Raw genomic sequence first — 57,671 nt, forward strand, 5'->3', positions numbered from 1 at the left:
CGGCTGGGCGCTGACCGGCCGGGCGCCGGTGGCGGTCGCGCCGTCGCCCGCCCCGCTGACCGGTGCCTTGCCGGCCGCCGCGGCGGGACCGCGGGCAGCGCCGGCCGCGCCCACGCTGATCGGGGCGGTGGCGTCCTTGGCGTCGGTGGTGGTGTTGGCCTTGCCGTTCGGCGGCTCATCCGGAGGGGGTGACATACCGGGAGCGCGGGTGAACTTCGGGGACGGGGCGTCGGCGGGTACGGTCGCTCGACCCACCGCGGCGGCGCGCCCGGTGGCGGGCGTACCACCATCGGCGGCCGCGGCCTCCTGGTCGACCGGTTTCGCCGAGGTTTCGGAGCTCCCCGACTTCGCCTGTGTCTCCGTCATCAACTAGTCCTGTTCCTCAGGCTCGTCGGCGTTGCGAGCGATGGCCACGAGAGTCACGCCCTCGGGTAGGTCCATGAGCTTGACCCCCATTGTGTTCCGATCCCTGGTACGTCGTACAGGCTTCACCGGAGTCCGGATCACGCCTCCGTTGCTGGTGATAGCGAACAGCTCGTCGTCCGGGCTGATGACCACCGCCCCGACGAGGGCACCACGGCGCTCGGTGATTTTCGCGGTGAGCACCCCCTTACCGCCGCGGCCCTGGACCGGATACTCCTCTATGGGCGTCCGTTTCGCATACCCACCGTTCGTGGCGACCAACACGTCCATGCCATCTTGGACCACCTCCATGGCGAGCAGTTCATCGCCGTCGGTGAACCGCATTCCGATCACACCCGATGTCGCCCGCCCCATCGGTCGCAGCGTGTCGTCGGTGGCGGTGAACCGGATGGCCTGCGCCTTCTTGGAGACCAGCAGCAGATCGTCGTCCTCGCCGATCAGCGCGGCGCCGACCAGTTCGTCGTTGTCCCGCAGGTTGATCGCGATGATGCCGCCGGCCCGGTTCGAATCGAACTCCTCCAGCCGGGTCTTCTTGACCAGGCCATTCTTGGTGGCCAGCACCAGGAACGGCGCCGCGCCGTAATCGGTGATGCGGATGATCTGGGCGATGTGCTCCTCGGGCTGGAACGCCAGCAGGTTCGCCACGTGCTGGCCGCGGGCCACCCGGTTCGCCTCCGGCAGTTCGTACGCCTTGGCCCGGTACACCCGGCCCTTGTTCGTGAAGAACAGGATCCAGTCGTGGGTCGAGCTGATGAAGAAGTGGCTGACGATGTCGTCCTGGCGCAGGCTGGCGCCGCTGACCCCCTTGCCGCCGCGGCGCTGCGACCGGTACAGGTCGACCTTGGTGCGCTTGGCGTAGCCGGTGCGTGTGATCGTCACCACAACGTCCTCGCGGGCGATCAGGTCCTCCATCGAGACCTCGCCGTCGAACGGCACGATCTGGGTGCGCCGGTCGTCGCCGAAGCGGGCCGCGATGTCGCCCAGTTCCTCGCTGACGATCTGCCGCTGCCGCTCCGGCTTGGCCAGGATGTCCTTCAGGTCCGCGATCTCCACCTCGATCTTGGCGAGCTCGTCGATGATCTTCTGGCGCTCCAGGGCGGCCAGGCGGCGCAGCTGCATGTCCAGAATCGCGGTGGCCTGGATCTCGTCCACGTCCAATAGCTGCATCAGGCCGACCCGGGACTCCTCGACGGTCGACGAGCGCCGGATCAGGGCGATCACCTCGTCGAGCATGTCCAGGGCCTTGACCAGGCCGCGCAGGATGTGCGCCCGCTCCTCGGCCTTGCGCAGCCGGTACCGGGTGCGCCGCTGGATGACCTCGATCTGGTGCGCCACGTAGTACCGCAGGAACTGGGCCAGGTTCAGCGTCCGGGGCACCCCGTCCACGAGCGCCAGCATGTTGGCGCCGAAGGTCTCCTGGAGCTGGGTGTGCTTGTAGAGGTTGTTCAGCACCACCTTGGCGACCGCGTCCCGGCGCAGCACCAGCACCAGCCGCATGCCGGTACGCCCGGAGCTCTCGTCCCGGATGTCCGCGATGCCGGTGAGCTTGCCCTCCTTGACCAGCTCCGCGATCCGCTCGGCGAGGTTGTCCGGGTTGACCATGTAGGGCAGCTCGGTGACCACCAGCGTGGTCCGCCCCTTGCTGTCCTCCTCGACCTCGACCACGGCCCGCATCCGGATCGCGCCGCGGCCGGTCCGGTACGCGTCCTCGATCGGCTGCCGGCCGACCACCAGCGCGGCGGTCGGGAAGTCCGGCCCCTGGACGATCTTGATGAGCTCGTCCAGCGTGGTGGCCTCGTCGGCGTCCGGGTTCGCCAGGCACCACTGCACCGCGGCCGCGATCTCCCGCAGGTTGTGCGGCGGGATGTTGGTCGCCATCCCGACCGCGATCCCGGTGGAGCCGTTGACCAGCAGGTTCGGGAACCGCGCCGGGAGCACGGTGGGCTCCTTGGCCCGCCCGTCGTAGTTGTCCTGGAAGTCGACCGCGTCCTCGTCGATGTCCCGCAGCAACTCCATCGCCAGCGGTGCCAGCCGGCATTCGGTGTTGTGGTTCACGAAGCCGTTGGCCACGAACGAGTGGTCGTCGGTGTCCACCCGGACGCTGTAGACCGGCTGGACGCCCGCGGCCTCGACCCCGGCCACCTCCGCGTAGTAGAACCGGCCGTCGACCAGTGGCTCCACCACGTCCAGCACGCCCGGCTCGGTGACCCGGGCGGCGATCTCGTCGCGGTCGCGCTCCCACCGGGCGATCCGGTCGACGTTGTGCCGACGCAGCCAGTCCCGCTCGGTCCGGCGGCGCGCGCCGTGCTCGCGGATGAACTCACCGACGAACGGCACCTGGTCGCTGCTCAACGCCGCGCTCCGGGCCGGCATCGCGGCCAGGATCTGCCGAAGCTCGGCCTGCTTGCGACCGGAGAACCCGACCACCCCGGCGAACATCACCGCATCCCGCCGGTTGGTGATGACGACCCTGTACTCGCCGCCGTCGTACCGGCACCGCCGGGCCACCACGCCGAACTCCAGCAGCAACTGCTGCACCTCGCGCGCCAGCCGGGCGCTGTGGGTCGAGTAGGAGATCTGGACGGTGTCGCGGGGCAGCGCCGAGACCGAGCCGTCGGCCTCGAACACCGCCTGGAGAAACGCCCGCTTGACGGCCGGCCCGGCGCTCCAGACGGACCCCGGCACCGCCTTCTGCGCGCTCCGCACGCCCGGCATCTCGCGGTCGGTGTTCGTGTTCTCGCTCGCGTACGCGCCGGCCAGGACCGCGGCCTCGACCGCCGCCGCGGGCGGGTAGCCGATCTCCTCGGAGGCGGTGCGCTGCATGACCACCCGGTCGCCCGGGCGGACCTCCGACAGCAGTTTCCACAGCAGGGTCGGCACCCCGGCCAGCGGTACCAGGCACAGCACCGGGTGGTTGTGAGTACCGGTGAGTTCGTAGCCCTCGCGGGTGCGCAGCCGCAGGGTCGGGTGCTCCCCGGAGTGGAACAAGCGGGTGGCCCGGACCAGGTCGCCGTTGCGGTCGCGGACCTTCAGGTCGATCTCGGTCTCCGAGTTCGGCGCGGCACCCGGCACGATCTCGTCGATGCGGAGCGTGCCCTCGGCCGTCCGCACCAGGGCGTCGCCGGTGAGGCAGTAGCGCATCGCGGCCGCCGGGTCGTTACCGGGCGAGCCGAAGTTGCCGTGGCCGTCGATCAGCGGGTACCGCAGCGACCACGGCTGCGCCATGCGCACCAGTGCGTCGTAGATCGCCGAGTCGCCGTGCGGGTGGTACTGGCCCATGACGTCGCCGACGACCCGGGAGCATTTCACGAAGCCCCGGTCCGGGCGGTAGCCGCCGTCGAACATGCCGTACAGGATCTTGCGGTGTACGGGCTTGAGGCCGTCCCGGACATCGGGGAGGGCGCGCCCCACGATCACGCTCATCGCGTAGTCGAGGTAGGAGCGCTGCATCTCGATCTCGATGCCGACCGGCTCGATGCGCTCGCCGCCCGGGACCGTCGTGTCGGTCACTGGTCACCCTTCGCTGTGGATATCTCTGTGGAAAGTGTGGATCGGCGATCGGCAGTGCGTGACGATGCGGTCACGCACTGCCGCCAAGCCGCCCGAGCGTGCGCTAGATGTCCAGGAAGCGGACGTCCTTGGCGTTCCGCTGGATGAACGAGCGGCGGGCGTCGACGTCCTCGCCCATCAGCACGCTGAACAGCTCGTCCGCGGTTGCCGCGTCGTCCAGGCTCACCCGCTTCAGCGTGCGGGTGGCGGGGTTCATCGTGGTGTCCCACAGCTCGTGGTAGTTCATCTCGCCGAGGCCCTTGTTGCGCTGGATGTCCTCGGGCTTGGCGTTCGGCTTGGCCTCCTGGCGCAGCCGGATCAGCCCGTCGCGCTCCTTGTCGGAGTACGCGTACTGGACGTCGTCGCCCTTCCGGTTCCACTTGATCTTGTAGAGCGGCGGTTGGGCGAGGTACACGTGGCCGAGTTCGACCAGCGGCCGCATGAAGCGGAACAGCAGGGTCAGCAGCAGCGTGTTGATGTGCTGGCCGTCCACGTCCGCGTCGGCCATCAGCACGATCTTGTGGTACCGCAGCTTCTCGATGTCGAAGTCGTCGTGGATGCCGGTGCCCAACGCCGTGACCAGGGCCTGCACCTCGTTGTTGCGCAGCGCCTTGTCGATCCGGGCCTTCTCGACGTTCAGGATCTTGCCGCGGATCGGCAGGATCGCCTGGATCTTCGGGTCGCGGCCCTGCTTGGCGGAGCCGCCGGCCGAGTCACCCTCGACGATGAACAGTTCCGAGACGCGCGGGTCGGTGGACTGGCAGTCCGCCAGCTTGCCCGGCATCGAGCCGGACTCCAGCAGGCTCTTGCGCCGGGCCAGCTTGCGCGCCTGCGCGGCGGCCATCCGGGCGCGGGCCGCCTGGGTGGCCTTCGTGATGATCGTCCGGCCCTCGGCCGGGTTGCGCTCCAGCCAGTCCGCCATCCACTCGTTGCAGACCTTCTGCACGAAGCTCTTGACCTCGGTGTTCCCGAGCTTGGTCTTGGTCTGCCCCTCGAACTGCGGGTTCGTCAGCTTGACCGAGATGATCGCGGCGAGCCCCTCGCGGATGTCCTCGCCGGAGAGCTTCTCGTCGCCCTTGAGGATCTTCTTCTCCGCCCCGTACCTGTTCACCACGGTGGTCAGCGCGGCGCGGAAGCCCTCCTCGTGCGTGCCGCCCTCGTGCGTGTTGATCGTGTTGGCGAACGTGTAGACCGACTCGCCGTACGACTCGTTCCACTGCATGGCGATCTCCACCGCCATGCCCTCGCCCTCGCCGCCGAACTCCACCACGGTCTTGTGGATCGGGCTCTTGGTCTGGTTGAGGTGCCGGACGAAGTCCGCGATGCCGCCCTTGTAGCAGAAGGTGACCTCGCGCGGCTTGCCGTCCTCCTGGTTGGCCTCGCGCTCGTCGCGCAACTGGATGGTCAGCCCGCGGTTCAGGAACGCGTACTCCTGAATCCGGCGGTAGATCGTCTCGAACGAGAAGTCGGTGGTCTCGAAGATCGCCGGGTCCGGCCAGAACGACACCGAGGAGCCGGTGCGGTTGGTCGACTCGCCCTTCTCCAGCGGGCTCGGCTTGGAGTTGTGGTACTGCTGCCGCCAGACGTAGCCGTCCTTGTGGATCTCCACGGCCAGCCGCACCGACAGCGCGTTCACCACCGACACGCCGACGCCGTGCAGGCCGCCGGAGACCGCGTACGCCTTGCCGTCGAACTTGCCACCGGCGTGCAGAACCGTCAGCGCCACCTCAACGCCCGGCTTCTTCAGCTTCGGGTGCAGGTCGACCGGGAAGCCGCGGCCGTTGTCGACGACCCGGACGCCCCCGTCGGCGAGCAGCACCACGTCGATGGTGTCGCAGTAGCCGGCCAGCGCCTCGTCCACCGCGTTGTCGACGACCTCCCAGACCAGGTGGTGCAGCCCGCGCTCGCCGGTCGAACCGATGTACATACCCGGCCGCTTGCGGACCGCTTCCAGTCCCTCGAGCACCGTCAGCGAGCTGGCGCTGTACTCAGGCTTCTTCGCTGCCACCCTGCGTCACTTTCTCCGCGCCGCCCGGGGCGGGGGCACGGGGGTTGGCGGGCGCCCGGGCACGCGGCACGGCGGCCACCGATGTCGGTGGGCCGGGCGCGGTCGCCGAGCGGGTCCCGCGAGGTCGTGATGAACTACACCCACAGCGGGACCCGCGGTGTCGCCCGACCGGCCCCCCGGGAGCCCGGTTTGGGCCCGTTAGTCCGGCGCTGCGCTCCACGTGTTCGCTGGCTGGGGTCTTTCCTGGTCCCCGCGTCAATCCTACTGTGCACATGCCGCTAACCGCGCGTACGGCACCCCCGCCGAGGCACCTGAGGAGTCCGTAGCGGCACGATCGGTGCCGGTCGCGACTCCCCCCATGCGCCGGGGGCGTCGGCGCCGGCCCCGTGGCCGTTCCGACCGCCGGGCGTACCAACGGCCTGCGACGCACCGAGCGAGGCCCGGGGGTCGCGCGAACCGGTCGCCGTGCCGTACCCTCCCGGCGCGAGGTGTGCGGCGCAGCAGCAAGGAGGTTGGCCCACGATGGGGCTGGACAACGTCGCCGTGCAGTGGCCGCGAACCGGTCGTTTCTACGATCCGGTGGCCCCCGCCGCGTTCGTGGACTTCGCCGAGCTCGCCGACGGGCCGGGCGTCTGGGCGCCGACCGCCGCCCTGGCCGGGCACATCGCCAAGACCGGAACGGTCCGCGCCACCGCCTACACCGAACTGGTGGACCTGCTGCTCGGGCTGGACGGCGTGCTCTACGCCACCGACAACTCCGCCGAGGACGAGGACCCGGTCATCGACCCGGACGGCTGTGCCTGGATCGCGGGTGGGCTGGAGCGCTTCGTCGCCGGCCACGCCGAGTACGGCGAGGCGGTGACCTTCGACTCGGTCGGCGCGGTGCTGCGCGCGGCGCTGGCCGACGGCCGCCTGGCCGAGCAGCAACTGCGCTGGCTGGCCGGGCGGATGAACGCACTGCGGGACGAGAACGGCGGCGCCCCGCAGTGGAGCTTCTCCCGCGGGGAGTTGGCGGTGCTGGCCCGCTTCTTCCGGCGCTGCGCCGACCGGGGCTTCGCCGTCTACGCCGACTTCTGACCGGGCCCGGCCCGCGGCTCGCCGCCATCGCCGCCGCCCGCGCATCGGCCGGCCGGCCCGATCCGGGGTCAGCCGTACGTGTCCCGCGGACCACGCCCCCGCACCCGCCGGGGCCCCCGGTTCCACGACGGTGCCGCCGGCCCGTGCACATGCAGCTTCCGGACCACGTTGTGCCCGACCTCCGCGGCGATCCGTTGCAGCAGCGACGCGGCGAGCAACCGCAGCTGCGTGGCCCACGCCGTGGACTCCGCCTCCACGGTCAGTTCCCCGTCGGCCAGCTTGACCGGCCGGCTGTGCTTGGCCACGTCCGGGCCGACCACCCGTTCCCAGGCGCCGAAGACGGTCGCCTCGGCCGCCGGCTGCTGCCAGCCGCGATCCTTGACCAGTTTCGCCAGCACCGAGCCGAACGGCTGGGGGTCACGGGGGTCCGGCCCCGGCCCCGAGTAGCCCCGTAGCCGCCGGCGCGGCTCGCCACCCTCCCCCGACCGCCGCCGCTGCTTCGCGGCCGCCTGCCGGCGCGCCTGGGCGGCCTCCAGCACCGCCCGCGCCAGCTCCGGCCCGGCCAGCTTTGGATCGGCCAGCTTTGGATCGGCGCTGCCGTCATGCTCGCCCGGGTGGCCGGGGGCCTCGGCCGCGCCGCCGCCGTCCGCGGCCGGGTCCGGGGTGCGGGTGGGGGACGCCTCGCGGCGCCGGTCATCCGGCACGGCGCACGTCTCCCTCGGTGACCTCGTAGCGGGCGCCGACCAGCCCCGCCGGCACATCGGCGGCGACCGCGCACGTCACCAGCAGCTGACCGGCGCCGCCGACCAGTTCGGCCAGCCGCTCCCGCCGCCCCACGTCCAGTTCGGCGAACACGTCGTCCAGCACCAACACCGGCTCGATGCCGTCGGCGCGCAGCAGGTCGTACGCGGCCAGCCGCAACGCCAGCGCGTACGACCAGGACTCGCCGTGGCTCGCGTACCCCTTCGCGGGCAGCGGCCCCAGCGTCAGCAGCAGCTCGTCGCGGTGCGGCCCGACCAGGGTCACGCCCCGGTCGATCTCGCCGGAGCGGGCCTCGGCCAGCGCCGCCAGCAGCGCCGCCTCCAGCGCCGGGCGGTCGGGGGTCAGGGCCCCACCCAACCCCGACCGGTACGCGATACCCGCCGCACCCTTGCCCGCCGCCACCGCGTCGTACGCCTTCGCGACGTGCGGCGCGAGCGCGTCGACGAGTTCGAGCCGCCCGGCGAGCAGTTCGGCGCCGTGCCGCGCCAGGTGGGTGTCCCACACGTCCAGGGTGGACAGGTCACCGCCGCGGGAGCCACCGACCTTGCGGCTCAGGTACGCGGTCCGCAGCAGGGCGTTGCGCTGCTTGACGACCCGGTCGTAGTCCGTGCGCACCCCGCCGAACCGGGGCTGCCGGGTGACGAGCAGATCGTCCAGGTACCGGCGGCGCTCGGCCGGATCGCCACGGACCAGTTCCATGTCCTCCGGGGCGAACTGCACCAGGCGCAGCGCGCCCAGCACGTCCCGGGCCCGGCGCACCGGCGAGCGGCCTAACCGGGCCCGGTTCGCCTTGCCCGGGACGATCTCCAGTTCGACCAGCAGTTCCCGGCCGTCGTGCACGATCGCGCACCGGATCACCGCGCTCGCCGCGCCCGCGCGCACCAGCGGGGCGTCGGTGGCGACCCGGTGGCTGCCCAAGGTCGCCGCGTAACCCAGCGCCTCGACCAGGTTGGTCTTGCCGACCCCGTTCGGGCCGACCAGCACGCTGCCGCCCGGCTCCAGGTCGACCGCCACCCGGGGGTACGAGCGGAAGTCCACCAGTTCCAGCCGGCGCACGTACACGGGTGGCTAGGCCCTGCGGATCTCGTGGCCGCCGAACTGGTTGCGCAGCGCGGCCACCGCCTTCATCGCCGGCGAGTCGGCCTGGCGGGACTCGTACCGGGTGAACAGCGAGGCGGCGATGACGTGCATCGGCACCGCCAGCCGGATCGCCTCCTCCACGGTCCACCGGCCCTCGCCGGTGTCCTCGACCCAGCCGCGCAGGTTGGACAGGCGCGGATCGTCGTCCAGGGCCCGGTCCAGCAGGTCCAGCAGCCAGGACTTGACCACGCTGCCCTCGCGCCACGACTTGATCACGCCCGGCACGTTGGTGACCAGCTCGGACTTCTCCATCAGCTCGTAACCCTCGGCGAATGCCTGCATCATGCCGTACTCGATGCCGTTGTGAACCATCTTCGCGTAGTGCCCGGCGCCGACCGGCCCGGCGTGCACGAAGCCGAAGTCGCCGGCCGGTTTGAGCGCCTCGAAGACGGGCATCAGCCGCCGGACGTGCTCCGCGTCGCCGCCCACCATCAGCGCGTACCCGAGTTCCCGGCCCCAGACCCCGCCGGAGACGCCCACGTCCACGTAGCCGATGCCGCGCTCGTGGAGGCGCACGGCGCGCGGCGCGTCGTCGCTGAACCGGGAGTTCCCGCCGTCGATGATCAGATCGCCCGGCTCCAGATACTCGGCAACGTCGTCGATGGTCTCCTCGGTGAACTTCGCCGGCACCATCACCCACACCGCCCGCGGCGCGGCCAGCTTCCGCACCAGCTCCGGCAGGTCCGCGGCGTCGCTGATGGTGAGGTTGCGGTCGTAGCCGACCACCTCGATTCCGGCGGCGCGGATCCGCTCCCGCATGTTGCCGCCCATACGGCCGAGACCTATGAGGCCGAGCTGCATCGTTGCATCCCCCTTGTTGATCATCGTCGGCTCATACCGACCCGGGCCCTACTATCGGGTTACCCGGATCGGCATGATCAGGTACCGGTAACCGGCAATGATCTCTCCATCCTCGCCGGCGGGGGACAGCACGGCGGGCTTGAAGGCGTCCACGAACGACAGCACGGCGGTGGACGTGTTGAGGTGCTGGAGGCCATCGAGCAGGTACTGGGGGTTGAAGGCGATGGTCAGCGGCTCACCCGTGAACGTCGCCTCCATCGCCTCGCTGGCCCGCGCCTCCTCGGTGCCGCCCGCCTCGACGACCAGGCCCTCGTCGCTGAAGCTGAGCCGCACCGGGGTGGCCCGCTCGGCCACCAGCGCCACCCGGCGGACCACCTCGACCAGCGCCGCGACCTGAATCCGGGCCTGCGCGTTGTGCGCGTCCGGGAACAGCGAGCGGACCGGCGGGTAGTTCGCGCCGTCCAGCAGCCGGCTCGTCGTACGTCGCGTGCCACCGGCGAAGCCGATCATGCCTTCGCCGGCCCCGCCGGCGGCCAGGGCCAGGGTCACCTCGCCGCCCAGCGGGCCGAGGGTCTTGGCGGTGTCGGCCAGGGTCCGCGCCGGCACCAGGGCGTTCAGGCTGATGTTCGGGTCGTCCGGACGCCACTCGATCTCGCGCATCGCCAGCCGGTACCGGTCCGTGGCCAGCATCGCGAGCGTCGACCCGTTCAGCTCGATCCGGACGCCGGTCATCATCGGCAGCGTCTCGTCCCGCCCGGCGGCGATGGCGACCTGCTGTACCGCGGTGGCGAACACGGCCGCGTCCACCGAACCGGCGCTGGCCGGCATCTCCGGCAGGGTCGGGTAGTCCTCGACCGGCATCGTCGGCAGGGTGAACCGGGCACTGCCGCAGACCAGTTCGAGATGCGCACCAACGGCCGCGATATCGACCGGCTTGGCCGGCAACGCCTTGGTGATCTCGGCGAGCAGCCGGCCGGAGACCAGCGCGGCGCCGTCCGCGTCCGCCTGCACCTCCACGCTTACCTGGCTGGAGACCTCGTAGTCGAAGCCGGAGACCTCCAGCCGCCCGTCCGCCACGCGCAGCAGCACGCCGGCGAGAACGGGGACGGAGGGCCGGTTGGGCAGGCTCTTCGCCGTCCACGCCACGGCGTCGGCGAGCGCGTCGCGTTCCACCCGGAACTTCATGGGATGCCTCCGCGTCGAGAGTCTTGTCTGCGTCGAACCTTAGGGCGCGGAGACGACCGATGCGTCCCCACCCCCGTTCGAACGACTCGGGCCACCACGTGGTGTCGATGCTGCCAGGTCCGGGTACGGCGAGCGCAAGCCCTCCCGGCCGGGCGACCCGGACTTGGCACGGCCCAAGCCGGGCGGCCAGCTCTGTCCCCACCCTGATGATTGGTTTTGTTTTCTCTTCAAAGAACTAACTCATCGTCTTCGTCGGTGCTGTGTGTTCTGTGGATGGGGCGCGTATCCGCAGCTGAGACGCCATATCCACAGGTGCGTTAGCTGTGGAGAACCCGGTGCGTAACCGGGGGTGTTCTCCACACGTCCACCGTTGTCCCCTGGTTGATGACCGTCGTCCACCGGTTATCCACCGGTTATCCCCGGGGTTTGTCCTCAGCTGTGGGTAACCGGGCGCATGCCGATCGATGTAACGACCGGCTACTTTTCCCCAGATGGTTCCACAAGCCAGACACAGGCCGCATCAATCAGTGGATAAGTGCCGCCCTGTCCACACGCGTCCACAGGTGTTCCCCAGGGTTTCTCCACACCCTGTGAACATGCGCGGATCTCGTCCACCGAGTTCACAGGCTGTCGTACACAGGGCCTGTGGATGCCTGCGGACGGTGTGGACAACGGAGAAGGGCGCCAGATCCGGTGCGACGCCTTCGGACGGCTCATTGTCGGCTTTCTTGCACCGCTGCCTGGGTGTGCGCTGCCCATATCGGCGGGTGCCGCCGTCGCCGGCGACGTGGGAGCCTCCCGGGCGCAGGAGGCTTCGGGGACGGGAGCCGCAGGCCGGGGTGAGGCGGCGACGCCAGCGGGCAGGAGTGCTGGCGTCAGCGCGCTGGGCTCTGCTGCCGAGGAGGAAGCACCTCTATCCCACCCACTCCTCTCCCGGGCGGCGGGCTGGGTGGGAGATCTAGCTACGTATCTGTCCCTAAATCGGCGTATCTGTACCAAGCTCTGTGTCAATCTGCCGATCAAGCGGAGAAGGGAACAAGCGGAGAGAGGAGGTGGTGTTCTTCCCCTGCGGAAGCAGAGCAAAGCGGGTGGCACACCGAAGCTGCCCGGGCCGTCAACGGATGAGCTGCGTTGAACCGCGTGCCGGCGAACCGCGCCCCGGCCGAACCGGGCGCCGCCGAACCGCGCGCCGCGCCAACCGCAACCCGCGCTGCCCGCGCGCCGCGTCGACCGCGCTGTCCCGGCGCCGCGCCAACCGGTGCTGCCCGCGCGCCGCGCCAACCCGCGCCGGAGCCGGGCCGCGCCTGCTCCCGTGAGCGGCGTCCCCGCGAGTGTGGATCAGGCGGTCTGCTTGATCCGGTTGGTCAGCTCGGCGATCTGGTTGTAGAGCGAGCGGCGTTCCGCCATCTGCTGGCGGATCTTCCGGTCCGCGTGCATGACCGTGGTGTGGTCCCGCCCGCCAAATGCCTGCCCGATGCGGGGCAGGGACAGGTCGGTCAGCTCCCGGCACAGGTACATGGCGACCTGGCGGGCATTGACGAGTACCCGGGAGCGGGAGTGCCCGCGTAGGTCCTCCAGGCTGACGCCGAAGTAGTCGGCGGTCGAGACCATGATCTGGTCGGCGGTGATCTCGGGGCCCGAGCCGTCCGGGATGAAGTCGCGCAGCACCTCCTCCGCGAGCGACAGCTCGACCGGGGCGCGGGTGAGGCTGGCGAACGCGGTGACGCGGATCAGCGCGCCCTCCAGTTCGCGGATCGAGTTGGCGATCCGCGAGGCGATGAACTCGAGCACGTCCGGCGGGGCGAACAGCCGCTCCTGGGCGGCCTTCTTCTGGAGGATCGCGATGCGGGTCTCCAGGTCCGGCGGCTGGATGTCGGCGAGCAGCCCCCATTCGAACCGGGTGCGCAGCCGGTCCTCCAGGGTGGACAGCTGCTTCGGCGAGCGGTCCGAGGTGATGACGATCTGCTTGTTGGCGTTGTGGAGGGTGTTGAAGGTGTGGAAGAACTCCTCCTGGGTACGCTCGCGGTTCTCCAGGAACTGGATGTCGTCGATGAGCAGGATGTCGACGTCCCGGTAGCGGCGCTGGAACGCGCTGGTCTTGTCGTCGCGCAGCGAGTTGATGAAGTCGTTGGTGAATTCCTCGGTCGACACGTAGCGGACCGAGCGGGCGTTGCCGAGGCTCGTCGCGTAGTGGCCGATCGCGTGCAGCAGGTGCGTTTTGCCCAGCCCGGAACCGCCGTAGATGAACAGCGGGTTGTACGCCTTGGCCGGCGACTCGGCGACCGCGACGGACGCGGCGTGCGCGAACCGGTTGGACGAGCCGATGACGAAGGTCTCGAACATGTACTTGGGGTTGAGCCGGTTCCCGCCGCTCTCCCCACCCGGGCGCCGGTCGTCGCGGGACGGCCCGCCCGGCCGGCTGTCCGGACCGGGTGGCGGGCGGTTCGGCCCGTTGTCGGAGCCGCCGTCCGGTCCGACGCCGTGGTGGACCGGTCCGTTCGGGTGGGTGCCGCCATGGTGAGCCGGGCCCTGATGGGGTGGCTGGTGTGGGTCGGGCGCCCTGCGCTCCCGGTCGACCGGCTCGGGCGCGGCGAACAGCGCGTCCTGGCCGTCGCGGGAGGGGGGCGCGGAGCGCAGGGTGGGGCCGTGGCCGCTCGGGTGATCCTGAGCGGAGGGCCCGGGGTTGGGTGGGCCGTAGGTCGGTGCTGCGGGGTTCGACTGGTAGCCCGGGGTGCCCCCGCCGTACTGGGGCGGCCCGGGGACCGGCGCCCGCCCGTACAAGCCCTGCTGGCCGTACGGGTTGTCGTAGTGGCCGGGGTAGCCGAGCTCGGGCTGGTCGGGTACCCCGGCGCCCCCGCTCGGGTAGCCGTACGCGGCCTGGTACGGGATGGGAACCCCCGGGTGCGCGCCGCCCGAGCCGTCCTCCGGCGGGCGGACCGTCACCGCCACCTGGATCGCCCGGCCCAGCCGGCGGGACAGCGCGTCGGTGATCGCCGGGCGCAGCCGTGACTCGATCACGTCCCGGGTGAAGGCGTCCGGCACCGAGAGCAGGGCGGTGTCCTCCACGATCGCCCGCAGCCGGGTCAGGCGCAGGTACGCCCGCTGCTGCGCCGAGACGATCTCGTCGGCGAGCTCGTCGGTCGCGGCGGCCCAGACCGCGGCGAGATCGCCCAGCATGTTCGGGCGTTCGCCGCCGTCGCTCATCTCCGCCACCGTCCCGCTACCCCCATCGCTGCCGACCACCCGCTGTACGAGGCAACCGTGACACCAGTAGTCCACAGGTTATCCACAGCCTGTGCATCGTTCCGATCGCCGGCCAAGGGCGGTGAGTGAGCGGGCTCACCGTGCCGAACGAGCGACCACCTCGCCCGGTTTTGCCCCCCACACCGCCCGGCCCGGGTCCCCACCACCCGACGGGCAGACGCGCACGCTAACAGCGTTGTCCACAACCCTTCAACCGTTGTCCACACGATCCGGCAGCACCCGGTACAGGATTGGCGCGTTTGTGTGCGGAGAGTCGCCGTTGTGCTCACGGAGCGTGACGACCCGAGCGTATTTGCTGATCAACTGGGGTGGCTCGTAGACTCGTGGGGTTGCGCCGCCGCTCCGCGGTCGCCGGCCGTCGCCGGACGGGCCGGGTGCGGGGGGCGGCCAGCCCCGGGTCGCGTACCGCTTACTATGGATGTCGGCTATGGCCGCATCCGGGTGCGGCTGCCGGCCAGACCAGCCGTAACGCCACCGCCGACAACGGAGACCTGACGTGAGCAAGCGCACCTACCAGCCGAACAACCGCCGCCGCGCGAAGACCCACGGCTTCCGGCTGCGCATGCGCACCCGGGCCGGTCGCGCCATCATTTCCGCCCGCCGTGGCAAGGGGCGCGCCCGCCTGTCGGCGTGAGCCCGCGGTGGGTGCCAGGGATGTAGCCGGCCGTGCTCGCGGCGACGTCGCGCCTCCGGCGCAGCGCTGAATTCGCCGCGGTCGTGCGCGCGGGTGACCGCGCCGGCCGTGGTGGCGTCGTCGTGCATCTGGTCGAACCGGGGCCGGCGCAGGCCGGGGAGCAGCTCCCCGCCCGCGCCGGCTTCGTCGTGTCCAGGGCGGTCGGACCGGCCGTGGTCCGCAACCGGACCCGGCGTCGGCTGCGGCACCTCGTTCGCGACCGGCTGAACACCCTGCCGCCCGGCACCGACCTGGTCGTGCGCGCGCTACCGGCCGCGGCCACCAGCACATATGCCCAGCTCGGCGCCGATCTCGACGCCGCCATCGCCGCCGCACGCAGCCGCCGACTGCGCGCCGGGGGTACCCGGTGAGCACCGCCTCCCGCGGTGCGCGGATGCTGGCGGTACCGATCGTCGCGTACCGTCGTTGGGTAAGCCCGGCACTGCCGGCCCGCTGCCGATTCCACCCGACGTGCAGCGCGTACGCCCTGGAGGCGATCGCGACGCACGGCGCCCTGCGTGGTCTGCGACTGGCGATCTGGCGGCTGCTGCGGTGCCACCCCTTCCACCCCGGTGGGTACGACCCGGTGCCACCGGTCCGGTCCCGCCGACGCGCTGACGTATCTGGAGCCCCGAATTGAGTCTCGACTGGATCTACACGGCCATCTCGTGGATCCTGCTGAAATGGCACTCGGTCTGGGACGCCATCCTGCCCGGCGTTGCTTTCCTGGGTACCAACTGGGACTGGATCCTCGCGATCGTCTTCCTGGTCGTGACGCTGCGGGTGATTCTGTTCCCGGTCTTCGTCAAGCAGATCAAGTCGCAGCGGGCGATGCAGGCGCTCAGCCCGCAGATCAAGGCCCTGCAGGAGAAGCACAAGGGTGACCGGGAGACGCTCCAGAAGGAGATGATGGAGCTCTACCGGAAGGAAAAGGCCAACCCGCTGATGGGCTGCCTTCCGATGTTCCTCCAGATCCCGGTCTTCATCGGCCTGCTGCACGTGCTGCGTCGCCTCCAGCCGACCAACGATCTCAAGGACATCTACGGCTGGACGGTGGGCCAGTTCAACAGCGCCACCGCTGCCCGCCTGTTCACCGCACCGATCTCCGACTCGTTCGCCACGGGTAACGGGACCACCAAGATCGTCGCGATGATCCTCGTCCTGATGATGACCGTGACGACCTATCTGACCAGCCGCCAGATGATCCTCAAGACCGGCTGGGCCGCGGACCCGCAGCAGAAGATGATCCAGCGGCTGATGCTCTACGGCATCCCCGCCTCGCTGCTGTTCTCCGGGTTCATCTACCCCTTCCCCATCGGTGTGGTCATCTACTGGGTGACGAACAACCTGTTCTCGCTGGCCCAGCAGCAGTGGGTGCTGCGCAAGTACCCGCCGCCGCCGATGGCCGGCCGGACGTCGGCCACGGCCACGGCCGGGGCCGCCCGCAAGAACGGCGGGCCGGTGCAGGACGCGAGCAAGGGTGGCCTGCTGGCCCGCTTCCGCCCGCAGCCGCCCGCACCCGAGCCCAAGCCGGCGGTCACCAAGGCGAACGCGCCCCGCCCGGGCGCCAAGCCGGTGAACCCGAAGAAGGGCGGCGCGGCGCGGCGGCAGGGCTGACGGCCCACCCCGCGCCGCCGCGGCGGCCACTGACGTACCCGCCGACTGGGCGGGAAACCGCGGACCGCGCGTTGGTCCGTCAGACCAGTACGGAGACAGATGTGACCGACACCAGCACTCCCCACGTCGACGAGGACGAGGTCCGCGACGACCCGGCCGATCGCGCCGGCGCGGACGACGCCGCCGACGACGGCGCCCTCGGCGTCGATCCGCGCGCCGAGGCCGACGAGGATGAGGACGAGGGCGACGACGAGGAGGACGACGACGAAGAGGATGAGGAGGAGGCCGACGAGGAGGCCGGTGGGACCGGCTCCGCGAAGGCCGACGAGACCGACCTCTTCCGGCAGAGCGAGATCGCCGCGGACTACGTCGAGGGCCTGCTCGACGTCCTGGACTACGACGGCGACATCGACGAGCTGATCTCCGGCGGGCGCCCCGTCGTGGAGGTCGTCGGCGGTCGCCTCCAGTCCCTCGTCGGCCAGCGCGGCGCCACCCTCGAGGCGCTGCAGGAGCTCACCCGGCTCGCCGTCTTCCGGCAGACCGGTACTCCGAGCCGGCTGCTGCTCGACGTCGGCGGCTACCGCGCCGCCCGCCGCAAGGAACTCGCCGCCGTGGCGAAGAACGCGGTGGAGAAGGTCAAGGAGTTCGGCGAGCCGGTCCGCCTGGAGCCGATGTCCGCGTTCGAGCGCAAGTGCGTGCACGATGTGGTGAACGCGATCGACGGGGTGCAGAGCGAGTCCGAGGGCGTTGAGCCGCAGCGCCGGATCGTCGTCCACCCGGTCGCCGACTGACCGTGCCTCCATCGCACACCGGCGCCCCCTCCGGCGATGACGCCGAGGGGGCGCTGCCCTCTACGCCCGGCTCGTCCGGCCCGGTGCGACCGGATCTCGCCGAGTCCGGTCCGCTGCCCGAGGGACTCGTCGTCCCCTCGCTGCCCGAGGGGCAACTTCTCGACGCGGCGCGGGTCGTGTTCGGCGACCGCCTGCCCCTCGCCCACGCCTACGCCGACCTGCTCGCCACCGATGGGGTCATCCGTGGCCTGATCGGTCCCCGCGAGACACCCCGCCTCTGGGGGCGCCACCTGCTGAACTGCGCGGTGGTCGGGGAGCTGATTCCGCAGGATGCTTCGGTGATAGATGTGGGGTCTGGGGCGGGTTTGCCCGGCATTGTCCTTGCCGTGGCCCGGCCGGACCTCACGGTCACCCTGGTCGAGCCGCTGGCACGACGGGCCGCCTTCCTCACGGAAGCGGTCGCGACCCTCGACCTGGCCGGTACCGTCACGGTGCTCCGGGCCCGGGCCGAGGAACTCGTCGGGACCGCCCTCGCCCCCGCCGACATCGTCACCGCCCGCGCGGTCGCGCCACTCGACCGGCTCGCTGCCTGGTGCCTACCCCTCGCCGCCCCCGGCGGACGGCTGCTCGCGCTCAAGGGCGCCGCGGCCGTCGACGAGGTCGCCCAGCACCGGGCCGCGGTCGACCGGCTCGGCGGCGGCGCCCCGGTCGTACGGCAGTGCGGAGCCACCCTGGTCGAGCCGCTGACGACCGTCGTGGACATCGTCCGCGAGCGCGCCGTCGCGCCGACCGGACCGCAGGCACGCACCGGGCGCGCCGGCCGCCGTTCGAGTCCGGATGGCGGTGGGGTGCGCGGGAGACCACGGAGGCGTTGATGGGCGGGCGAGGAGCACCTCGCCACCGTCGTTCTCTGCGCCGAACCGTCTCCCGCTGCCTCGCCGCCCGTTCCGGCGCCGCCGTTGCTCGGTGGCTCCTCCGGTTCCTCGGCCGCTTCGGCTTCTCCGCTTCTGTGGCGGTCACCCGTGGCGCTGCTGTCGGCCGCGGTGCCATCGCAGACGGCGTCGCAGCGATTGGTGGCACCGCCGAAGGTGAAGACGGCGATGCTGGCGCCGACCGGTACGCCACTCATAGCGCCATGGCGAGGGTGGCTCCGCCACCTACGGCGTCGTTGCGAGCGCTGGTGCCATCGCCCGGGGCGACGCCGAATCGGCCGCCCCGCTCATTCGCGGCGCCACCGCGAGCAGTGATGGCAGGCCGGCTCACCGCTGGTGCCTGCGGCGCTCGGTGGGCGTCTCTCGAGCGTCGACGGATTTCCTATCCTCGTGCATCAGGAGGACCGTGACGAGGCGGGGGGCCGTAGCCTCGGTAGGCCATCGGCCGTAGGCTGGCCGCGCACCCACTTTGCGAGCGGCTGCGACGTGCAGGCCGATCAGTCCGACGCGGCGGGTAGGGATGACACGGTGCAGAACAGCGGTAGTCACGACGGCAGCGCCCCCGTTTCACGTGAAACAGAGCGCGAAATCGGGCACGGAGTCGACCAGGAGCAGGTCACCGGTGCGTTCCCGCCGGTCAACCCACCGCCACGGCGTGAGGGTCGGATCTACGGCAGCGCGGCGGTGCCCGGTCCGGCGGAGCACGGCGTCGACCGTCAGGTTCCGTCGCCAAGGACCAGCAACGGTTACTCGGGTCGCGCCGAGGAGCCGACCAGCGGCGCTCCCGGGTACCGGGCGCCGGGCGGTCCACCGTCGCCGCACCGCATCCCTGCGGCGAACCCCGCGGGGAGTTACGCTACTTCCGGCGGTCCCGCCGACCCGGCCCTACGCCGGCCGACGCCGTCCCCTCGGCCCCACGCCGCACCGGTACCGGCGCCGGCGGAACAGGTCGACGGCGGACGGCCCGCGCCAGCCCCCCGTTCCGACGCCCGAGCCGACACGCCCGCGGCGTCCACGAGACCTTTCGCCGAGGAAACCGTGACGGACGCGTACGTTTCACGTGAAACAGAGTCGCGTGAAGAGGATGATCCACCGTTGGCCATGGAAGCCATGCGCGCCGTACATATCCTGAACCCGAGTGGCGAGGTGACCATGCCTCGGCCCGCCCACGCGCGCATCATCTGCGTGGCCAACCAGAAGGGTGGGGTCGGCAAGACGACCACCACGGTGAACCTGGCCGTGGCACTGGCCCTGCACGGAAATCGGGTGGTCGTCGTTGACCTCGACCCACAGGGCAACGCCTCCACCGGGCTCAACGTCCCGCACCACGCCGGCGTGCCCGACGTGTACGACTGCCTGATCGACAACACGCCGCTCGCCGAGGTGGCGCAGGCGGTCGAGGGCATCCCCAACCTGTGGTGCGTGCCCGCCACCATCGACCTCGCCGGCGCCGAAATCGAACTCGTCTCGGTCGTCGCTCGGGAGTCGCGGCTGGCCCGAGCCATCGCCGCCTACCCCGGCGCGTACGACTACGTGTTCATCGACTGCCCGCCTTCGCTCGGGCTCCTGACGGTGAACGCGCTTGTCGCCGCCCAGGAGGTGCTCATCCCGATCCAGTGCGAGTACTACGCACTGGAGGGGCTGAACCAGCTCATCAGCAACATCAACCTGGTGAAGGCACACCTGAACCCGACCCTCGACGTCTCCACCATCCTGCTGACCATGTACGACCGGCGCACCCGCCTGGCCGACGCCGTCGAGCAGGACGTGCGGAACCACTTCGGGGACAAGGTGCTGCAGGCGGTCATCCCGCGGAACGTCCGGGTTTCGGAGGCACCGAGCTATGGGCAGTCGGTGATGACCTACGATCCCGGTTCGCGGGGCGCCACGAGCTACTTCGAGGCGGCCCAGGAGATCGCGGAGCGCGCGGCGAAGTGATCGCATCGGCCGGCACCGTGCCGGTGGGGACTGTGGGAGGCGTGGCATGAAGAACCGTCCGAAGGGCGGCCTCGGGCGTGGGCTCGGTGCGCTCATTCCGACCGCGCCCCCGCCTGGAAGCGTGGCGACCGCCCCGCTGCCCGGCATCAACCCGGCCTATGGCGCCCCGGCCGACTCGGGCGCCACGGCACCGGTGCAGCCCGGTCCGTCGGCGGCCGCGGTCGGCGTGCCGTCGTACCCGGAACTGGCGCCGGTACCCGGGGCGCGGTTCGCGGAGATCCCCGTCGTCGCGATCGTCGCGAACCCGAAGCAGCCGCGGCAGATCTTTGACGAGGAGGCGATGGCGGAGCTGAAGACCTCCATCGAGGAGGTCGGGCTGCTCCAGCCGATCGTCGTGCGAGAGCTCGGCGAGGACAAGTACGAGCTCGTGATGGGCGAGCGGCGCTGGCGGGCCTCCCAGGCGGTCGGCAGGGACACCATCCCGGCGATCATCCGGGACACCCGCAACGACGCGATGCTCCGGGACGCGCTGCTGGAGAACATCCACCGCGCGAACCTGAACCCGCTCGAAGAGGCCGCCGCGTACCAGCAGCTGCTCGACGAGTTCGGCGCGACCCACGAGGAGCTTGCCCGCCGGATCGGGCGCAGCCGCCCGCAGATCTCGAACACCATCCGGCTGCTGAACCTGCCGCCGGTGGTTCAACGCCGGGTGGCGGCCGGCGTGCTGTCGGCCGGGCACGCCCGCGCACTCCTCGCCCTCGACGACACCAACGGGCAGGAGGAGCTCGCGACCCGGATCGTCGCGGAGGGGCTGTCGGTCCGGGCGACCGAGGAACTGGTCTCGCTGGCCATCTCGGAGGGCCCCACCAAGAAGGCCGCACCGAGGCGCCGCGCCAAGCCCCACTCGCCGGCCCTCGCCGATCTGGCCGACCGGCTCAGCGATCGCTTCGACACCCGTGTCAAGGTCGACATCGGCAGGGCCAAGGGGAAGATCACCATCGAGTTCGCCACGGTGGACGACCTGGAGCGGATTGTCGGCATCATCGGGGTGGAGCGGGAGGACTCCCTCAGCGACGGCTAACGACCCCGTCCCACTGAGCCCGCCGAGCGCCTGAACGCGCGGCGGGCTCTTTGTTTCACGTGAAACGGCAGGCCGCCGTGCCGGCGCCGCGACAGCCGACGTGGGCCCGCCGCTTCGCCGACGGTCTGGCGAACGGCGGTGCGCGGGTGAACGGGATTGCGGCCACGGCACCGACGGCAAAGAGGACGGTCCTGGCGAAGCCCGCCCGCCGCCCGCAGTCGGCCGGCGGCGCCCGTGAAATGTGCCGCCCATTCCAGGAGGGCGCAAGCGGGTGGGCGGCGCTCGAACGAGATGCGTCTGTCGCCCGTCGTCCTTCGTCGCCGCCCTCCAGCGCGCGCTCCGCTGCGCGGGGAACGACCCCGTCCCTCGCACCGCTCGCTTCTCGCGGGCCCGGCGCGGACGCCACCTCCGCGCCCGCAGGTCGGCCGGACGCGATGAGCAGCGAGACGAGCACCAGTTGCGCAACGGCGCGGTCGGCGGCGGTGAATGCTCACACCGAGGCGGCCGACCCCTCACCGCGACGCGGTCGAGCGCCGTCTCCGTATGGCGGCCACTTGCCGTGCCTGCGCTGCCTTGGGAGCGTCTGTCGCTCGTCGCCTGGGGGCGTCCGTCGCGCTGGATCGGCGGGGCCGACTCCAACCGGTCGGACCACTAGTCGCTACCTGACTCGGGCTCTAACCCGTCGCTCGGTCGGGCCCGCGTGGCCCCGAACCGCGAATGGCCGCCGCTCGGCGAACTCGGCGTGGACCGCGCCGAGCGCCGGCCGGTGTGCCGAGCAAGGGGGGCCACTCGTCAAGGCAGGACCGCGTGGCGCACCATGGCGTGCCCGGACGTCCAGGGTAGCCAGATGCGAGCAGAAGACGCTCGAAGGGCGACGAGAGCGTGGCACGGGATCGCCGCGCTCAGGCGGCGCTACGCACTGGCCGCCCACGCGCGCCGCGCTGCTGGTCGGCGGTGCCGCCAGCCCACGCTGAACGTTGCCGGGTACGCAGCGAACACCGGACGCTTCCGGCAGCGCAGGCGCGGCATGGTCTCGGCGCCCCCAAGCGGCGCTCGGCCCTAGCCGCCATGGAAACTCAGTACGGGCGTCGGCGTCGGGCCGCAGAGTGTCGCTCCCGGGCGACCCGGGTCGCAGAGTGGCACTCGGGCGCCGCCGGGGTAGCAAAGCGCCGAGGCCGATGCGGAGTGCAGTCCAGGGCGGAGTCTGTTCGAACGGAGCGGGGGCTGAGCGGAGCACGGACAGAGCCCGACGCCGGGGCGGACTCAGAGTCCGACGCGGGCGGAGTTGCCCGTGCGGGATCCTGCGCTCGCGGCCCTGTGCTCGTGGCCCTGTGCTCGTGGCCCTGTGCTCGTGGCCCTGTGCTCGCGCTATCGCGGCAGGCACCGCCCGCACGAGATTTTGCCTGCGGAAGTCCTGCGGGGCGCTTGCCAAGGGCCGAGACGGTAGCCCGTAGACAGAGTCGCCGGAGGTCGTTGTTTCACGTGAAACCGGGGGTCGGTTCGGTGAAGCGGGGCGTCCTGCGGGGCCCCCAGGAACGCCGAGGTTACGAGCGACAGCGCTCGTGGCCGACTCGTGGAGTTGCGATCGCGGATGGGGCTTAGCTCTGGTCCGCGACGCAGCGCCTACGGGTAGCGGCCATGGGCAGGACTGAGGTGCCGCGCGCCGGCAGCGGACCGAGCGACACGGGTCGCGGCAAGAACGGCGGGCCGACCGTGGTGATCCGCAGAGGGCGGACGCCCGACGTCAGGCGGGGGCGCCGCTCCGACCGCCCCCCTGTACACCACCGCTACGGCTAAAACGCGCTTCCGCGTCCCCTCGACGGATCGCTACCCGCCTCGCAGTGGCGGCCCAATTCACGCCTGCCGTGCTGGCTAGGCTTCCGGCGGCCCGCGCCCGTAACGGCGCCATGGAGCAGGAGCGGCCCACTGCCTCGACCGCAGCACACGGCCTCTGCGTCCACGCCAGGCGTCGCCTCAACGGGAGCCAAACTCTGGAGCCGGCGAGGCACCGGACCTGACCCGGGTTTCGGTCGACGGGGCCACCACTGCGACCCGAGCAGCGGCTCGACGGATTATCAAGGGGCCGTGGAGCACAAGCCTCTGTGGGAGCCAGGGGCCCGGAGCCAGGGGCCCGGAGCCAGGGGCCCGGAGCCAGGGCGTGGAGCCACGGGCGTCGAGCCACGGGCGTGGAGCCACGGGCGTCGAGCCACGGCGTGGAGCACCGAACCTGGAACACGAACCCGTGGAGCGTGGAGCAGGCCGCGAGCACAATGCCGCCGACCCACAGGATCGCGGGGCCGCCGGCCCACAGAGTCGCCGATGGGAACCCCCGGCCGGCAAGCCGTCATCGTCCAGAAGCCGGGTACGGCATCCCGTCTTGAAGCGGACCCGCCAGCCGGCCCGTCGGCCGAGAACACCATCCCTTCGTTTCACGTGAAACGGCGCCACCGGCGGTCTCGCGCCCCGGCTCCTGGAGCAGGCCGTGACATCGCCCGACTCCAGCCCGCCTTCCCGCCGGCTCGCCCGGTGGCAACAGACGGGGGCCGACAACGCCCACCCGCCGAGAAGAGCCGCCGACTCAACGGGTGCCGACGCCCCGCCGGGAGGCCGTGCCCAGAGCAGCACCGTAGCCCCGAACCGGGCCGCCCGACTCCGCCGTCCACAGGGGGATCGAACCGGCGGCGGCGACCACCTCCGCCATCCACAGGAGTTATCCACAGGCGGGCGGTAAAGACCGCATAACTGCGGGTCAGCGAGTTATCCACCCTGTGGATGACGGGCCTGTGGACGGTCCGGCGAGCCGGCCGATATGGGGAGCGACAGGGGGTACCGGGCTCGACTAGTGTCGGTCCGTGCCCGAGAACCCCCCGCTGCCTTCGTTCACGTCGTGGCCCTCGTTTCCGTTCGAGGGCCAGATGCGCGTCAAGCCGCTCGACCCGCCGGTCGCCGTCGAACCCGCGCGCAAGGGCGACGACGGCAGCGACTGTGTCTCCTGCAACACCCCGGACGAGGAGTACATCTGGGTCAGCGAGCGCTGGCGGGTCCGCGCCATGGACCGGCCCACCGGGCTGCCGATGGTGCTGATTCTCGAGTCCCGTTCGCACCTGGATCTGGGGGACCTGCCGAACCTGCTCGCCGCCGAACTGGGCGTCATGACGGTCCGGCTGGAGCGGGCGATCCGCTCGATCGACGGGGTCGCGCGGGTTCACGTGAACCGGTGGGGCGACGGCGCGGCGCACCTGCACCTGTGGTTCATGGCGCGGCCGTACGGGCGGCTCCAGTTGCGGGGCACGTTCCTCCCGCTGTGGGATGACATCCTGCCGCCGATTTCCGAATCGGTCTGGCGGGAGAACCTGGCGCTGATCGCCGCCTGGCTCGCCGAGTTCGGCGGGCGCCCACTGGCCGAGCCGCCCCGCATCGAGTGGAAGGCACCGTCGTCCTTCGGCGAGGCCCCGGCGGTGGATCTGGCGGCCGCGGAGCCGGCGCGGGAGGCCGAGCCCGCGCTGCCCCTGGAGGGTCCGGAGGAGTTGGAGCCGGGCACCGGTGAGGCGGCGGCCAAGGCTGCCGTTGCGCGGTCCGGGGCGGCGGCTGCGACCGGCTTCCTGCCGGCTCAGACCGGGAGGATGGAGGCTTCCGCTTCCGGCACTGCGGGAGCGGCGGCATCAGGCCAGCAGGTGGCGCCGGTACCGGGCGCGGCGAGCGAAGGGAAGTCCGACAGTGAAACGGTGGGCGACGACGCGCCGTCCGCCAACGTGGCAGCGGAAGGCGACGGGAGCGGGCGGGCCGGCGATGCCGCGCCGGAGCCGGTGAAGGCTCCCGAGACCGCTGGCGCCTGAGCGCCCAGGTCCGTTCCAGCCGCTGAGCATCGCGGACAGGGCCGCGTGCTGCGCGTGATCAAGCGGCCGACCGCGCCCGGGCGGCCGCCCGGCTGACGAGCGTGGCGAGAACCTTGCCGAAGTCGAGCCCTGCGGCCTGCACCGCCAGCGGGAGCAGCGACGTCTCCGTCATGCCGGGAGCGACGTTGGCCTCCAGGACGTGGGGCTGGCCCTGCTCGTCCACGATCAGGTCGACGCGGGAGAGGTCGCGCAGGCCGAGGGCCGTGTGGGCGGCGAGCGCGGTCTCCGCGACCCGGGCGGCCACCTCCTCGGGGAGGCGGGCCGGGGCGTGCCAGGTGGTGAGGCCGGCGGTGTAGCGGGCGGCGTAGTCGTAGACGCCGTTGCTGGGGACGATCTCGACGGCGGGCAGGGCCTGGGGGCCGTCGCCGAGGTCGATGACGGAGACGGCCACGTCGGCACCGCAGACATAGCGCTCGACCAGGGCGGTGGAGTGGTACGCGAAGCAGCCGACCATGGCGGGGGGCAACTCGCTGATCTGGCGGACGACGGCGCTGCCGAGGCCGGAGCCGCCCTGGGCGGGCTTGACCATGAGAGGCAGGCCGAGGCGGTCGGCGATGCGGTCGAGGATGGCGACGGCGCCGAGTTCGGAGAAGCGGTCGTGGGGCAGGGCCACCCAGTCGGGGGTGGGGATGCCGGCCTCGCGGAGCACCGCCTTGGCGGACGGCTTGTCCCAGGCGAGGCGGGCCGCGCGGGCGTCGCAGCCGACGTAGGGGACGTCGTACAGGTCGAGGACGCCGCGCAGGGAGCCGTCCTCGCCGGTGGCGCCGTGCAGGGCGATGATGACGGCGTCCGGCGGGTCGGCCTGGAGGGCGGGGAGCAGGCAGACGTCGGCGTCGCGCAGTTCGGCGTCGTGGCCGACCGAGCGCAGCGCGTCGAGGACCCGGCGGCCGGAGCGCAGCGACACGTCCCGCTCGTAGGAGAGGCCGCCGGCGAGGATCAGCACGCGCGGTTCGGTTGCTCCGGTTTCGGATGCGCCAGTCATGGCGGCATCATGCCAAGTCGGGGCCTGGCGCGTCGAAGCCGGTCCGTTCCCGGCGGCGCCGACCGGAGCCGGAGCCGGTGCCGTCCCGCCCCGAAGCCCCGCTGAACAGGGAGCGCAGGGCGATCTCCTGTTCCATCACCCCGGCCAGGCGGCGGACGCCCTCCTGGATGAGCTCGGGCGAGGGGTACGAGTAGTTCAGGCGCATGTGGTTGCGCCCGGTGCCGTCGGCGTAGAAGCCGGTACCGGGCACGTAGGCGACCCGGGCGGCGAGGGCGCGCGGCATCATGGCCTTGGCGTCCAGGCCCTCGGGCAGGGTGGCCCAGACGAACAGGCCGCCCTGCGGCCGGGTCCACGAGGTTCCGGCGGGCATCAGGTCGGCCAGCGACGCGAGCAGCGTGTCCCGGCGTTCGCGGTACACCTCGCGGTACACCTTGATCTGCTCGCGCCACGGCATCGTGGTGAGGTACTGGGTGACCGCGGACTGGGCGAACGCGCTCGGGCAGAGGATGTTGGCCTCGGAGACGATGACGAGCTTGTCGCGGACCGCGTGCGGGGCGAGGATCCAGCCGACCCGCAGCCCGGGCGCGAAGGTCTTGGAGAAGGTGCTCAGGTAGATCACGCCGTCCCGGCGCCGGGCGCGCAGCGGGGCCGGCGCGTCGCCGTCGAAGCTGAGCTGGCTGTACGGGTCGTCCTCGACCACCAGCAGGCCGGCGCGCTCGCAGATGTCCAGGATCCGCTCGCGTCGCTGTTCGGACAGGGTCACTCCGGCGGGGTTCTGGAAGGTGGGGATCGTGTAGAGGAACTTGGCGCGGCGCCCCGCGCGGGTGACCGCGGCGATCGCCTCCTCCAGGGCCTCGGGCACGAGCCCGTCGGCGTCCATGGCCACGTGCACCACGCGTGCCTGGGCGGCCTGGAACACGCCGAGCGCGCCGACGTAGGTCGGGCCCTCGGCGAGCACCACGTCGCCCGGGTCCACGAACAGGCGGGCCACCAGGTCGAGCGCCTGCTGCCCGCCGACGGTCACCACCACGTCCTCCGGGGAGGCGCCGCACGCCGCGTCGATCCCGGACAGGGTCATCACGTCGCAGATGCGCTCGCGCAGTTCCAGGGTGCCCTGGCCGATGCCGTACTGGAGCGCGGTGAGGCCCTGCTCGGCGCCGATCCGGCCGAGCATGTCGCCGACGGCGTCCAGGGGCAGCGCCGCGAGGTACGGCGAGCCGCCGGCCATGGACACGACCTCGGGGCGGCTGGCGACCGCGAACAGGGCACGGATCTCGGAGGCGGTCATCCCGCGCACCCGGTCGGCGTAGCGATCGGTGTAGTCGTCCAGCGTGGTACCGGAACGCGGAGCGGGTTGATGGTGGGTCACGGCGGGACCTCCTGCGCGGCGGGGACCGCCGGAGGCCGGACCGGCGGCCAGTTCTCCGATGAGCCAGCACTCCGATGGTAACTACCGGCACCCGTCCCGGTCACCATGCATAACGCGATCGGTCCGGTTCGCGATGGATCTGCCCTACTCGGAAGTTCCATCCCCGTGGCCGGGCTTTCCGGGTACGATTCCCCGGGGGCAAGAGCCGGACGAGGTATCGAGGACGGGCCGATGTCGCGACGCCTGGTCAACCTGACACTCGACACGCTCGAAGATCTCCCCCGGCCGTGCCGGGGCTGCGTCTACTGGGAACTCGATCCGGTCGCCGCCGAGCGGGCGTGCGCCACCGGCGACCCCGGCCTGGAGAAGGAGGCCTGGGTCAGCCAGACCCTGCTGGAGTGGGGCTCCTGCGGCAAGCTGATGTACGTGGACGGCATGCCGGCCGGTTTCGTGATGTACGCGCCGCCGGCCTACGTACCCCGCTCGATGGCGTTCCCCACCTCCCCGGTCTCGGCCGACGCCGCGCTGCTGATGACCGCGCACGTGGTGGCGCCGTTCGCCGGCGGTGGGCTGGGCCGGATGCTGGTCCAGGGCGTCGCCCGGGATCTGACCAAGCGGGGCATCAAGGCGATCGAGGCGTTCGGGGACGCGAAGTACGGCGAGCAGGAGGCCGAGGCGCCGGCCCGGGGCACCGGGTGCCTGGCTCCCGCCGATTTCTTCCTGTCGGTCGGGTTCAAGACGGTACGCCCGCATCCGCGGTACCCGCGCCTGCGGCTGGAACTGCGTACCGCCCTGTCCTGGAAGTCGGACGTGGAGTACGCGCTGGAGAAGCTGCTCGGCTCGATGAGCCCCGAGACGCTGCTGCGCCCCGTCCGGCCCGCCACCCGCTCCGCCGGGACCCTCTGACGCCGCCCGGTGCTCTCGGGGGCGCCGGGGGGCGTCGGGGGGTAACGGGGCGTCAGCTGTCGGCTGCCACCATCGCCCGCAGTTGGCGCACGTCGATCGAGCCGGTGGGCACGTCGGCGTCGAGCGGGTACCACATGCGCTGCACCGCGGCGACGATCGCCTCGACCACCTGCTCCCGGAACAGCGGGTCGACCAGGTGCTCCCGGTCCTGGGGGGAAGTGAGGTATCCGACATCCACCCGTACGGCTGGCATCCGGGTCAACCGGAGCAGATCCCACGTCTTGGGGTGGATCTGGCAGTTCCGCAGCCCGGTGCGGGCGACGATCTCCCGTTGGACCAGGCCCGCCAGCCGCTCGCCCACCGTGGAGGTGGCACCATTGCCGGTGCCGTAGTGGAACGTGGCGACGCCGTCGGCCCCGGGGTTGGCGTGGCCGTCGACGTGCAGGGAGATGAGCAGGTCGGCGCCGAGGTCGTTGGCGAGTTGGGCGCGCTCCAACTGGCTGGGCGAGCTGGCCGGCGACGGACCCCGGGTCAGGTGGACCCGCATGCCGGCCGCCCCCAACCGGCCCTCCAGCCGGGCGGCCAGGTCGTAGGCGAGCTCCGCCTCGGTCCAGCGCAGGGGGCCGTCCGGTACCACGATGCCGGCGTCGGGACCGCCGTGCCCGGGGTCCACGACGATGGTCTTGCCGACCAGGTTGGGGCCGGACTGGCGGAAGGTGTCCTGCTCGCGTAGCCACTGCGGGCGGCCGCCGACCACCTTGCGGCCGAGCCGGCGCAGCGCGTTCATCGTCTGCGGCCCGCAGCCGCCGTCCGGGTGCAGCCCGACCTCGCGCTGGAACTGGGCGACCGCACGGGCGGTGCGGGCGCCGTAGACGCCGTCCGCCCGGCCCACGTCGAAGCCCATCTCCAGCAGGCGCTCCTGGAGCGTGCGCACGTCCTCACCGACCAGCGGGTCGGGGATCGACTGGTACAGCGACCGGGCGCCGAGCCGCCAGCGGGCCGCGTCCAGCGCGCGCCAGGTCTCGTCGTCGACCTCGCCGTCGGCGGTCAGGCCGCGGCTCTGCTGGAACGCGCGGACCGCCGTCTCGGTGGCGGCGTCGAAGTCGCCGGGGTCGCCGCCCTGGGGCAGCAGGTCCTGGCCGACGAGGATCGCACGGATCTCCGCCACGGCCGGCCCATGATCGCCATGCCGGATCCGACGCACGCGCGACCTCCCTCAACCGCGAATCGGGCAAACGCCTCCGGAGCGTACCCCTCGCCCCCACCGTCCATCCGGCGGCGCCGGGGGCAAAGGCAACGCGCCGGCAAACGATCACCCGCTCGGGGTGAGCGGGGCCGAAAACGCCGCGGGGGCCGCCCCGATCGGACGGCCCCCGCGGCGGTGCCGCGAACTACAGGGCCGCCTCGATCATGCGGATGAGGTCGCCCTTGGGCTTCGCGCCGGCCACCGACCGGACCGGCTCGCCGCCCTTGAACACGGTCAGCGTGGGCACGGACATCACCCGGTAGGCGCGCGCGGTCTCCGGGTTCTCGTCGATGTTGAGCTTCACGATGGTGACCTGGTCGGCCATCTCCGTCGCGATCTCCTCAAGCACCGGCGCCACCTTGCGGCACGGCGCGCACCACTCCGCCCAGAAGTCCACCAGGACCGGCTTGTCGGACTGGAGTACGTCGCTGACGAAGTTGGCGTCCGTGACGGACTTGGTTGCTCCCACTGAGGTCCTCCTTGGGGGTTTGCCGCAGGTTGCGGTCAGCTTTCCAGCGAGGCGATGTAGCGCTCGGCGTCGAGGGCGGCGGCACAGCCGGTGCCGGCCGCGGTGATGGCCTGCCGGTAGGTGTGGTCGACCAGATCGCCGGCTGCGAACACCCCCGGGATGTTGGTGCGGGTGCTGGGGGCCTCGACCTTGACGTAGCCGTTCTCGTCCAGGTCCACCTCGCCGCGGAACAGGTCGCTGCGCGGCACGTGGCCGATCGCCACGAACACGCCGCTGACCCGCAGGTCGCGCGGCTGGCCGCCGTGGACGTCGCGCAGCCGGAGGCCGACGACCCTGCCGTCCTCGCCGAGCACCTCGTCCACCAGGCTGTTCCAGGCGACCTTGATCTTCTCGTTGGACAGCGCCCGGTCGGACATGATCTTGCTCGCCCGGAACTCGTCCCGGCGGTGCACGATCGTCACCGAATTGGCGAAGCGGGTGAGGAAGGTGGCCTCCTCCATCGCCGAGTCGCCGCCGCCCACCACCGCGACGTCCTGCTCACGGAAGAAGAAGCCGTCACAGGTCGCGCAGGACGAGACGCCGTGGCCGAGCAGTTCCTGCTCGCCCGGCACGCCCAGCGGCCGCCAGGCGGAGCCGGTCGCGAGGATGACCGCCTTGGCGAAGTACGCCGTCTCACCCACCCAGACCGTCTTGTACGCCTCGGCGCCCGCGGCCGTCGACTGGAGCAACTCGACCCGGGTCGCGTCGTCGGTGAGGAACTCGGCGCCGAACCGCTCGGCCTGCTTGCGCATCTGGTCCATCAGCTCGGGGCCCAGGACACCGTCCGGGAAGCCCGGGAAGTTCTCCACCTCGGTGGTGGTCATCAGCGCGCCACCGGACGCCACGCCCTCGATGACCAGCGGCTTGAGGTTGGCCCGCGCGGCGTAGACGGCGGCCGTGTAGCCAGCCGGGCCCGATCCGATGATGATCAGTTCGCGGACCTCGTCCACAGCAACTCCTCGTCTGATGCGCGCCGGCCGGGCCGGCTCGTCCACCCCTGCCTTGTCAGCAGGGGGCGCTGTCGGCAGAACGCCATCGTACGAACGGGGATTCCCGATCGGGAGCCCGGCGTGGCGGCCATCTCAACCGGTGCTCGTCAACCCGGTGCTCGCGGCCTTGCCTCAGGGTACGGCCGATGTGTACATCGTGTCGGCTCCCGCGGCCGGCGTGCCACAATCCGGCCCCGACACCCAGGCGACGCGGCTGCCGTCCCCGCCGACCAGCACGGTCACGACGGCGGGTCGCCCCTCGAAGGTGGCCAGGTCCACGACCTGGACGGCGGCGCCCGGCTGCCCGTAGGCGGCGACCACCGCGCCGAGGCAATCGGTGAGCCCGGGCTCCTGCGCCAGCCGGTAAAGCGCCTGGGGAGTGCCCGGCGGCGGGGCCGCGGCCAGGCTGGCCGGCGCCGGGCGCACGGTGGGGTTCCCGCCGCTCCCGGCGGCCTCCAGCGGCGTCGCCGCCCGCACGGACGCCGCCGCACCGAGGCTGCCCCGGCGGTAGTCGGTGCCGCTGGCCACCAGCCGCCGATCGGTCCCGCCGGACCTGTCGCGACCGGCGCTGTCCGAGTCGGCGCCGCTGTCCTCGGCCTGGTACGGGGCGGCGTCGGGGGCGCTGGCGCTGGTCGCGGCCTCGTCGGACGCGCCGCCGGTAAGCATGGAGTTCACGCCCAGCGCCGCGATCGCGACCAGCGCCGCCGCGGCCGCGGAGCCGCCAGCCCAGCGGCTCCACCGGCGGTGCCGGCGGGCCGTGGGCCGGTCGTCGCCCACACCATCGATCACCGTCAGCCGGGGGCGATCGCCCCCGACCGAGGACCCGGCTGACGAGGTGTGCGCTGTGCCGAGCGCCGCGTCGATCCGGGCGGCCACGTCGGCGGGCATCGGCTCCGTGGCCTCGGCCAGGTCGGCCAGATCGCTCTCCACCGCCGCCAGTGCGGCGGTCAGTTCCTCGTGTGCGCGCGCCCAGGCGGGGTCGGCGGCGATCCGCGCGGCCACGGCGTCGGCCTCGGCCGCGCCGTCCAGCGCGCCGCCGACGTAGTCGGCCAGCAGGTCGACATCGACCTCGCCGAACCGCTCACCGCCGCTCACCGCGCCCGCCCTTCCGGTGATCCCCGGCGCCCGTCGGCGCCCGTCGCGGATGTTTGGACGCCGGAAACGCCCGTGTCGTTCCCGGTACCGGTGTGCCGGTCGCCGCCCCGGCCCGCCGGGCGGAGGTGACCGAGGGCCACCGCCAGCCGGGCCCGACCCCGGGAGCAGCGACTCTTCACCGTGCCCTCCGCGACGCCCAGCACCCGCGCCGCGTCCGCCACCGAGTAGCCCTGCAGGTCCACCAGGACCAGGGCGGCCCGCTGCTCCAGCGGCAGGGCCGCCAGCGCCTCCCGCACGACCAGGGCGGTGTCGTGGTCCACCGCGGGCGCCGCCGGCTCCCGGACACCGGCGCGCGGGGCGTCGGCCGGCTGCTGCTCGGCGGTCACCAGCGGGACCGCCGGGCGCGCCTGGCGGCGGCGGGCCCGGTCCAGGCAGGCGTTCACCACGATCCGGTGCAGCCAGGTGGTGACCGCCGAGTCGCCCCGGAACCGCTTGGCCGCCCGGTACGCGGACAACAACGCGTCCTGCACGGCGTCGGCGGCCTCCTCCCGGTCGCCCACGGTGCGCAGGGCCACCGCCCAGAGCCGGTCCCGGTGCCGGCGGACCAGTTCGGCGAACGCCTCCGGGTCGCCGTCAACGTGGGCGCGTAGCAACGCCTCGTCACTCCGGCCACCCTCGGTCACGGGTGCACCCTACCGTCGTGACGCCCCCGGTCCGCTCCCGCGCGACCGGGGCGTGCCGCTACCGACCCTGGACCGTGATCTCGCTGATGCCGGTCTTGAACCCGCCGTCCCGGGTCGACGGCAGGTCCGTGATCCACAGCAGCAGGTACCGGTACTTCTGGTCCGGCGAGAAGCCGTTGAACACCATCGTGGTGCCGTCGAAGTCGTCGAACGGGTCGCCGATCGCCGTCTTGTACTGGTTGAGCACCTGGTTGTCGCCGGACTTGCTGCTGCCCGGGTCGGCGGCGGTGCCGGTCAGCAGGCGGGCCGAGGTGCCGGTGGCGGTCAACTCCACCCGCATCGAGGTGACCGAGCGCTCCTGACCGAGGTCGATGAGGACGCCCATGCCGCGCTTGAGCTTGCCGAAGTGGCTGTCGGTGACGTACCGGTCGGTGGTCCACGCCGTGTCCGGCTTGCCGTCCACCATGTGCCCGGCGTCGTCCAACTCGTTGCGCCGGCCGTCCGGGTCGACGATGCGCACCTGATCGGCGCTGAGCTTGATGGTCTTGGGTGGGCCGGTGTCGTCGCCGGCGGACCCGCCGGTCGCGTCCTGGCTGGGCGCCTGGGCGACCGCGCCCGGGTTCACCGTCGGCTTCTCGTCCGGCGTGCCGGACCCGGACAGCGTGTTCACGGCGACCAGCAGGCCGACCACGGCAATCGCCAGCAGCGCGCCGAGGGCCATCGCGATCTTCCGGGTGGGCGGCCGGGACGGCTCCGTCGCCGGGTCCTCCTCGGCGAACCGCAGCGGGCCCGCCTCCTCGTAGAACGGCTCCTCGCCGGCGTTGTCCAGGCGGGCCAACTCGGCCGCGAGGGTGTCCGCGGCCGGCGGGGTGACCTGCGGGTCCAGCAGGTCCATGGCCAGCTCGTCGAGCACGGCCGGCACGCCGGCACGGATCTGCCGGGGCGCGGCGAGCGCGCCGGTACCGTCCCGCACCGCGTCCGGCAGGCTGCGTTGCCCGGCCTCCAGGTGCGGCCAGTGCGAGGTCAGCGCGAAGTACAGCACGCCGCCGATCGCGCGCACGTCGCTCTCGGGCGTGGCGTCGCCGTCCGCCCGGGCGTCGGCCAGCACCACCCGGCCGTCGTTGGCGATCAGCACGCTGCCCGGGTGGATGTTGCCGTGCTCCATGCCGGTGGCGTGCACGGCGGCGACCGCCGAGGCGATCGCGTGCGCCACGGTTGTGGCCCGCTCCGGGTCGAACACGCCGTCGGCCACGTGCTCACGCAGGGAGGCGCCGTCCACCCACTCGCGGACCACGTAGGCGCGCTCTTCCTCGTCGATCGCGTCGTAGACGCCGACCAGGTTGGGGTGGACGACCCGACTGGCGGTCACCGCCGCCTTCAGCATCTCGGCGGCCGACTCGCCGCCGGGGTAGCGCAGCACGACCGCCACCGGCCGGCGCAGCACCACATCGACCCCGCGCCAGACCTTGCGGCCGGCACTGTCGTCGTTGACGTGCTCCTCCAACCGGTACCGGTCGGCGAGTACCTCGCCGGCGGTGGGCGCACCGAAGGTCATCACTGGCGCCGACTCGGCGTCCTGATGGCCTTCGCCGACCTGGGTCACCCGTTCCTCCCTTGGTGCTCAGGCGTTGCCATGAGCCGTTGCCTCATAGCCTAGGCGTTGCGCGCCCGCGTCGAGTGCGACCTTACTCGCGTTTGCCAGACTCCCGACACGTCATCTTCCTCCCGTGACCCGTCCGAGCGCGCCAGCCCGCCGCGTGTGCGGGCGTGTGTCGCCGGCTCACCGCCGCAGCCGGCCCTTGACCAACGCGAGTACCGCACCGATCTCGTGCACCCGGAGCACCGCCGCCAGGGCCAGATAGCTCGCCCCGATCGCGGCACCACCCACGATCAATTGGACCAGGCCCTGCTCGAACGTCATGACGTCCCTGCCGGGCAGCACCTTCACCACGAGCAGCCCGACCAGTGCGGCGCCGAGCGCGGCGACCGCGATGCGGGCGAACGACACGACGATGACCGGCAGGCCCAGGCGGCCGACCCGGCCGTGCAGCAGTAGCGCTGACACGCCGAATCCCACGACATAGGAGATCGCGTTGCCGAGCATCAGACCCGCGGCGGCGAACTCCGTGGTGAGCCAGGCGAACAGGACAATCTGGACGATCACCCGGAACACCACGATCGGGATGTTCACCAGCGCCGGCGTCTTCGTGTCCTGCATCGCGTAGTACACGACGGTGTACAGCTGGCTCAGCGAGAACGGCACCAGCGCCACCCCGGCGACCAGCAGCACGTGCCCGGTGGCGACCGCGTTGTCCCGGTTGTAGGCGCCGTGCTGAAACAGCACCACCGAGATCGGCAGGGCCAGCACCATGTAGATGACCGCGACCGGGGCGAGCACGGCGGCGATGGTGCGGGTGCCGCGGGACAGATCGGAAGCCAGATCCTCGCGCCGGCCGTCCGCCGCCGCGCCGCTCATCCGGGGCATCAGCGCGGTGATCACCGAGACCCCGATGATGCCGTGCGCCATCATCAGCAACAGGTAGACGTTGTTGTAGATCAGCGGACCGGCGTGCTTGCCCCCGCCGCGGTTGAGCAGGTTGGTCACCACGATCAGCCCGAGCTGGCTGACCGCGACGTAGCACAGGCTCCACACCCCGATCCGGGCCAGCTCGCGTAGGCCGAGGCCGCGGAAGTCGAACCGCAGGCGCCAGCGGAAGCCGACCCGGCGCAGCGCCGGCAGCAGGCCGGCCGCCTGGATCATCACGCCGAGCACCGCGCCGCCGCCGAGCACCACGATCCGCCCCGGCGTCATCTGGGACGGCGCGAGTTGCTTGGCCCCGAACGCCGCGATGTAGAAGCCGACCGTGCCGATCACCACGAGGTTGTTGAGGATCGGCGCCCACATCGGCGCGAAGAAGTGCCCGCGGGTGTTCAGCACCGCGCCCATCAGCGCGGACAGGCCGGTGAAGAACACCATCGGGATCATCAGGTACGACAGCACGGTGACCAGCGAGCGCCAGTCGGCGTTCTGCTGGCCGGTCGCGTACACGATGGTCAGCAGCGGTGCGCAGAGCATGGCCAGCGCGGTGGCCGCCGCGAGCGCGACGACGGCGAGGGTCAGCAGCCGCTGCGCGTACGCCTGGCCGCGGTCCGGGTCGAACTTCCGCCGGCGCACCAGCACCGGTACCACCACGCTGGTGAGCACGCCGCCGAGGAGGAACTCGTACACCATCCCCGGGAAGATCTGGGCGGTGGCGTAGGCGTCGCCGACCAGGCCGCCACCGAGCGCGGCGCCCAGCACCAGGGTCCGCAGGAACCCGGTGCCCCGGCTGACCAGGCTGCCGATCGCCATGATCGCGCTGTTGCCGGCCGCCGACCCCTCGACCTGCTGGGTGTTCCCCCCGGGCAGGCGCGCGCCGATCTCGTCCGGCGGCGTGGTGGAGATCAGTACCGCCTCGTCACCCGGTGGCGGCCCGTCCGGACCGGTCGCGTTCGCGCTGCGGTACAGACCGCCGCTCATTCCGGCTCCCCAGGGGTGTGGCGCATCGCCTATGAACACTATCCGTACCGGCGGCTCCGGCGGTGCCCGCCCGCGCGACGTGGTGGCGACCCGATGTCGTTTACGCTAACCGCGCGATGTCCGATCAGATCACTCCACTCACCGATCGTGAGTTGACCGAAGCCCAACGCAGTGCGGTGGCTGAGCTGCTGCGCGTCTCACCCGTCGCGGATGAGCTGGGCGGCCGGTTCGCCGCCGCCGGCCACGAGCTGCACCTGGTGGGCGGTTCGGTGCGCGACGCGCTGCTCGGCCGGCTGGGCAACGACCTGGACTTCTGCACCGACGCCCGCCCGGAGCGGACGCTGGAGCTGGTCAAGGGGTGGGCCGAGGCGATCTGGGAGACCGGGCGGGAGTTCGGCACGATCGGCCTGCAGCGGCGCGGGCTGCGCCTGGAGATCACCACGTTCCGGGCCGAGGCGTACGACGGGGTCAGCCGCAACCCGGTGGTCGCGTTCGGCGACAGCCTCGCCGAGGACCTGCGCCGCCGGGACTTCACCGTCAACGCGATGGCGGTCAGCCTGCCCGGGCACCGGTTCACCGACCCGTACGGCGGCCTGGCCGACCTGGCCGCGCGGCTGATCCGGACGCCGGGCACGCCGGCCGAGTCGTTCGGCGACGACCCGCTGCGGATGCTGCGTGCCGCCCGGTTCGCGGCCCAGCTGCGGTTCACGCCCGCCCCGGCGGTCCGGGAGGCGATGGCCGGGATGGCCGGCGACCTGTCCCGGATCACCGCGGAGCGGGTCCGCGACGAGTTCAGCAAGCTCATGACCGGCGCCGACCCGGTCTGCGGGCTGCGGCTGCTGGTCGGGACCGGCCTGGCCGACGTGTTCCTGCCGGAGCTGTCCGGGCTCCGCCTGGAGATCGACGAGCACGCCCAGCACAAGGACGTGTACGAGCACACGCTCACCGTGGTCGCCAACGCGGTCCGGTTGGAGGAGGGTGAGCCGGACCTCGTCCTGCGGCTGGCGGCGCTGCTGCACGACGTGGGCAAGCCGGCCACCAAGGCGGTCGGTCCGGACGGGCGGGTCAGCTTCCATCACCACGAGATGGTCGGCGCCCGGCTCGCCCGGCAGCGGCTCAAGGCGCTGCGGTACCCGAAGGATCTGATCGCCGACGTGGTCGAGCTGGTCGCGCTGCACCTGCGGTTCTACGGCTACGGGCGGGGCGAGTGGAGCGACTCGGCGGTCCGCCGCTACGTGACCGACGCGGGGCCGCTGCTGCCGCGCCTGCACCGGCTGACCCGCTCCGACTGCACCACCCGCAACCGGCGGAAGGCGGCCCAACTGGCCGCCGACTACGACGCCCTGGAGGAGCGGATCGCGCGGCTGCAGGCCGAGGAGGATCTGGCCCGGGTCCGGCCGGACCTGGACGGCAACGCGATCATGCAGTTGCTCGGCCTGCCGCCCGGCCCGCTTGTGGGCAGGGCCTGGCGGTACCTGAAGGATCTGCGCCTGGAGCGCGGCCCGCTGGACCGGGACGAGGCCGAGGCGGAGCTGCTGCGCTGGGCGCGGGAGCAGGGGATCGAACCGCCGGGCTGACCGGTTCCACCGGTTCCGCCGTGGGGCGCGCTGACGCGGAGCATCGCCCCGTTCACCACCCGTATGACCCGCGAGAACTGACGTACCTACGGATCACAATGGGAGCCATGCGGCGTTGGACGGTGGTCGACTCCCCGATCGGTGAGCTCTCGATCGCGGCGGACGAGGAGGGCGTGTGTGGCTTCGCCTTCCAGGCCGTGCCCGAGGCCGAGCGACTGCCGGCGGCCGAGCCGATGGGCGCCGTCACCGGGGCGCATCTGGGGGCGGCGGCGCGGCAGCTCGCCGAGTACTTCGCGGGCCAGCGCACCGAGTTCGCCCTGCCGCTGCACGCCCGGCGGGGCAGCGCGTTCGAGCGGGCGGTGTGGGCGGAGTTGAGCCGCATCCCGTACGGGGAGACGCGCACGTACGGCCAGGTCGCCGCGGCGGCGGGCGACCCGGGCGCGGCGCGGGCGGTCGGGGTGGCCTGCAACCGCAACCCCATCGCCGTGATCGTGCCCTGTCACCGGGTCGTCGGCGCGGGCGGCAAGCTGGTCGGCTTCGGCGGCGGCCTGCCGCGCAAGCGCTACCTGCTGGAACTGGAAGCGCGGGTGAGTCTCGAGCGGGCCTGGGCCGGCTAGCGGAACAGCGTCACCAGGGACGCGGCCGCCAGGATCACCACGAAGACGGCGACCAGGCCCGCCAGTACCGCCGAGAGCGCGAGCGGGACGGCGTGCAACGACGTGTCGTTCAGTGCCGCGTCATTCACCGCCGCGTCGGTCAGTGCCGGGTCGCTGGCGGCGGGGCGGCTGTGAATCCGCTGGTGCTCGGCGAGCCTCCAGTCGAGCCCAGGTGGCTTGGCCATGACGTAACTATGAACGGAAGCAGCCGTTCGGTCTACCCACCCGGCCGAAAGGCGCGCGGGAAATGGCGTGATCGCCGGATGCCGGGCCACCCGCCGGGCGCGGGCACGGGTCCGCGGGCAGGGGTGCGGATGCGCGAGGGGCGGCGTCCGCAGTGGACACCGCCCCTCAGGGCGCCGGTCAGGGCGTCAGCGCTCGGCCTCGCCGGCGATGAACGCCTCCACCGCGTCGCGCGCGTCGTGGTCGGCGTACTGCACTGGCGGGGACTTCATGAAGTACGACGAGGCGGACAGGATCGGCCCACCGATCCCCCGGTCCTTGGCGATCTTCGCGGCCCGGATCGCGTCGATGATGACCCCGGCCGAGTTGGGGGAGTCCCAGACCTCCAGCTTGAGCTCGGCGTTCAGCGGGGTGTCGCCGAACGAGCGTCCCTCCAGGCGGATGTACGCCCACTTGCGGTCGTCCAGCCACGGCACGTGGTCCGACGGCCCGATGTGGACGTCGCTCTTGACCATCTCGTGCGGCACCTGGGAGGTCACCGACTGGGTCTTGGAGATCTTCTTGGAGACCAGCCGGCTGCGCTCCAGCATGTTCATGAAGTCCATGTTGCCGCCGAAGTTCAGCTGGTACGTGCGCAGCAGTTCGACGCCCCGGTCCTCGAACAGCTTGGCCAGCGCCCGGTGCACGATCGTGGCGCCGACCTGGCTCTTGATGTCGTCGCCGACGATCGGCAGCCCGGCGTCTTCGAACTTCTTGGCCCAGACCGGGTCGCTGGCGATGAACACCGGCAGCGCGTTGACGAAGGCGCAGCCCGCGTCGATCGCCGCCTGGGCGTAGAACTTGTCCGCCGCCTCGGAGCCGACCGGCAGGTAGGACACGACGACGTCGACCTGCGCGTCGCGCAGCGCCTGCGCCACGTCGACCGGCTCCTCGTCCGCCTCCTCGACGATCTCCCGGTAGTACTGGCCCAGCCCGTCCAGCGTGGGGCCGCGCTGCACCTGTACGCCGGTCGGCGGTACGTCGCAGAGCTTGATGGTGTTGTTCTCGCTCGCCACGATGGCTTCGGCCACGTCGCGGCCGACCTTCTTGGCGTCGACGTCGAACGCCGCCACGAACCGCACGTCGCGTACGTGGTAGTCGCCGAACGTCACGTGCATCAGACCCGGCACGCGCTGGTCGGGGTCGGCGTCGCGGTAGAACTGCACGCCCTGGATGAGCGAGGACGCGCAGTTGCCGACGCCGACGATGGCGACACGGACGGAGCCCATAGGTCAGCCTCCCTGGTTTTCATCTCGTGGTTTGACGGCACCGTCCGGTGCCCGGCCGGAGCGCTCGTTCGCGATGAGCTCCTCCAGCCAGCGGACCTCGCGCTCGGCCGCTTCCAGGCCGTGGCGCTGCAGTTCGAGGGTGTACGCGTCCAGCCGCTCGGCGGCCCGGGCCAGCACGTCGCGCATGCCCTCCCGGCGCTCCTCGACCCGGCGCCGGCGGCCCTCGAGGATCCGCAGCCGGGTGGCGCGGTCGGTGCGGGCGAAGAAGGCGAAGTGCACGCCGAAGCCCGCGTCGTCGTACGTTTCCGGGCCCGCCTGCGCGATAAGCTCGGCGAACCGTTCCTTGCCCTCCGCGGTGATCTTGTAGACCACCCGGCCCCGGCGGCTGGTGAGCGCCGGCACCGCCTCGCTGCCCCGGTCGCTCTGGCCGGCCTCGGTGATCAGTCCGGCGGCCTGCAGGCGGCGCAGGGTCGGGTACAGCGAGCCGTAGCTGATCGCCGCCCGGATGGACCCGAGCTTGGTGACCAGCTCCTTGCGTAGCTCGTACCCGTGCATCGGGGACTCGGAGAGGAGGCCGAGGATGGCGAAGTCGAGCATCCGGCCACCCCTTCCGATGTATCGGGCCGATACATCGCAACGTTAGACGGCCGAACGGCCGACGGGCAATACCACCTAACGGGGGGCGGTGGCTACGGTCGGTAACCGTGGTCGCAGACCGCGTGGGAACCGCGTACCCTTCAGTCTCATGCGCACGCAGCGCCGGATCGTGGACTACTCGCTACAGCGGCGAGCGCTGCTGCGCGAGTTCTACGCCGGGCGCGTGGGCACGTACGAGGTCTGCGATGCCTCGCCGTACCTGAAGAACGCCGCCCGCTTCCATGGCGAGCCGACCGAGGTGCGCTGTCCCGTCTGTCGTCGGGAGAACGTTACGCTCGTCCACTACATCTACGGTGATGAACTCAAGCAGTCCGCCGGACAGGCCCGGAAGCGGGCCGAACTGCCGGTCCTAGCGATGACGCTGCGTGAGTTCCAGGTGTACGTGGTGGAGGTCTGCCGGGGCTGCGACTGGAACCACCTGGTCGAGCAGTACGTGCTCGGCCGGGACGGGTTGGCCGTGGAGGAGGGCGGCGACGGCGCCGTCTCCGCGAGCGCGGCCGCCGGCGCGGCGGGCGCCACCAAGCGAAGGCATGAGGCCGGTCGGTGATTTTGACTCGCCGCGCCCGGCCCGGACGCCCGTTGCGCAGGAACGGCGAGTGGCAGATCAATAACTGGACAAGTCCGGTTATTTCCGTTATGACCGCAGTAACCAACCCCGTGGCTGCTCCGGGTGCACCGCGCTCCGGCGAACCCGTGCCCGGCACCGCGCTCGGAGCGAACCCCGGGCCCGTCCCGTCCGTCCACCCACCGGGGTGCCCCCGGTCGCGCTGGGCAAAATCGGCAACTCGGGCTCCTCGTGGGCAAAGTCACGGCAGTTGGGTGGCGGGCGCTCTGCCCGCCATCGAGACCGGCAGGGTGTGACCATGAACTCGTACGGCGACAGTTCCGCGCGCGGCCGGGCCCGGGTGTCCGGCCCCTCGGACGGCTTGGACGATCCCGGCGCGGGTGCCGGTGGCTGGCCGGCCAACGACGGCTACAGCCACGGCGCCTCCCCCCGGCCCGCCGGGTCGGCCGGTGGGCGCGCGTCGGTCCGCGGCGCCGCCTCGGTGGGTACCGGGGGCAGCGCCGGCCGGGCTCGCGTCGGGCGGGCCAGTGTCCCGGGTCCGGCCGAACCGGGCGTGGGTTCCGGGCGTGCCTCGGTGGGCGGCGCGGCCGCCGGCCGGGCGAGCGTCGGGCGCGCCGCCATCGGCCCGGTCTCTTCCGCCGGCGGACCAGCCGGCCCGGGCGGCCCGCGTGGCCCAGGCGGAAGGGGGCACCGTGGCCGGGGCGCCGATGACCCGGACGCCCAGCGCCGGCGGCGCCGGCGGCGGATCATCAACTGGGCGATCGCGTCGTTCGCCGTGCTGATCATCGCGGCCGGCGGCGGCGTGGTGGGGCTCACCTACTTCTCCACCACGGTCGTGCTGCCCGAGCACATGGACGCGGGCGCGCTGTCCAGCCAGATCCTGTTCGCCGACGGCAAGTCGGAACTGGCCCGGCTCGGCACCCAGAACCGCAACCTGGTGAAGATCGACCAGATCCCCGACTACGTGCAGCATGCGGTGGCCGCGGCCGAGGACCGCAACTTCTACCGCCACAGCGGCGTCGACTACGTCGGCATCGCCCGCGCCGCCTGGAACAACTTCACCGGCGGCAGCCAGCAGGGCGCCTCGACGATCACCCAGCAGTACGCCCGTAACGCGATGGAGCTCACCGACGTCAGCTACGCCCGCAAGCTGAAGGAGGCGGTACTGGCGTCGAAGCTGAACGACCAGTACAGCAAGCCCCAGATCATGGAGTTCTATCTCAACATCATCTATCTGGGACGCGGTGCGTACGGCATCGAGGCGGCTTCGCAGACGTACTTCAAGAAGTCGGTGAGCAAGCTGAGCGTGTCCGAGGCGGCGGTGCTGGCCGCGGTCATCAAGCAGCCCGAGCCCGAGGGCAACGTCAAGGGCTTCGACCCGGCGCTGGACCTGGCTGCCGCCAAGGACCGCTGGGGCTACGTGCTCAACGGCATGGTCAGGGAGAAGTGGCTCTCGCCGGAGGACCGGGCGAAGCAGGTCTACCCGACGCTCTACGACGCGAAGTCCAACCCCAAGGGCACCCTCCAGCCGCCGCCGGGCAAGAACGCCTGCATCACCGAGTGTGGCTTCAAGAAGGCCACCGGCAACGTCATCAACTACGTGGTGGATGAGTTGGTGGAGAAGGGCGTCTGCCAACTGGGGCACTGCCTCGAGACGCTGCGCAAGGGCGGCTACCGGATCACCACCACGATCGACAAGAAGACCCAGGAGGCGGCCGAGTTCGCCACCCACCGGGTGAAGGGCTCACCCATGGAGGGCCAGCCGAAGAAACTCCAACCGGCCCTCGTCGCGATCAACCCGGCGAACGGTCGGGTGATGGCGTACTACGGCGGTGACGACGCCACCGGCTTCGACTACGCCGGCATCAACCACAACAGTGACGGCTCCCTGGTGGGCGGCCACCCGCCGGCGTCCTCGTTCAAGATCTACACGCTGGCGGCGGCCCTCGAAGCGGGCTACTCCATGAAGTCCCTGTTCGACCCCAACAAGAACAAGGACCCCGAGCGCCGCTCCGCACCGATCTCCAACGCGCGCCGTACCAGCTCGTCGTGCGGGAATTCCTGCACGCTGGAGCAGATGACGCTCGCCTCGTTCAACGTGCCGTTCTACTGGATCACGCGGGACATCGGCCCGGCCAAGGTGCTGAACGCCGCCAAGCAGGCCGGCGTCCGCACGATGTGGACCAACGAGGACAAGGCGATCGAGCTGGACAAGGTGGAGCCGGCGCAGGTCGCCCCGTCGAAGTTCGACGTCGAGATCGGGTACGGCCAGTACAAGATCACGGTGCTGGACCATGCCAACGGCGTCGCCACCCTCGCGGCCCGGGGTAAGTACAACCGGGCGCACTTCGTCATGAAGGTGGAGAAGAAGAACACGCAGACCGGCAAGTTCGACATCGTGACCGCCGGCGCGGAGCAGCTCAAGGGCAAGCAGGCGCTCGACCAGCGGGTGGTCGACGACATCACCCACACCCTGGACAAGTACGCGAACACCGCGCTCGACGGGCGGGACGCGGCTGGCAAGACCGGCACATGGGAACTGCGCGAGGACTCGCGCCAGAACGGCGACGCCTGGATGGTCGGCTATACGCCACAGATCGCCTCGGCGGTCTGGGTCGGCACGAACACCAAGAACAGAGAGGCGATCGTCGACAAGAACGGGAAGGACATCAGTGGTGCCGGCCTGCCCGGCGCCATCTGGAGCGCCTTCATGACCAGGGCGGTCCAGGGGATGAAGAAGGAGAGCTTCCCGCCGGCCACCAACGTGGGCAGCTCGGACAAGAGCGCGCCTGGCGGCGAGGGCGAGAAGCCGCCGCCGCCGGATCAGGGCCCCTGCGTACTGTTCCCGCAGTCCGCGTTCTGCCAGAACGGTGGCGGTCCCGGTGGCGGTGGCGGCCCTGGTGGCGGTGGCGGTCCCGGTGGCGGCGGCGGCCCTGGCGGCGGCGGTGGCCCCGGTGGCGGTGGCGGCCCTGGCGGCGGCGGTGGCCCCGGTGGTGGCGGCGGCGGGACGCTACCGACCGAGGCGCCGGGCACCGGGCGACAGGACTAACCCGCAACACATCGACGGCCGGCTCTCCCATGTGGGAGGGCCGGCCGTCCCGCGATCCATGGCGGTGCGCGCCCCGCATGAGGCAGGATGCCAAGACATGAGCGTGCATCCCCCGGACGACATCGAGGCCGGCACCCCGGCGGCGGCGGACGGCGCCGAGCCCGCGGTGGAGCGGCCGGCCCGGTCCGACCGGTTCGTCGCCGGCCTCAGCGAGGCGATCGGCGGCCCGATCGGCGAGCACGCCGCCCTGCGGGAACGGCCGATGCGCGCCGGCGGCCGGTTCTGGTCCGCCGCCCGGATCGTGCTCGCCCTCACCTGCCTCGTGCTGGCGCTGCACTGGGTGCAGAAGTCGCCCTGCCAGACCGGCGCCTGGGTGGACCACGAGCAGTACACGAAGTTCTGCTACACCGACGTGCTCGCCCTGTACTACGCCGAGCACCTCAACGAGGGCGCCGTGCCGTACCTCGACTTCCCGGTCGAGTACCCGGTGCTCACCGGCGCCTTCATGGGCGTGCTCGGCCTGCCCGTGCACCACTACGCGCAGACCCACCCGCAGATCAACCAGGGTCAGTGGTTCTACAACGCCAACGCGCTCGTCCTCAGCGCCCTGGCGATCGCGACCGTCGGCCTGATCCTCGCCCTGCGCCGCCGCAGACCGTGGGACGCCGCCCTGTTCGCGCTCTCCCCCGCCCTGCTGGTCACCGCCACCGTCAACTGGGACCTGCTGGCCATCGTCCTCGCGGTCGCCGGCATCTACGCCTGGGCGCGCAGCCGACCGGTCGCCGCCGGCATCCTCCTCGGCCTCGGTGGCGCCGCCAAACTGTGGCCCCTGTTCATCTTCTGGGGGCTTCTCTGCCTCGGCCTGCGCGCCGGCCGCCACCGCGCCACCTGGTCCGCGATCGGCGCCGGTGCGGTCACCGTCCTCGCGGTGAACCTGCCCGTCATGGCGGCCAACTACGCGAACTGGGGGCGCTTCCTCGAACTGAACCGCACCCGAGCCATCGACTGGGGCACCCTCTGGTACATCGGCCGTTACGTGGACGGCCTGTGGAACAGCGGCACACCCGGCGACCGCGGTCCCTTCCAGTGGCTCAGCGATCATGTGGACCCCGGCCTGAACTGGCTCACCTACGGCCTGTTCGGGCTCGGCGCCCTCGCCGTGGGGTTCCTCGCCCTCCGCGCCCGCCGCCGCCCCCGCCTGGCCCAGGTGGCCTTCCTGCTCGTGGCGATCTTCCTGCTCACGTCGAAGGTCTGGTCGCAGCAGTTCACCCTCTGGCTGCTCCCCCTGATCGTGCTCGCCCGGCCGCGCTGGGGCGCGTTCCTCGCCTGGCAGGCCGCCGAGGTGCTGTACTTCTTCGCCTTCTACGGCGAACTGCTCGGCGCCTCCGGCAACCAGGTGTTCCCGGAGGGCGTGTTCGTGGTGGCCGCGTCGCTGCGCTGGATCACCGTCGCCGTCCTGTGCGGGTACGTCGTGCGGGACATGCTCCGGCCCGAGAACGACCCGGTCCGCGGGACCTACACCGACGACCCGGACGGCGGCGTGCTGGACGGGGCGCCCGACGCCGACTGGTTGGAGCGGTTCCGCGGCGGCGAACGGCGGGTGCCGGTACAAGCCGTGGCCTGATGCCGCTCCGGCTACCGAACGGCCGCGTTCTCCGGCGCGACCGCCAGAATCAGCCCTCGGCGCTCCCGCAGGCCACCTCACCGCCTCCCGGTCAGAGGTGGAAGATCACCGCGTCGGCGGTCTCCTCCCGCTCGATGCCCAGGCCGTACACGGGTGCGCCCAGGGCGACCTGCCACGGCGTGCCGGTCGCCTCCTCGCGCAGCACGATGACGGTCTTGACGCCCTGCTTGCGCAACTCGTCGACGCTCACCGGGTCCGGGAACGTCTCGGCCGACTTGCGGATCTGCTCCTGGAGCGCCGGCTGGAAGCCGCTGCCCCCGTTGACCACCTGCTGGAACCCGGTGACCGACCAGAGCATCACGTGCATGTCGTCGCGCTCGTTGCTGGGCAGAACCAGGATCGGGCCCGCGGCCGTGCGCATCACCGAGGGCTGCGCCGGCACCAGCGGGTGGGGCGTGGTGTTCAGGCCCTCCACGAGCACCAGCGCCAGCGGTACCAGGGTGGCCAGCCGCAGCAGCGGCCCGGGGCGCGCCGGTACCCGGTCGGCGCTGTACTCCACGGCCCGGTTGACGAACGCGCTCACCGCGCCGGCCGCGAGGATGCCGAGCAGCAGCGTGGTCCACACCATGAGCCGGCCCGAGGTGCGCAGGCCGTTCCAGCCGGGCAGGTTCTCGAACAGCACGAGGTAACCGACCCTGCCGCCGAAGAACCAGGTGCCCATCGCGAGCACCATCGTGACCAGCACGGCGGCGAACAGCAGCAGGCGGTGGCGCAGCTTCCAGACCGAGACGAACAGGCCGGCCAGCGCCAGCCCGTACAGCACGAAGCCGGGGAGCAGGGTCATCTCCGGGTGCCAGGGCAGCGCGTCCCGGGCGTGGGCGTGCAGCCCGCCCCAGATCCGCGACTCGGGCGGTGCCGTGAACAGGCCGGCCAGCGGCGCCGAGTACGCCTTCAGGTCGTCGATGCTGCGCTCGGCGTTCGGATGCGCCTGGGCCACCCGGAAGTACGGGATCGCCAGCAGGCCGCCGACCGCCGCGAAGAGCAGCCCCCCGGCCAGGTTCGCGCCCACCAGGGCCCACCCGAACGGGTGCCGGACGGGCCGGACCAGCCAGCGCCGCACGAACCAGGTGATCACCGCGACCACGCCGATGCCGGCCAGCGCGTACGCGAACGGCAGGCCGATGCCGAAGCCGAGGGTGAGCTGCCAGGTCGCGACCAGCCAGCCGGCCAGCACCCACCACGCGTTGCGCCGCTGCGGCCGGTACCCGTGGCGCAGTGAGTAGCCGTGCCCCCGGGCGAGCATGGCCAGGGCCAGCGCGATGCCACCGGTCGAGATCACGTGCAGGTGGCCGGCCTGGGCCAGCCGCCACGGCGCGTACGCGAAGGCGGCACCGGCGACCGCCGCGCCCGTGCGGTTCGCGCCGAGCTGCCGGACCAGCGCGTACGCCCCGAAGAAGGCCAGCGCGTGCAGCAGCACGTACATGATGTTGTAGCGGACGATCGCGGCGGTGAAGCCACTGCCGATCATGCCGGCCGGTGCGTACCCGAGCAGCGTGTCGGAGAAGGCGAACGTGTACCGCTCCGGGAAGAACGTGTTCGAGTGCCACAGCTGGGCCGGGTCGGTGGTCAGGATGTGCCCGGACCAGGCCATCTGCCATGCCTGGAGGGTCGGGTCCCAGGTGTCCTGCGGGATCTTGTAGGCCGGGAACTCGAGCGTCGGCCAGGTCATCAGGGCGGCGAGGACCAGCGAGCCGAGGGCGGCGAGGGTCCACTCGTGCACCAGGAACCGACCGACCGCGCGGGCGGCGCGCCGGAACCGGCCGGGGACCGTGACCGGCGCCGGGCCGAACGCGGCCCACGGATCATCCGGCTTCTCCGCGGCGCCGTCTGCCCCGCCGGCGGCGTCCGCCTCGACCGCGGTGGCGGTGGCAGTGGTGGCGGTGGCGGTGGCCTCCTCGGCGGGCCGCTCGCGCTGCGCGGGTGCCGGCGCCGCGTCCCCCAGCGGGGTTTCCGCCGGCGCGGCGTCCTCCGGCGCAGCCGGTGGCTGGTCCGTTGTCATCGCCGCCCCTACCGGCTCAGGCGGTCGCGCAGGAACGAGATGTCCGCGCCCTGGCCCTCGGCGCCGCCCGGCGTCTCCACCACCACCGGGGCGCCGGCCGCGCGCACGACCGCCACGATCAGTTCCGGGTCGATCTGGCCGCGGCCGAGATTGTCGTGCCGGTCGCGGCCGGAGTCGAACGGGTCCCTGGAGTCGTTGGCGTGGATCAGGTCGATCCGGCCGGTGACGGCCTTGACCCGGTCCACCAGGCCCAGCAGCTCCTCCCCGCCGGCGTGCGCGTGGCAGGTGTCCAGGCAGAAGCCGACCTCGTCGTACTCGCCGACCGCGTCCCACAGGCGGGCCAGCGCGTCGAGGCGGCGGGCGCAGGCGTTGTCACCGCCGGCGGTGTTCTCGATCAGTACCGGGAGCGGGAACCCGCCGGACTCGGCCGCGTACGCGAAGGTCTTGCGCCAGTTGTCGAAGCCCTTGGCCAACTCGCCGCCGCCGACGTGGCCGCCGTGCACGATCAGCCCCTTCGCCCCGACCGCGGCGGCGGCCTTGGCGTGGCTGAGCAGCAGCTTGCGGCTGGGGATGCGGATGCGGTTGTTCAGCGTCGCCACATTGATCACGTACGGCGCGTGCACGTACACGTCGACCTGGCCGCCGGCCAACGCCCCGGCGTCCGACCGGGGCTTCGGCGCCGTCCAGCCCTGCGGGTCCGCCAGGAAGAACTGGACCAGGTCGGCGCCGCGCGCGGCGGCCTCGTCGAGCGGTGCGGCGGGATCGACGTGCGCTCCGATTCGCATGCCCGCCACCCTACGACCCTCCACCGACATGGACGGCCCGCGGTGACCGCCACCGGAAATGATGCCCGGTGAGGGCGTCACCGCACTCGCCGGGCGGTCGTTGATCCGGGTGATTGCGGGCGGTGGCGCGTCGCTGCGGCGTGCCCCCCATCGGATGACCTGGGGGAGCAAGGGCATGGGTCAGGGGTATCGACAGCGCGTGGCGGCGGCGGCCTCGGCGGTCGCGCTGGCGGGCGTGCCGCTGCTCCTGTCGACCGCCGCGCCCGCGTACGCGGACTCGGACAGCGCCCAGGAGTCGGACAGCGGCAGTGAGGTCGTGTTCGACGGCGGCGGGCTCGGCCTGTTGTCCTGCGGGTCGCGGCCGAGCGTCAGCGACCTGACCGTGCCGGCGGAATCCACGGTGCGCTTCGTCAACCGGCTCAACCAGGGCGCCACGCTGCGGCTGGACGGCCGGGACGCGGCCCGGGTGCCGCGCGGCGGGGTCCGGCCGGTGCTGTTCCACCGGGGGCCGGTGCGGGTGGAGATGGTGCCGGACTGCCTGGCGAACGTCGGCTCGAAGTACGGCGCCACGATCGTCGAGGTGGAAAGGGTGGATCGGGCGACGCCCGGGACGACGGGCGCACCCACCGGCGCCGCACCGTCGTCCGGCGCGGGTACCGGATCGAGCGCGCCGTCACCCGCCGGCTCGTCGCCCGGCGGCGTACCGGGGCGCCGCACTCCGGGCGCGGCCCGTACCTCGCACGGCGCGGGCGACGGCACGGGGGTCAACCCCGACGGCACCCCCTCGGCCCCGCCGTCCCCCGCCGCCGTTGCCGCCCCGGGCGACGGTGGCAGCCCCGCCGCGGGCGGCGCTACCGTGGACGAAAACGCACCTCAGGGTGGGTGGGCGGCCGAGCCGGTCGCGGCCGGCGAGCCGGTCGGGGACACCGGGCCGGTGGGCCTGCTGGCGCTGATCGCCACCGTCTGTGTCGTGGGCGTGTCCATCGGAACAATTCGGGCTATCATTACCAAGCGTGCAACCCGCCCTAGCTGGGCGTAGCGGTACAATTCAACAGGCTCCGCGGGGCGTCTCTTGTCCAACCTCGTCGGTGTGGTCGTTCCTCCCCAGGTCCCACCCAAAGAAGACGGACGAGAGCGCCCCGCGGCTTTTCGTCGCCGAGGGCCGCCTCCGTCGCGAGGGGCCCTTCGGCGCGTCCGGGTCACCCGAGTATTCTGGTCGGGTTCGTCTGCCGCGCCGCCGGATCCGCCGGTCGGCCGGCCGCGAACAGACGCACGACCTCCTGCCACGGACGGACCGTGGCCGCCAAGACCAGAGGAGGTGAGTAAGTCTTGCGTCACTACGAAATCATGGTCATCCTCGACGCCAGCCTCGAGGAGCGCACCGTCGCCCCGTCTCTCGACACGTACCTCAACGTGATCCGGACCGCGGGTGGCTCGGTGGAGAAGCTCGACGTCTGGGGCCGCCGGCGCCTGTCGTACGAGATCGACAAGAAGGCCGAGGGCATCTACGCCGTCATCGACCTGCAGGCGACGCCTGCGGCGGTGGCGGAGCTGGATAGGCAGCTGCGGCTCAACGAGTCGGTGCTGCGCACCAAGGTCATCCGGCCGGAGATGCGCTGACGCATCGCCGGTCCGTCCGCCCGAGGCTCATCGCGCGACCGCCAGTCCTGTCGCAGGGCTGTGGCAGCCTGTCGGCAACAGACGATGAGCGCCCGAGGAGTTAGGTCATGGCAGGAGACACCACACTCACCGTCATCGGCAACCTGACCGATGACCCCGAGCTGCGCTTCACCCCGTCGGGCGCCGCGGTCGCCAAGTTCCGGGTCGCCTCGACGCCCCGGTTCATGGACCGCCAGTCCGGCGAGTGGAAGGACGGCGAGCCGCTGTTCCTCTCCTGCACCGTGTGGCGGCAGGCGGCGGAGAACGTCGCCGAGTCGCTCCAGCGGGGCTCGCGCGTGATCGTCACGGGGCGGCTGCGCCAGCGGTCGTACGAGACGCGTGAGGGCGAGAAGCGCACGGTCATCGAGCTGGAGGTCGACGAGATCGGCCCGTCGCTGCGGTACGCCACGGCGAAGGTGCAGAAGATGTCGCGCTCCGGCGGCGGTGGCGGCGGCTTCGGCGCCTCCGGTGGCAACTCCGGCGGGAGCAACTTCGACGACCCCTGGGCGACCGCCTCACCGGCGCCGTCCGGCGGGAACTCGGGCGGCGGTGGCGGCAACTTCGACGACGAGCCCCCGTTCTGAGCTGAGTAGACGGAGTAACAGACATGGCCAAGGCAGCCGCGCTGCGCAAGCCGAAGAAGAAGGTGAATCCGCTCGACAAGGAGGGGATCACCTACATCGATTACAAGGACACCGCGCTGCTGCGCAAGTTCATCTCCGACCGCGGCAAGATCCGCGCTCGGCGGGTGACCGGGGTCACCTCCCAGCAGCAGCGCCAGATCGCCCGTGCGGTCAAGAACGCCCGCGAGATGGCGCTCCTGCCGTACACGACGACGGCCCGCTGAGAGGGGGCACTTCCGTGAAGATCATTCTGACCCAGGAGGTGTCCGGCCTCGGCTCGCCCGGCGACATCGTCGAGGTCAAGGACGGGTACGGCCGCAACTACCTGCTGCCGCAGGGCTTCGCCATCCGGTGGACCAAGGGCGGCGAGAAGCAGGTGTCGGTCATCCAGCGGGCCCGCGCGGCCCGGGAGATCCGCGACCTGGGCCACGCCAACGAGGTCAAGGGCCGGCTCGAGGGCCTCAAGGTCACCCTGTCGGCGCGCGCCGGCACGGCCGGTCGGCTGTTCGGCTCGATCACCCCGGCCGAGGTCGCCGAGGCGGTCCGCGCCGCCGGCGGTCCGGCGCTGGACCGGCGCCGGCTCGAACTGCCGACGCAGATCAAGTCGGTCGGCTCGTACCAGGTGTCCGTGAAGCTGCACCCGGAGGTCACGGCGAAGTTCAGCGTCACGGTGAACCGCGCCAACTGACGGCCAGCACGTGAGCGGGGCGGCGGGCGATGAGCCCGGCGCCCCGCTTTCGTCGCCCCGGCTCAGCTCAGCGACTGGCCGGTGATGGCGGAGAAGACCACGGTCGCGACGCCCGCGCCGACCGCGGCCGCCGCGAAGCCGACCCAGATCGGCCGCCAGGTCCGCCCGGCCCAGCGCAGCATCGCCGCCATCAACAGGCTGATCAGCAGCGACCCGGCCGCCGTGGGCAGCGCGCCGCGCAGCGAACCCAGCGCGCTCCCCCGCTGGTCACCCGCGCCGCCCAGCATGATCCACATTGCCGCCAGGGCGAGCGGGACCGCGTACCAGGTGACCGTCCACAAAGCGGTCACCCAGTACCGCTGGTCGGCGGCCTCGTGGGTGCCTTCGCTCGACTCGTCCTCCCGCCCCCGGTCCGGCCACTGGCGCTCGCGCGGTGGGGCGTATCGATTGGCCGGCGAGCCGGCGCTGCCGCGGCTCCCCCCGGCGATGACCCCCGGCGGCGTGGAGCGTGGGACGACGGTGGGGTCCTGGCCGCCGGGGCCGGCCGCCGCCGAGCGTGCCGTCGTCACCACGGGACGGCCCCGGTAGTCGGTGGCCGCCGTATCGGCGTACCGGGGAGTCGTGCCGCCGGAGTAGCCCGTTGACGGTGGTGCCGAGCGTGGTGCCGGTGTGCCGGTGACGTGGCTTCCCGCGCCGGTGCCGGCGGGCGGTGCCGAGCGTGGGCCCCCGACCGCGGGGACGCGGCTCTCTGCGCCGGCGGTGCCGGGCGCCGGGTCAGCGGCGCGAAGGTCGGCGGGGCGCCACCGGCGTTCCCGCCCCTCCCACGAACGCGGCTCCGGTTCGGTCTCCCGCCGGGACCGGTAGCCGTTGGCGACGCCGTCACGGGGTTCCAAGCCGTGCCAGGTGGACGTGCCAGGCGGCCCGGACCTGGGCGCCAAGCCCGACCACGAGGACCCGTCCGGTGGCCCGGAGCGAGGTTCCGAGCCCGCCCGGGACGGACCGACCGGCGGTGCGGATCGCGGCTCCAAGCCTGGCCAGGATCCGGCGGCCTGGGGTGCCGAGGGTGGCTCCAAGCCTGGCCAGGATCCGGCGGCCTGGGGTGCCGAGGGTGGCTCCAAGCCTGGCCAGGACCCGACGCCCGGGGGTGCCGAGGCAGGCCAGGCCGGCGCGCCGGGCGGTGCGGAGCGAGACTCTAGGCCGGACCGGTCGCCACGGGCGCCGGGAGTGCCGCCCCGACCCCGCCGACCGCTCGTCCCGTCGGAGCGAGCGGCTCTGCTTGACCCGTCGCCGCCGCGAGTGGACCGGGAGGTCGTGCGCTCTCCGGTCGTCCAGGTGCCGAGGTCGGCGTTGTAGCGCGGCGAATCCTCGGCGCCGTGCCAGGAGGGATCATCCGGGCCCGGCAGCACCGGGTTCCCCCGACCCGGCCAGGTGTGCGGCCCGCTGACGGGCCGACCAACCGGCCCGCTCACCGGCCGACCAACCGGCCCGCTGACCGGCCGCGAGGTCGGCCCGCTGATGGGCCTATCGACCGGCCCGCTGACCGGTCGCCCGACGGGCCCGCTCACGGGCCGGGAGGAGTAGCCGCTGACGGGCCTGTCCGCGGGCCCGCTGACCGGGCGGGCCGCCGGGCCGCTCACCGGCCAGGACGGCGACCCGCTGGCGGGCCTGGAATCCGCGCCGCTGACGGGCGGCGACGAGTAGCCGCTCGCCGGCCGGTCCACCGGCCCGCTGACCGGTCGCGAAGCCGGGCCGCTCGCCGGCTGCCCAGCCGCTCCGCTGACCGGCCAGGACGCCGGCCCGCTGACGGGCCGCGACGGATAGCCGCTCACCGGACGCGACCGGAGACCTTCGCCGGCCGGGTCGCGGGACGCTCCGCGCCAGCCGCTGCGCGCGTCGCTCGCCGGCTCGCTCGCCGGGCGGTCCGGCGGGACGACGCGGCCGCCGTATTGGGCGCCATAACGGGACGATTCACCGTGCCGGGCATCCGGCTCGGCGCCGGGGTCGGTCGGGTAGGCACCCCGAGCGCGGGCGCGCTCCTCCCAGTCGCCGTAGCTCACCCCCGAAGAGTGGCCGTTTCGATATCCGAGCGCAACCCTCCGGACGGCCTTCATAGGTATGTGGCGATCCCCCCGGCGTGTCGCACGAAGGTTTTTGTCCTCCACATCGCGTAGATGCCGTTATCCCTGGTCAGCGGGGTGCGTCAGTGGTCTTCCCCATAGTTGTCCACAGGCTGTGCACAGCGTCACGCACACGCTGCCCGGCATTGTCCACAGGTTGTCCCGATCCTCGTCCACCGGCCTGTTTGAAACGCTCTTCCCGGGTTCGTATCGTCGCCACGCTGCCTACCACCCTGATCGGGGTTGTCGTACCCGGCTGGTAGACCGCGACAAGGAGATCGGAGGCCCCGGTGTCGATCACGGACGACGTGCGGACGGAGGGGCCGTCCTCCGCGGGTCCGCCGTCGAGCGGCGGGCCGGAGGGGCAGTTCGACCGCACCCCGCCGCAGGACATCGCGGCCGAGCAGTGCGTCCTGGGCGGCATGCTGCTGTCCAAGGACGCGATCGCGGACGTGGTCGAGATCCTGCGTACCGGCGACTTCTACCGGCCGGTCCACGCGACGGTCTTCGACGCCATCCTGGACCTGTACGGGCGCGGCGAGCCGGCGGACCCGATCACCGTGGCGGCCGCGCTGGCCGACTCGGGCGACCTGGGGCGGATCGGCGGAGCGCCGTACCTGCACACGTTGATCGCGAGCGTCCCGACGGCGGCCAACGCGGCGTACTACGCGCGGATCGTCTCCGAGCGGGCGGTACTGCGCCGGCTCGTGGAGGCCGGCACCCGGATCGTGCAACTCGGGTATGGCGGCGCCGGCGGCGGGCGGGACACCGATGACATCGTCGACCTGGCGCAGCAGGCCGTGTACGACGTGACGGAGCGGCGGGTCAGCGAGGACTTCGCGATCCTGGCGGACATGCTCCAGCCCACGCTGGACGAGATCGAGGCGGTCGGCGCGCAGGGCGGCGTGATGACCGGCGTTCCGACCGGGTTCACGGACCTGGACCGGCTGCTCAACGGCCTGCACGCCGGGCAGTTGGTGATCGTGGCCGGCCGGCCGGGTCTGGGCAAGTCGACCGCGGCGATGGACTTCGCCCGGTCCGCCTCGGTGAAGCACAACCTGGCCAGCGCGATCTTCTCGCTGGAAATGTCGAAGGTCGAGATCGTCATGCGGCTGCTCTCCGCCGAGGCACGGGTGCCGCTGCATGTGCTGCGCTCGGGGCAACTCTCCGACGACGACTGGACCAAGCTGGCCCGGCGGATGGGCGAGATCAGCGAGGCGCCGCTGTTCGTCGACGACACCCCGAACATGAACCTGATGGAGATCCGCGCGAAGGCGCGCCGGCTCAAGCAGCGGCACGACCTCAAGCTGATCGTCGTGGACTACCTCCAGCTGATGACCTCGCCGAAGCGTACCGAGAGCCGCCAGCAGGAGGTGGCGGACCTGAGCCGGGGCCTGAAGCTGCTGGCCAAGGAGGTCGAGTGCCCGGTCATCGCGGTCAGCCAGCTCAACCGCGGCCCCGAGCAGCGCACCGACAAGCGGCCCCAACTGTCCGACCTTCGTGAGTCGGGCTGCCTGACGGCCGCGACGCGGGTCGTCCGGGCCGACACGAACGCCGAGGTGACACTGGGCGAGCTGCTCGTGCAGGGGGCCCGGAACGTGCCCGTGTGGTCTTTGGACGAGCGCCTGATGTATGCGCCCCGGACGATGACGCACGTCTTTCCGAGCGGCCGCAAGCAGGTCTACCGCCTTCGGTTGGCCTCGGGCAAGGAGATCGAGGCGACTGCCAATCATCCGTTCCTCACCTTCGACGGGTGGGTCCCGCTGGACCGGCTCCGCCCGGGCGCGCGGATCGGCGTTCCGCGGCACCTTCCGGCGCCACTGGCCCCGGTTGCCTGGCCGGACGAGCGGGTGGTCATGCTGGCGCATCTGATCGGTGGCGGCTCATTCGTGCGCCGGCGGCCGATCCGGTATGCCAGCCGGGACGAGGCGAATCTCGCCGCTGTGGCCGAGGCCGCACGAGTCTTCGGCGTAACGGCGGTCCGCGACGACTCCCCGGCGGCGCGCGGCACCACGCTGCGGCTGCCGGCGCCACAGCGGCTGGCCGGCGGCCGGCGCAGCCCCGTCGCCGAATGGCTCGATGGCCTCGGCCTGTTCGGGCTGCGTTCGCCCGAGAAGTTCGTCCCCGGCGAAGTCTTCGCGCTCCCGAAGCGTCAGGTCACGCTGTTCCTCCGGCATCTTTGGGCCACTGATGGATCAGTGGCGCTGGGCGGGTCGGGCGGGGGCCGCATCTACTACTCGTCCACGAGCCGGCGACTGGTGGAGGACGTCTCCCGGCTGCTGCTGCGCTTCGGTATCACCGCGCGCCTGCGCACGGTGCGGCCGGATGCGCACCGTCCGCGGTACACGATCGATGTCTCGGACCGAGATGATCAACTTCGGTTCCTGCGGGAAATCGGCGTCCACGGCGAGCGCGGAGCGGCTTGCGAACTGCTGCTGCGGCTGATCGAGGGCAGGGTGGGCACCCCGAACGTCGACACCGTGCCCGGAGAGGTTTGGGACCGCGTCCGCGAGATTCTGACCGACCGGGCCACGACGCGCCGGCAGGTCGCGGCCGCCATGGGCGCCCGGTTCGGTGGCGGCACCAGGCGGGAGACGACGCCGAGCCGACAGCGCCTGGGGCAGGTCGCGGCGGTGCTCGACGCCGCGGATCTGGATCTGCACGCCACGAACGACATTGTCTGGGACGAGGTCGTCGAGGTGCGGTCGCTCGGCGAGCAGGACGTGTTCGACGCGACCGTGGTGGGCACCCACAACTTCGTCGCCAACGGCATAGCCGTCCACAACAGCATCGAGCAGGACGCCGACGTGGTGATCCTGCTGCACCGGGACGACTACTACGACAAGGAGTCGCCGCGGGCGGGCGAGGCGGACTTCATCGTGGCCAAGCACCGTAACGGACCGACCGACACGGTGACCGTGGCGGCCCAGCTGCACCTCGCGCGCTTCGTCGACATGGCGATCGTCTAGCGCCCGTTTCGGGAAGGGCCTGGTCGGGCGCGCCGGCTACAGCCGTCGAAGGACGGAGACGACCTTGCCGAGGATGGTCGCGCCCTCGCCGTCGACCACCTCGTAGAGCGGGTTGCGGGGGACGAGTTCGACCCGGTCGCCGCCGCGCCGGTACGCCCGGACGGCCGCCTCGCCGTCGATCATCGCCGCCACGAGATCTCCGTTCTCGACGGTCCCCTGCCGGCGTACGACCACGGTGTCGCCGTCGCAGATCGCCGCCTGGATCATCGCGTCGCCGGTGACCCGCAGGGCGAACAGGCTGCCGTGGCCGACCAGGCTGGACGGCAGCGCCAGCTCCTCCCCGGGGGAGCCCTCCTCGGGCGGCGGCGTGGTCATGCCGCACACGATACACAGGCGCCTAGTACAGGTGTACTAAGGCGTGCCGGCTACGTCAGCAGCGGGAACGAGCCCGCCGCGCCCGTGTCGGGTGGGGGCGCCCCGGGCTCGAACGGTCAACCCAACAGTTCACCCAGGAAGCCCGCCCGGTGCGGGTAATGGCTGTGGCGGTCCTCCGCGGGCTGGGCGTACCCCGACACCGGCTGACCGTAGCCGGGCGGCGACGGGGGCGGCGGCGGAAGGGTCTGCGCCACGGGGGTGGGTTGGCCGTGCCGCTGACTCTCCCAGTGGGCCTCGGCCTCGAAGATCTTCTCCAGTTCGCCGCGATCGAGGAAGATGCCGTGGCACGTCGTGCACTGATCGACGGTGACGCCGCCGCGCT

At 72.0% G+C, this 57,671-nt stretch carries 46 protein-coding genes and 2 pseudogenes (1 of these 48 running past the window's edge); 22 read left to right on the forward strand and 26 right to left on the reverse strand.

Features of this window, described 5'->3' with window-relative positions:
* The 4 genes and pseudogenes from KJS59_RS30885 to gyrB all read right to left on the reverse strand — a co-directional run.
* Positions 1-366, reverse strand: a pseudogene (locus tag KJS59_RS30885) (DUF3566 domain-containing protein); the annotation flags it as partial.
* 3 nt (positions 367-369) lie between these two features.
* Positions 370-3,246, reverse strand: a complete 2,877-nt coding sequence (gene gyrA, locus KJS59_RS04680) for a DNA gyrase subunit A (RefSeq protein WP_306345144.1) — start codon at positions 3,244-3,246, stop codon at positions 370-372.
* Between the two features lie 90 nt (positions 3,247-3,336).
* Positions 3,337-3,846: pseudogene (locus KJS59_RS31995) on the reverse strand (DNA gyrase subunit A); the annotation flags it as partial.
* 190 nt (positions 3,847-4,036) lie between these two features.
* A complete protein-coding gene (gene gyrB / locus KJS59_RS04685) occupies positions 4,037-5,980 on the reverse strand; it encodes a DNA topoisomerase (ATP-hydrolyzing) subunit B (protein WP_213451057.1) in 1,944 nt (647 codons plus the stop codon).
* A 522-nt stretch (positions 5,981-6,502) separates the two neighbouring features.
* Between gyrB and KJS59_RS04690 the strand changes: the two genes are divergently transcribed.
* Complete coding sequence (locus tag KJS59_RS04690) at positions 6,503-7,057, forward strand: hypothetical protein (RefSeq protein ID WP_213451058.1); 555 nt, start codon at positions 6,503-6,505, stop codon at positions 7,055-7,057.
* Positions 7,058-7,125: 68 nt separating this feature from the next.
* On the opposite strand, the gene KJS59_RS04695 is transcribed toward KJS59_RS04690, so the two are convergent.
* The 5 genes from KJS59_RS04695 to dnaA all read right to left on the reverse strand — a co-directional run bounded on the left by KJS59_RS04695 (position 7,126) and on the right by dnaA (position 14,122).
* Positions 7,126-7,761, reverse strand: coding sequence for a DUF721 domain-containing protein (locus KJS59_RS04695; RefSeq protein WP_306345140.1), 636 nt, complete (start codon positions 7,759-7,761; stop codon positions 7,126-7,128).
* Positions 7,751-8,881: a DNA replication/repair protein RecF gene (recF, locus tag KJS59_RS04700; RefSeq protein WP_213451059.1), complete on the reverse strand. Its 1,131-nt coding sequence runs from the start codon at positions 8,879-8,881 to the stop codon at positions 7,751-7,753. The genes KJS59_RS04695 and recF overlap by 11 nt, the downstream gene beginning before the upstream one ends.
* A gap of 6 nt (positions 8,882-8,887) precedes the next feature.
* Entirely contained in the window at positions 8,888-9,760 is an 873-nt protein-coding gene (gnd, locus tag KJS59_RS04705; RefSeq protein ID WP_213451060.1) for a phosphogluconate dehydrogenase (NAD(+)-dependent, decarboxylating), read from the reverse strand.
* 51 nt (positions 9,761-9,811) lie between these two features.
* Positions 9,812-10,945, reverse strand: a complete 1,134-nt coding sequence (gene dnaN / locus KJS59_RS04710) for a DNA polymerase III subunit beta (protein ID WP_213451061.1) — start codon at positions 10,943-10,945, stop codon at positions 9,812-9,814.
* Positions 10,946-12,283: 1,338 nt separating this feature from the next.
* A complete protein-coding gene (gene dnaA, locus KJS59_RS04715; RefSeq protein ID WP_213451220.1) occupies positions 12,284-14,122 on the reverse strand; it encodes a chromosomal replication initiator protein DnaA in 1,839 nt (612 codons plus the stop codon).
* A gap of 583 nt (positions 14,123-14,705) precedes the next feature.
* Between dnaA and rpmH the strand changes: the two genes are divergently transcribed.
* From rpmH to KJS59_RS04760, 9 genes are all read left to right on the forward strand, one after another.
* Positions 14,706-14,843, forward strand: coding sequence for a 50S ribosomal protein L34 (gene rpmH, locus KJS59_RS04720; protein WP_213451062.1), 138 nt, complete (start codon positions 14,706-14,708; stop codon positions 14,841-14,843).
* Between the two features lie 32 nt (positions 14,844-14,875).
* Positions 14,876-15,253: a ribonuclease P protein component gene (rnpA, locus tag KJS59_RS04725; protein WP_213451063.1), complete on the forward strand. Its 378-nt coding sequence runs from the start codon at positions 14,876-14,878 to the stop codon at positions 15,251-15,253.
* A 23-nt stretch (positions 15,254-15,276) separates the two neighbouring features.
* On the forward strand, positions 15,277-15,522 hold the full coding sequence (gene yidD, locus KJS59_RS04730; RefSeq protein WP_213451221.1) for a membrane protein insertion efficiency factor YidD: 246 nt from the start codon (positions 15,277-15,279) through the stop codon (positions 15,520-15,522).
* Positions 15,519-16,499 (forward strand): membrane protein insertase YidC, encoded by a 981-nt coding sequence (gene yidC, locus KJS59_RS04735; RefSeq protein WP_213451064.1) that lies wholly within the window; start codon positions 15,519-15,521, stop codon positions 16,497-16,499. Before yidD ends, yidC begins: the two co-directional genes overlap by 4 nt.
* A gap of 101 nt (positions 16,500-16,600) precedes the next feature.
* On the forward strand, positions 16,601-17,290 hold the full coding sequence (locus KJS59_RS04740; protein ID WP_213451065.1) for a Jag family protein: 690 nt from the start codon (positions 16,601-16,603) through the stop codon (positions 17,288-17,290).
* Between the two features lie 83 nt (positions 17,291-17,373).
* The gene (rsmG, locus tag KJS59_RS04745; protein WP_376771128.1) at positions 17,374-18,165 is read left to right on the forward strand and encodes a 16S rRNA (guanine(527)-N(7))-methyltransferase RsmG; all 792 of its coding nucleotides are present in this window, start codon (positions 17,374-17,376) and stop codon (positions 18,163-18,165) included.
* A gap of 882 nt (positions 18,166-19,047) precedes the next feature.
* Positions 19,048-20,160 (forward strand): ParA family protein, encoded by a 1,113-nt coding sequence (locus KJS59_RS04750; RefSeq protein ID WP_376771129.1) that lies wholly within the window; start codon positions 19,048-19,050, stop codon positions 20,158-20,160.
* Between the two features lie 46 nt (positions 20,161-20,206).
* The gene (locus tag KJS59_RS04755) at positions 20,207-21,241 is read left to right on the forward strand and encodes a ParB/RepB/Spo0J family partition protein (RefSeq protein WP_213451067.1); all 1,035 of its coding nucleotides are present in this window, start codon (positions 20,207-20,209) and stop codon (positions 21,239-21,241) included.
* Positions 21,242-24,315: 3,074 nt separating this feature from the next.
* Entirely contained in the window at positions 24,316-25,077 is a 762-nt protein-coding gene (locus KJS59_RS04760; RefSeq protein WP_407073975.1) for a hypothetical protein, read from the forward strand.
* Between the two features lie 58 nt (positions 25,078-25,135).
* Here KJS59_RS04760 and KJS59_RS04765 read toward each other — a convergent pair whose 3' ends face one another.
* Together KJS59_RS04765 and KJS59_RS04770 are read right to left on the reverse strand one after the other, a co-directional pair.
* Positions 25,136-26,119, reverse strand: coding sequence for a D-alanine--D-alanine ligase family protein (locus KJS59_RS04765; protein ID WP_213451068.1), 984 nt, complete (start codon positions 26,117-26,119; stop codon positions 25,136-25,138).
* Between the two features lie 7 nt (positions 26,120-26,126).
* A complete protein-coding gene (locus tag KJS59_RS04770) occupies positions 26,127-27,407 on the reverse strand; it encodes an aminotransferase-like domain-containing protein (RefSeq protein ID WP_213451223.1) in 1,281 nt (426 codons plus the stop codon).
* 312 nt (positions 27,408-27,719) lie between these two features.
* On the opposite strand from KJS59_RS04770, the gene KJS59_RS04775 reads away from it, so the two are divergent.
* Positions 27,720-28,394 (forward strand): GNAT family N-acetyltransferase, encoded by a 675-nt coding sequence (locus KJS59_RS04775; RefSeq protein WP_213451069.1) that lies wholly within the window; start codon positions 27,720-27,722, stop codon positions 28,392-28,394.
* A 52-nt stretch (positions 28,395-28,446) separates the two neighbouring features.
* Here KJS59_RS04775 and KJS59_RS04780 read toward each other — a convergent pair whose 3' ends face one another.
* The 7 genes from KJS59_RS04780 to murJ form a co-directional block, all read right to left on the reverse strand.
* Positions 28,447-29,598 carry an N-acetylmuramoyl-L-alanine amidase gene (locus tag KJS59_RS04780; protein WP_213451070.1) on the reverse strand — a complete coding sequence of 384 codons (1,152 nt, stop codon included), beginning with the start codon at positions 29,596-29,598 and terminating at the stop codon, positions 28,447-28,449.
* Positions 29,599-29,785: 187 nt separating this feature from the next.
* The gene (gene trxA / locus KJS59_RS04785) at positions 29,786-30,109 is read right to left on the reverse strand and encodes a thioredoxin (RefSeq protein ID WP_213451071.1); all 324 of its coding nucleotides are present in this window, start codon (positions 30,107-30,109) and stop codon (positions 29,786-29,788) included.
* Positions 30,110-30,144: 35 nt separating this feature from the next.
* On the reverse strand, positions 30,145-31,098 hold the full coding sequence (gene trxB / locus KJS59_RS04790; RefSeq protein ID WP_213451072.1) for a thioredoxin-disulfide reductase: 954 nt from the start codon (positions 31,096-31,098) through the stop codon (positions 30,145-30,147).
* A gap of 171 nt (positions 31,099-31,269) precedes the next feature.
* Entirely contained in the window at positions 31,270-32,232 is a 963-nt protein-coding gene (locus tag KJS59_RS04795; RefSeq protein WP_213451073.1) for a hypothetical protein, read from the reverse strand.
* Positions 32,229-32,915, reverse strand: a complete 687-nt coding sequence (sigM, locus tag KJS59_RS04800) for an RNA polymerase sigma factor SigM (protein WP_213451074.1) — start codon at positions 32,913-32,915, stop codon at positions 32,229-32,231. Before sigM ends, KJS59_RS04795 begins: the two co-directional genes overlap by 4 nt.
* Positions 32,916-32,973: 58 nt before the next feature.
* On the reverse strand, positions 32,974-34,470 hold the full coding sequence (locus KJS59_RS04805) for a protein kinase family protein (protein ID WP_213451224.1): 1,497 nt from the start codon (positions 34,468-34,470) through the stop codon (positions 32,974-32,976).
* A 225-nt stretch (positions 34,471-34,695) separates the two neighbouring features.
* On the reverse strand, positions 34,696-36,435 hold the full coding sequence (gene murJ / locus KJS59_RS04810) for a murein biosynthesis integral membrane protein MurJ (RefSeq protein WP_213451075.1): 1,740 nt from the start codon (positions 36,433-36,435) through the stop codon (positions 34,696-34,698).
* A 116-nt stretch (positions 36,436-36,551) separates the two neighbouring features.
* Here murJ and KJS59_RS04815 point away from each other — a divergent pair, with 116 nt between their 5' ends.
* Both KJS59_RS04815 and KJS59_RS04820 read left to right on the forward strand, forming a co-directional pair.
* Positions 36,552-38,012: a CCA tRNA nucleotidyltransferase gene (locus KJS59_RS04815; RefSeq protein WP_213451076.1), complete on the forward strand. Its 1,461-nt coding sequence runs from the start codon at positions 36,552-36,554 to the stop codon at positions 38,010-38,012.
* Between the two features lie 98 nt (positions 38,013-38,110).
* A complete protein-coding gene (locus KJS59_RS04820; protein ID WP_283775743.1) occupies positions 38,111-38,629 on the forward strand; it encodes a methylated-DNA--[protein]-cysteine S-methyltransferase in 519 nt (172 codons plus the stop codon).
* Here KJS59_RS04820 and KJS59_RS04825 read toward each other — a convergent pair.
* The 3 genes from KJS59_RS04825 to KJS59_RS04835 all read right to left on the reverse strand — a co-directional run bounded on the left by KJS59_RS04825 (position 38,626) and on the right by KJS59_RS04835 (position 40,716).
* Positions 38,626-38,853: a hypothetical protein gene (locus tag KJS59_RS04825; RefSeq protein WP_213451078.1), complete on the reverse strand. Its 228-nt coding sequence runs from the start codon at positions 38,851-38,853 to the stop codon at positions 38,626-38,628. The two genes, KJS59_RS04820 and KJS59_RS04825, sit on opposite strands and share 4 nt — an antisense overlap.
* A gap of 186 nt (positions 38,854-39,039) precedes the next feature.
* Positions 39,040-40,119 (reverse strand): inositol-3-phosphate synthase, encoded by a 1,080-nt coding sequence (locus tag KJS59_RS04830; RefSeq protein WP_213451079.1) that lies wholly within the window; start codon positions 40,117-40,119, stop codon positions 39,040-39,042.
* A 3-nt stretch (positions 40,120-40,122) separates the two neighbouring features.
* The gene (locus tag KJS59_RS04835; protein WP_213451080.1) at positions 40,123-40,716 is read right to left on the reverse strand and encodes a PadR family transcriptional regulator; all 594 of its coding nucleotides are present in this window, start codon (positions 40,714-40,716) and stop codon (positions 40,123-40,125) included.
* Between the two features lie 148 nt (positions 40,717-40,864).
* On the opposite strand from KJS59_RS04835, the gene KJS59_RS04840 reads away from it, so the two are divergent.
* The 3 genes from KJS59_RS04840 (at position 40,865) to KJS59_RS04850 (ending at position 46,014) form a co-directional block, all read left to right on the forward strand.
* Positions 40,865-41,323 (forward strand): DUF5318 domain-containing protein, encoded by a 459-nt coding sequence (locus KJS59_RS04840; RefSeq protein ID WP_213451081.1) that lies wholly within the window; start codon positions 40,865-40,867, stop codon positions 41,321-41,323.
* A gap of 316 nt (positions 41,324-41,639) precedes the next feature.
* Positions 41,640-44,390 (forward strand): transglycosylase domain-containing protein, encoded by a 2,751-nt coding sequence (locus tag KJS59_RS04845; RefSeq protein WP_213451082.1) that lies wholly within the window; start codon positions 41,640-41,642, stop codon positions 44,388-44,390.
* A gap of 97 nt (positions 44,391-44,487) precedes the next feature.
* On the forward strand, positions 44,488-46,014 hold the full coding sequence (locus KJS59_RS04850) for a glycosyltransferase family 87 protein (RefSeq protein ID WP_213451083.1): 1,527 nt from the start codon (positions 44,488-44,490) through the stop codon (positions 46,012-46,014).
* Positions 46,015-46,105: 91 nt separating this feature from the next.
* Here KJS59_RS04850 and KJS59_RS04855 read toward each other — a convergent pair whose 3' ends face one another.
* Entirely contained in the window at positions 46,106-48,073 is a 1,968-nt protein-coding gene (locus KJS59_RS04855) for a hypothetical protein (protein ID WP_213451084.1), read from the reverse strand.
* 8 nt (positions 48,074-48,081) lie between these two features.
* Positions 48,082-48,858, reverse strand: a complete 777-nt coding sequence (locus KJS59_RS04860; protein ID WP_213451085.1) for a deoxyribonuclease IV — start codon at positions 48,856-48,858, stop codon at positions 48,082-48,084.
* Positions 48,859-49,033: 175 nt separating this feature from the next.
* Between KJS59_RS04860 and KJS59_RS04865 the strand changes: the two genes are divergently transcribed.
* The 5 genes from KJS59_RS04865 to rplI all read left to right on the forward strand — a co-directional run bounded on the left by KJS59_RS04865 (position 49,034) and on the right by rplI (position 51,828).
* Positions 49,034-49,897, forward strand: coding sequence for a hypothetical protein (locus tag KJS59_RS04865; RefSeq protein WP_213451086.1), 864 nt, complete (start codon positions 49,034-49,036; stop codon positions 49,895-49,897).
* Between the two features lie 290 nt (positions 49,898-50,187).
* Complete coding sequence (gene rpsF, locus KJS59_RS04870; protein WP_213451087.1) at positions 50,188-50,478, forward strand: 30S ribosomal protein S6; 291 nt, start codon at positions 50,188-50,190, stop codon at positions 50,476-50,478.
* A 107-nt stretch (positions 50,479-50,585) separates the two neighbouring features.
* Positions 50,586-51,101 (forward strand): single-stranded DNA-binding protein, encoded by a 516-nt coding sequence (locus tag KJS59_RS04875; protein ID WP_213451088.1) that lies wholly within the window; start codon positions 50,586-50,588, stop codon positions 51,099-51,101.
* Positions 51,102-51,124: 23 nt separating this feature from the next.
* Positions 51,125-51,364 (forward strand): 30S ribosomal protein S18, encoded by a 240-nt coding sequence (gene rpsR, locus KJS59_RS04880; protein WP_173040721.1) that lies wholly within the window; start codon positions 51,125-51,127, stop codon positions 51,362-51,364.
* A 14-nt stretch (positions 51,365-51,378) separates the two neighbouring features.
* On the forward strand, positions 51,379-51,828 hold the full coding sequence (gene rplI, locus KJS59_RS04885) for a 50S ribosomal protein L9 (protein ID WP_213451089.1): 450 nt from the start codon (positions 51,379-51,381) through the stop codon (positions 51,826-51,828).
* A 62-nt stretch (positions 51,829-51,890) separates the two neighbouring features.
* On the opposite strand, the gene KJS59_RS04890 is transcribed toward rplI, so the two are convergent.
* Positions 51,891-52,397, reverse strand: coding sequence for a hypothetical protein (locus tag KJS59_RS04890; protein WP_213451090.1), 507 nt, complete (start codon positions 52,395-52,397; stop codon positions 51,891-51,893).
* A 1,838-nt stretch (positions 52,398-54,235) separates the two neighbouring features.
* On the opposite strand from KJS59_RS04890, the gene KJS59_RS04895 reads away from it, so the two are divergent.
* Positions 54,236-56,914: a replicative DNA helicase gene (locus KJS59_RS04895; protein ID WP_213451091.1), complete on the forward strand. Its 2,679-nt coding sequence runs from the start codon at positions 54,236-54,238 to the stop codon at positions 56,912-56,914.
* 36 nt (positions 56,915-56,950) lie between these two features.
* Here the strand turns inward: KJS59_RS04895 and KJS59_RS04900 are convergent, their stop codons facing one another.
* Complete coding sequence (locus KJS59_RS04900) at positions 56,951-57,289, reverse strand: LexA family protein (protein WP_213451092.1); 339 nt, start codon at positions 57,287-57,289, stop codon at positions 56,951-56,953.
* Positions 57,290-57,405: 116 nt separating this feature from the next.
* On the reverse strand, positions 57,406-57,671 hold the 3' portion of the coding sequence (locus KJS59_RS04905) for a TFIIB-type zinc ribbon-containing protein (RefSeq protein WP_213451093.1). The gene runs 46 nt beyond the window's last position; only the last 266 of its 312 coding nucleotides appear in the window; the start codon falls outside the window, past its right edge; the stop codon is at positions 57,406-57,408.

Origin of the sequence: Rhizomonospora bruguierae (assembly GCF_018397995.1) — a bacterium.
GTDB classification, from domain to species: domain Bacteria; phylum Actinomycetota; class Actinomycetes; order Mycobacteriales; family Micromonosporaceae; genus Rhizomonospora; species Rhizomonospora bruguierae.

Bases quoted from the DNA above. Each gene is read 5' to 3' on its own strand.
- gyrA (WP_306345144.1), bottom strand. From the start codon at position 3,246: ATGCAGCGCACCGCCTCCGAGGAGATCGGCTACCCGCCCGCGGCGGCG.
- KJS59_RS04690 (WP_213451058.1), top strand. From the start codon at position 6,503: ATGGGGCTGGACAACGTCGCCGTGCAGTGGCCGCGAACCGGTCGTTTC.
- gnd (WP_213451060.1), bottom strand. From the start codon at position 9,760: ATGCAGCTCGGCCTCATAGGTCTCGGCCGTATGGGCGGCAACATGCGG.
- dnaN (WP_213451061.1), bottom strand. From the start codon at position 10,945: ATGAAGTTCCGGGTGGAACGCGACGCGCTCGCCGACGCCGTGGCGTGG.
- dnaA (WP_213451220.1), bottom strand. From the start codon at position 14,122: ATGCTGGGCGATCTCGCCGCGGTCTGGGCCGCCGCGACCGACGAGCTC.
- yidD (WP_213451221.1), top strand. From the start codon at position 15,277: ATGCTGGCGGTACCGATCGTCGCGTACCGTCGTTGGGTAAGCCCGGCA.
- KJS59_RS04755 (WP_213451067.1), top strand. From the start codon at position 20,207: ATGAAGAACCGTCCGAAGGGCGGCCTCGGGCGTGGGCTCGGTGCGCTC.
- KJS59_RS04760 (WP_407073975.1), top strand. From the start codon at position 24,316: ATGGTGCTGATTCTCGAGTCCCGTTCGCACCTGGATCTGGGGGACCTG.
- KJS59_RS04765 (WP_213451068.1), bottom strand. From the start codon at position 26,119: ATGACTGGCGCATCCGAAACCGGAGCAACCGAACCGCGCGTGCTGATC.
- KJS59_RS04770 (WP_213451223.1), bottom strand. From the start codon at position 27,407: ATGACCGCCTCCGAGATCCGTGCCCTGTTCGCGGTCGCCAGCCGCCCC.
- KJS59_RS04775 (WP_213451069.1), top strand. From the start codon at position 27,720: ATGTCGCGACGCCTGGTCAACCTGACACTCGACACGCTCGAAGATCTC.
- KJS59_RS04805 (WP_213451224.1), bottom strand. From the start codon at position 34,470: ATGACCTTCGGTGCGCCCACCGCCGGCGAGGTACTCGCCGACCGGTAC.
- murJ (WP_213451075.1), bottom strand. From the start codon at position 36,435: ATGAGCGGCGGTCTGTACCGCAGCGCGAACGCGACCGGTCCGGACGGG.
- KJS59_RS04815 (WP_213451076.1), top strand. From the start codon at position 36,552: ATGTCCGATCAGATCACTCCACTCACCGATCGTGAGTTGACCGAAGCC.
- KJS59_RS04820 (WP_283775743.1), top strand. From the start codon at position 38,111: ATGGGAGCCATGCGGCGTTGGACGGTGGTCGACTCCCCGATCGGTGAG.
- KJS59_RS04825 (WP_213451078.1), bottom strand. From the start codon at position 38,853: ATGGCCAAGCCACCTGGGCTCGACTGGAGGCTCGCCGAGCACCAGCGG.
- KJS59_RS04830 (WP_213451079.1), bottom strand. From the start codon at position 40,119: ATGGGCTCCGTCCGTGTCGCCATCGTCGGCGTCGGCAACTGCGCGTCC.
- KJS59_RS04835 (WP_213451080.1), bottom strand. From the start codon at position 40,716: ATGCTCGACTTCGCCATCCTCGGCCTCCTCTCCGAGTCCCCGATGCAC.
- KJS59_RS04840 (WP_213451081.1), top strand. From the start codon at position 40,865: ATGCGCACGCAGCGCCGGATCGTGGACTACTCGCTACAGCGGCGAGCG.
- KJS59_RS04845 (WP_213451082.1), top strand. From the start codon at position 41,640: ATGAACTCGTACGGCGACAGTTCCGCGCGCGGCCGGGCCCGGGTGTCC.
- KJS59_RS04850 (WP_213451083.1), top strand. From the start codon at position 44,488: ATGAGCGTGCATCCCCCGGACGACATCGAGGCCGGCACCCCGGCGGCG.
- KJS59_RS04855 (WP_213451084.1), bottom strand. From the start codon at position 48,073: ATGACAACGGACCAGCCACCGGCTGCGCCGGAGGACGCCGCGCCGGCG.
- KJS59_RS04860 (WP_213451085.1), bottom strand. From the start codon at position 48,858: ATGCGAATCGGAGCGCACGTCGATCCCGCCGCACCGCTCGACGAGGCC.
- KJS59_RS04865 (WP_213451086.1), top strand. From the start codon at position 49,034: ATGGGTCAGGGGTATCGACAGCGCGTGGCGGCGGCGGCCTCGGCGGTC.
- KJS59_RS04875 (WP_213451088.1), top strand. From the start codon at position 50,586: ATGGCAGGAGACACCACACTCACCGTCATCGGCAACCTGACCGATGAC.
- rpsR (WP_173040721.1), top strand. From the start codon at position 51,125: ATGGCCAAGGCAGCCGCGCTGCGCAAGCCGAAGAAGAAGGTGAATCCG.
- KJS59_RS04900 (WP_213451092.1), bottom strand. From the start codon at position 57,289: ATGACCACGCCGCCGCCCGAGGAGGGCTCCCCCGGGGAGGAGCTGGCG.